Origin of the sequence: Clostridium cavendishii DSM 21758, assembly GCF_900141845.1 — a bacterium.
Lineage (GTDB): Bacteria > Bacillota > Clostridia > Clostridiales > Clostridiaceae > Clostridium_AG > Clostridium_AG cavendishii.
Genome location: NZ_FQZB01000006.1, coordinates 57672 through 115342 on the forward strand (window position 1 = coordinate 57672; position 57671 = coordinate 115342).

Here is a 57671-nt window from a genome sequence, read left to right on the forward strand (position 1 = left end):
TTTGATTCTTTTTTGTATATTTAATTATCTTATTTTTAACAATATTTCATTTAGAAAAATTCCGAAAATCTCTCTTTTAATATTTTCGACTTTTTTATTCATAACTTTATAATTTTTTAAAGGAACATTTAACCACATTTAACATTTCTGTTTGTGTATTAACTTTTTATTTATTTTTTGTATTTTATTAACTTTAAAAGATTTAATTAAAGTTAATAAGTTAATATATATTTTTATATTATTTAAGCCTATTATATTAAGTAAAATTACAAATATATTTGCTACTAAATTAAAAAAATAAAAAATCACCTTTTATTTAATGTAAGTTAAAATTACATTAATACTTTTTAAAAGGTGATTTTCTATTTAGTAAATCCTAGCTTGAAATATAGTTTGAATTTTTATACCATTTTATCTTATATCATATCACTTATAAGATACTTGTACTTTATCACTTTCTTTTTGATTATCGCTTTTAACTGATACAAGTACTTTTAATACTGATTCATCAAGATTTTTTGTTAATGCTATAGCTAAATCTCCAGCTTTTGCTGCTGTTCCTCTTCCTAATACAGTATTTCCATCTGCTGAATATACTGTAACTATATCCTTTACCTTTAAGTTTTTGAATATTACTACATCTGATTTTCCTATATTATTATATACTGTTACATTGGCTGGATTTAATTTTGCTGTTAACCCTTCTGGATTATAATTTACTTCTATTTTGTCACTCTCTTTTTGATTATCACTTTTAACTGACACAAGTACTTTTAATGCTGATTCATCTAATTGTTTTATTAATCCTACAGCTAATCCTCCAGCACTCGATGCTGTTCCTCTTCCTAATACAGTATTTCCATCTGCTGAGTATATTGTAACTACATCTTTTGCTTTTAGATTTTTGAATATTACTACATCTGTTCTTCCTATATTATTATATACTGTTACATTCGTTGGGCTTAACTTTGCTGTTAACCCTTCTGGATTATAACTTACTTGTATTTTATCACTCTCTTTTTGATTATCACTTTTAACTGATACAAGTACTTTTAATGCTGATTCATCTAATTGTTTTATTAATCCTACAGCTAATCCTCCAGCACTCGATGCTGTTCCTCTTCCTAATACAGTATTTCCATCTGCTGAGTATATTGTAACTACATCTTTTGCTTTTAGATTTTTGAATATTACTACATCTGTTCTTCCTATATTATTATATACTGTTACATTCGTTGAGCTTAACTTTGCTGTTAACGCTTCTGGACTATAACTTACTTGTATTTTATCACTCTCTTTTAGAGTATCACTTTTAACTGATACAAGTACTTTTAATGTTGATTCATCTAATTGTTTTATTAACCCTACAGCTAATCCTCCAGCACTCGATGCTGTTCCTCTTCCTAATACAGTATTTCCATCTGCTGAGTATATTGTAACTACATCTTTTGCTTTCAAATTTTTGAATATCACCACATCTGATTTTCCTATATTGTTATATACTGTTACATTATTTAATTCTAATATCGGAGTTTGAACCATTTTTTCCATATTCAAGATATCACTATCACTAGTTACATAGGGTTTACTTGATTCATAACCAACATATTGGGTTTTGTCCCAATTATGGTCATAAGCTAACATTTGATCATCATCCAAATTGAAGAACTCATATCTTACTCTTCCTGGAACATCTGGAATAGGATCATTCCAAGTCATATCTAAGTGATACCAGCTACCATTAACTTTTACAAGATTCCATGCATGTGGTTCTCCACCACCAGTTCCTGATATAATTCTAGCTTGAAGCCCTGCTGCTATTAACATTTTATATCCTAATAAAGCATATCCCTGACATACAGTTTTATATGGAGTTACTAGTGCCGCATAAGCTGAATGCTGTACTAAACTAGTATCATATGCAACATGGGATACAACATAATCATTTACTGCCTTTTCTTTTTGTTCATCTGTCATACCTGGAGTTATTATATTTTGTACTGTTTGATTAACATAACTATTAACAAAACTAGATTGAGCCGCAGTTTCTATATAAGTAAAATTAATAGTTATATCACCTATAGTATTATAACTATAACTATATCCACTAATTGTATAAGCCGCATAATCATTACCTGGTTTTCCTAAAACAGTTTCAATACTTCCACTTATAGCAGATACCCAATTTGTCACATCTCCCCCCGTATAAACTAAAGATATAGATGTGTTTTTATTTGTTATACAAATTTGAATCTGATTCTGCAAGTCACTTAAATTAGATACTTGCATAGTATTTGAATAATTATATAATTTTAATTCATTTGTAATAGTATGACTTACTGGAACTCCATTTTGTAAATTTGTATTTACTTTTTGAACAATGATGCTATCAGCAACTCCTTCAATTGGGGTATTTAAAAAGAACATAATTGAAAATACCATTACAGCCAATATTCTTGTAAATTTTTTTCTATTCATTTAGTCATCTCCCTATAAAATTAGGTTTCTTCTTAAGTTAATATTTTTTATCCCTAATTGTCTTTTGATATTTAATTATGATATTTTTTTAGAAATATTTTAATGTTATAAAAGCATTTTTGTTTAAATGGCTTCTCACCCCCCCTTATTACAAATTTACATAGTATCTACTTTGTATAATATAACTGTATTACCTGAGTTTATCTCTTTTACAACACTTGTATCTCTTATACAAAAATAATTATTTGTAACTGTAGAATTAGCTTAATTCATAGCTGATGCTTATATATACGTAAAAGCTGAGATTGTTATTGTTTATGAAATCAAATCATTATAATAATTAAAGCTTATAATCTTCTTCTACTTATTTTAAATGCCTCTTTGAAATACGTTTTATTTTTATTTTCGACATTTTTTTCACTTTCTTCATTACTTATTTTAATAAAATTAAATTAAATTTTATTTTCCAAAAATATTATTAATTATATTTTTTTCATAATAAATTATATTTTTTTTATAGAAATTAAAGATCATATTATATTAGATAAAAAGTCATAAAAAATAGGGACTTTCGTCCCTATTTCTTACCAAATATCTTAAATAAAGCATATAAAACTACAAATATTATTAATATATGTATTAAAAATGATAAATTATATGTAAATCTGTTAAATCCCCAAGCAAACCTAAACTTCATAATAGCTAATTGAAAACTCAATCTTTTAAATATATACCATACTAATATTAATACAATAGAAATTACACTAGCCTTAACCCCTGCCTTTGACTTCTTTATTACAAAATATATAGTCATTGCTACTAGCAATGCAATAACAAAAGTAATAAAACTTGAACTATAGCTATAATACAAAATCTTCACCTACTCCCTTTATAATTTTTATTATAAACTATAAATATTTAATCTCTTTAAATAAATATATATATATTTATTTAACATATTCAGTAACTAAATCAGTGAATAACATTCCTTCTAGATGATCTATTTCATGGCAAAAACATTTCGCAAGTTCTCCTTTAGCATTTAATATCATTTCTTCTCCATTTTCATTTAAAGCTTGAACTACAACTTTCTCAGGTCTTATTAATTTCCCCCATACATTAGGTATACTTAAGCATCCTTCTACAACTTCCTGCTTTCCCTCTTCTTTAAGTATTCTTGGATTAACTAATTTTATAAGTCCCTCTCCCATATCTATTACTACTAATTTTTTTAATATGCCTATTTGGGGCGCAGCAAGTCCTGCACCATTTTCAGTGTTATACATGGTATCTGCCATATCATTTAGTATTTGCCTTACCCTATCATCCACTTCTTTTATTTCTCTACTTTTCTTTCTAAGTATTTCATCACCATAAACTCTAATTTGTCTTAATGCCATTTAAATCCCTCCTTTACTTTGCTGTGACCTTGACTTTCTTTCACTTTCTTCGAAAAGAAATACCTCCTCTATAGAACAATTAAATACCTTAGCAATATCATAAGCTATCCATATTGATGGCTCATATTTTTCTGTTTCGATAGCATTGATGGCTTGCCTTGAAACACCTATAAGCTCACCTAATTGTTCCTGAGTTAATCCTTCTTTTTCCCTAAATTCTTTTAATCTATTTTTCATAATCTCATCTCCTGTAATGTCAACCTTACACTATAAATATATACCTATGTCATCATAGAGTCAAGTTAACATTACATATATGTTGCTTTTAAATTAATTTATAAAAAACGTGTATAGATTATACAACTCAAATCTTTTACAATTCTCTATAAATAAGAGGTGTAGCAAAATATTACTACACCTCTTTAATATTATATGAATTTTAAAATTGGAAAATTAATTATAATTTATAAGGAAACTACTACTCATTGCATACGTATAAGTACTCTTACAGAGTAAGCTAAAATAGTCAAATTTAAATTTGGATTTTCACTTAACTTCACATAGCCAAATCTAAAATCGGGATACTCACTTACGCTGCTAATTCTTGAACTTCAACTTCTGCTTTTGCAGCTGCTCTTATTTTCTTTTCTTCAGCATAAGCAACTAATAATAAAAGACAAACTCCTATAATAAGTGCTCCATAGAATACTGTGAACACATCATTCCATCCATGAAGATTTATTCCAACTACACTTACACCTGATGATTTAGGATCAGCAATTTTAGCAAGTATAACTTTAGCTGTAGAATCGCCAAATAAGTACCCAAATGTACCACTTAATCCATTAGCAACCGCTATAGACCTCTTAGGTGTAAAGCCAACAAGTGATATCCCTATTAATAATTGTGGTCCAAATATCAGCACACCTAATATAAATAATGAAACATTTACCATAGTAACACTTGTTGCATATCTGTATCCTAATACCGCGAAAGCAGTTAATACTAAGCAGAATACTGCAACTATTGCTCTTCTACCTTTTAATAAATCAGATACAAATCCCCATGTAAAACTACCTAAAAGTGCTCCCATTTCAAAATAAAATATTGTATTTACTGCATCACCCATTCCAAAATGTAACTGCTCTGTAACATATAATGGTGCCCAGTTATCTATACCTATACGTACTATATAAACAAATACATTAGCTACACATAATATCCAAATCCACGGATTCCTTAAAACATATTTCTTAAATATTTCAAACTTTGACATCGTCTCCATCTCTGGATTAACTTCTACTTTAACTTCTTCAAATATTTCTTCTGCTGAGTTCCAGCCTAATTCTTCTGGCTCATCTTTACCTATGAATAAAACTATTATACCAACTAAGCCTGCTACTATAGCTGGAACTATAAACATACCTGCTACTTTACCATGGAAAAATGTATTTGCTCCCCATAATGCTAACATACCTGCTAACGCCCCACCTATGTTGTGCGACATGTTCCAGATACCTAAGTATCTTCCTCTTTTTTTAGATGGTGTCCATCTAGTTATTGTAGAATATGAACTTGGTCCACCTGGTGCTTGGAAGAATCCACTTATTCCCCATAATAATAGTATTGCTCCAGTTGCTTTGTTACCTGATAATAAAACAAACCCGATTATAAGTACAATTGTTGCTGACATAATTAATAATGTTGATATTATACGCTTTGCATTTTTACCGTCAATAAAGTAACCTAGTAAGCTCTTACCTAGCGCATAAGTTATAGAGAAACCAAAACCTATATATCCAAGTTCCGACGTTGTAAATCCAAGCTCTTTTTTTAATAAAGGTTGTCCTGCTTTAAGATTGTTTCTAATTAAGTACATGCTCGCATATACTACAATTAGAACTACGAAAGCTTTCAAAAATTCTTTAAACCATCTTTTTCTTTGTTCCTCCATCGGAACAGAAACACTTTGTTTTTGAATGCTAAAAAATTTAGCTACTTTGTTCATTATTTTATCCTCCTCTTTAGTTGTATGTTATATAATGTAAAATTTATTAACTAATTTAAACTATTCCACATTTCTAAAAGTTTATTTTTATCATCACTAGCTCTTGAAAAATTATACTCTTCATATATATTTAACTCATTAAGATTTATCCCATTTTTGACTTCTGTATCTTTTCTTGTAGACATTCCAAAAGAAATGTTTTTTAATGCATCTGCTGCTTCTTTACTAGTACAAAAATCTACGAAATATTTTCCAGCACTATCATTTGGACCGTTTTTAACTTTTGAAATAGCATCTATATTCCATCCACAATTCTTAGGTACATTAGTTACTATATTAAAACCAGAATTCTTAACCAAAAATTGATCTCCTAAGAAATTTATAGCTATTAGGTACTCGCCGGTTCCAACTTTTTGAGCTGGTGTATAACCTGTCATTGTGAGTTCACCTACATTAGCCTTTATCCCTTTTAGTAAGGTTCTAGCCTCTTTCTCTCCAATACTTTGTACTAAAGAAGCTATCATTGTATAAGCTGTTCCTGAATTATTAGCATCTGGTATTACAATCTCACCTTTATATACAGGATTTAATAAATCTTCATAAGTTTTAGGTATTTGCAAACCTTTGTTAGCATATTCCTTATCCCATCTATCTTTGTTAACTGCAATAGATAATGGTTCTACTTCAAACCCAATCCAATAACCCTCATTATCTTTATATCTATCTTGCACCCCTGAATAATTTCTTGAAATATAACTTTCTGAAAGCCTTTCTTTTTTCATTAAAGCATGAGCATCACAAGTTCCTCCTATAAATACATCTGCCTTAGGATCCCTTTTCTCCGCTCTAACTCTCTCAACAGCTTCTTGAGTAGACATTCTCATATATTCATATGTACAACCTGTTTTTTGTTTAAAAAGCTCTAAAAGTGCTCTTCCAACTTCATCTCTAGATGAAACATAGACTACTAAATGCTTGCCCTTTAGATCAGGATAGCCGTTCTTAAAAGTCACTTTTTCAGATTTTTCACTACAAGATATAGCACTTAATGACATAACTAAAAGCAAAGCAAACAAGATAAATCCTTTAAACTTCATAATAATCCTCCTAAATCAAAGTTAAATTCTGTTTTATTCTTTGACTATTTTTTCACATACATCTTTGAGTTTACCTCTCATATATATATGTCTTCCATTCTCGTCACCCATATATTGAACAACAAAAAAATCATTATCATAAACATCAATATTTACCACATTGTAGCTTTTAATCTTTAAATTAGTATCATTATCATCAATATAGATTTTTATATGAGCTAAAGCTTCTTTTTTATCTGTTGTTAGAGCCATAATCTCTTCATCATTTTCAAGCTTTACTGAATTACTCATTGTATTTTTAATAGTTTCCTTATGAGAGTCATTTAATTTTTTAATACTATTATGAGCATCACTTATTGTCATCCTACTATTAGAACTCATAAACTTTACTATATTAAAAGGCGAATATAAATATCCTAACAAATTGTTTTTCAAGCTATTTATAAGTGGAAGCTTATAACTATCGTTATATATTTTATTATTTAAAGAAAGCACATTACTTATTTCAAAACTATCCTTTGTTCCATTTAAATAATAAACATTTCCCGTTATTTTAACTTCATTACCTTTGTTAATATAATCTTTATTATAGGAAGCATCCTTTGTAATCTCATTTATTAAATTCCATATTTTTTTAATAGAATTCTCATTTTCAAAAACATACTCTCCCCATCTCTCATTTGAGATTGTAATTTTTGTAGGTATAGACATATTTATTTTTTTAACTACCTCTTCTTTATCATCTATTATTGTAACCTTATTATAAAAAGACCTATGATCTAATATTGTTACTACAATACAAAGAAGTACTACAAGAATATATATACCTATAATTTTAAATCTTGAATTATTCATCTTCACTTCCTGTTCCTCCTATATAATAAAGGTTTACTTCATCAAAAATATTTCATAAATGTTTCATAATTGTAACATTTATCGTTTTCATAAATTTACATTGCTTTTTTTAAAGATTATTTCCAATGCTGTCCATTTATCTTCCTCACTATAAACTTTTATATCTCCATCTTGCTTTTTCATTATCTCTTTACATATTGAAAGACCTAATCCATTTCCATTTTTGCTTCTAGAATGTATTTTGTTAACTCTATAAACAGGATCAAAAAGTTTTTCTAGATGATGTTTACCTATTCCTATACCATTATCAATGATACTTAATATAATTTTATCCTCTTTCCTTTTCAGCTTTATATTAATCATATTGCATTCACTATACTTTATGGCATTATCTAAAACATTTAAAATAACTTGCTTAGTTTTGTCTCTATCTATATATAAATAAATATCAAATAACTCTTTGCTTAAGGCTATATCATATTTTTCTAATCTTTGCTTTACAGCACTCAAGGTTTCTTCAACAATCTCCTTTAAATTGTTTTCACTACGCTCTACATTAAACTCATTTTTACCTAACTTAGACAACTCAAGTAGCTCTTCGACTAATCTTAAAAGTCTTTCCCCTTCACTTTTTATATAATCTAAACTTTCATCAACATCTTCCTTATCCTCTAACCTAGGAATAAGTTCTGAATAACCTATTATAGCTGTTAATGGTGTTTTAAATTCATGTGTAACATTATCTAAAAACTCTTTTTGTTTTAATTTCTCTTCTTTTAGATTCTTTATGTAGCTCTCTATACTTTCAGACATAACATTAAAAGTCTTTGCCAAATCTTCTATTTCATCACCACTTTTAATATTTATTTTACTTTCATAATTTCCAGCTGCCACTTTCTCTGATACAAGCTTTAATTTATTTATAGGCCCTGCTATATTCTCTGAAAAGATATTGCTAAGTAGCCATGATATAAAAATAGCTACCAAACCTACGATTCCCATAATTATAAACATGTTATTTATAAGATTCTGCCCACTATCAACAGGATAAATATATCTTACACAACCTAATGTTTTATCCTTAGAATAAATAGGACTTGAAAACAATATGTAAATACGTCCATCAAATTTTTTTACAACATATGCCTTATTTCCCTTTATAGCACTAGTTATATCCTCATCATAAAGACTAACTGTATTCATAACTGAATCAGCTAAAATCTTGCCGTTCTTGTTATATATCTGTATTCTAAAGCTCAGTTTATTAGCTAAGAATGTATTAATAAGTTCTGATTTATTAACAAAATTGGTTTCTATATCTGTTTCCTTATCATTTTCAATATAATTTGCTATATATTGCTGAGCGTTATAACTTTCCTTAGTTAGAAAATCAATAGCACTTTTTTTAACGTTACTATATAAATTATTTATAGTTACTATATAAATCAAAACTATAGCAGGAATCAAAATTCCCATATTCATAAGCATAATCTTAGTTTTTATTTTTAAATTTAAATTTTTCATTAAAACACATCCTAAACAAATTTACTATAATATATGTTGCAATTTAAAACCTACATTTATATTAATAAACGTATTAAACATAAAATAAAAATAATATTAAATTTAATTTTCAGAAAACATATTACAACATATATATTAATAAAAAAATTATAAAAATTGAGAGTTAAAAAGCTAAGAGTGTTCTATCTTATTATAACTTCACTCTCTCTTCTAAACTCCCAACTATTTCATAAATACCCATTATTATAACTCTAATCTATAACCTACCCCATAAACAGTAGTTAAACTTTCTGAATATGGATCCAATTTTTTTCTTAGTCTTTGCACTAAAATATCTACAGCTCTAGTATTACCCTCATACTCATATCCCCATACCTTTTCTAAAAGTTCTTCTCTAGTAAAAACCTTATTATGATTTTCCATCATCAAAAGCAATGTATCAAATTCCTTGTAAGTAGTAACTACTTCTTTTTCATCTATAAATACTTTTCTCTCATCCTTTAGAACCCTTACACCTTTTATAATTATCTCATTATTCTTGGTTTTAGATTCTCTTTTCTTAATCCTCTTAGTTATAGCCTTTATTCTTAAAATAAGTTCTGCACTATTAAATGGTTTGGTAATATAATCATCAGCACCTAGTTGAAGCCCCAAAAGTCTATCATTTATTTGACTCTTAGCTGTAAGCATAATGACAGGAACCTCACTATCTATATCTTGAAATCTTTGTATAACTTCATGCCCACTTATATCAGGCAACATAATATCTAGTATGACAAGTTCAGGCTTTTCCCTCTTAAACTTATCTATAGCATCAAGCCCAGTCATACTTACAACAACCTCATATCCTTCAAGTTTTAAATTCATTCTGATTAAATTAAGAATACTTTTTTCATCATCTATTACTAATATCTTCATACGTATACCTCAATCTTTATATAAATCTTCAATAATCACATATTTAATTAAAATATCTATATAAATAAAAATTTATTATATATATATCTTTTCCTATACATAAAAAAACACACTTAAAAACTTAGCTTTTCTTTTCAAAAGCTAAGTTTATTATAGTACTCATATTTTAATTTAAGTGCCTTTAAAGAATATCATCAAATAAATAATTTTACAATATAATTTATTTGATGATAATAGAAATATATAAAACAATTTTATAATTTATTTTTTTATTCAAAACAATCTTATAGTAAATAATACTTATAAATATTTATTCTCTGCCACCTGCAGCAAATCCTTTACCTGGATTTATGTCTAAGACTATTCTTTCAGGGGCTACTAATGCAACTTCATGTTGGCATACCCATTTATCTTCTGGTTTTATTCCCTGAACAGTATTTCCATCTTCAATAATATCGCCCTTTTCAAATATATAATAAGCTGTATTATATATCATTTGGCTAACCTTGTTCGGGTCAATATTTTTAAAATGACATTGTAAATCTGGTAATCCTAACGCTGCCAGCCCTAAAGTATCCATAAGCATTTCGTCATCTTCTCCATTAGAAATATTATAAAATCTTACATTAAGAGCCCCATATAAATAATCTCTTTCTACATACTCCATATACTCTTTAGAATCTATAATTTGTCCACTCATTTCCCAATTTATAGCCACACAATTACTTTCTGCAAGTACTGCTAAAACTACGTTTTGAAATAACTCAAGTCTTTCCTTATACTCTAATCCTCCAGCCATCATATCATTTATTATAATGGAATGTTTAACCTCCCTTAAAACATCTTCTCCACTTTTTAAACTCCAACTTTGTTGCAATGTTGTCTTTAAATCATCCAAATCAATATCCTTTTTAAATTTAGCTATAATACATTGTGATGGAACTCTTTGAGCATCTTTATATTCCACTGTATGGTCTTTAAATATAAATGATACCATCTCTTCTTTATCTGATTTATATAAAACATCCACATCTCCGCAACTTTTCTTCAATCTGTTTAATATATTGTCTGTATTAATAATAGGTTCTTCTTTATAAAATAGCTGTATGTTATACACTCTCTTGAAGCCATCATCTATTACTACTTCTTCTTTTTTTTCAACATTTTCGTTTTTATTTTTAAAGTTAAACATAATATACTCCCTTTTTATAAATTTATAACTAGTATGTAGTACAATTGTATCATAATTTAACATATTTTATTTCAATCAACAATTATTTCAACTAAAATATTTGTTTAATTTAATCTATAAAATCACTACATCAATTTAGATATTAATCACAAAACTAATTAAAATGATATTAATGAGATATATGTAACCTTTTATACAATAATTAAATATAAATGTATATTTTTATTTAAAGGAGAAACTATAAATTTAGGGGAGGTGTATATAGTGAAAATCAAAAAATTCTTAATGTTGTTTTCAATAATCTTTCTAATTATTATCTCTACTTTTGAAAATTTAAATGTATTAGCAATATCAAATGTTTATAAACAAGGAGTTTATAATATTTCTGAATTTGAAAATTATAAAGCTACTGCTACACTTGTAACACCAAACGTTCGTACAAGTTTAATGATACTTGATAATGAAGGAGATATAAAATTTTTTAAAGAATTTGATACTGTTAATGAAGTTATAAATCTAGGTACTATAAAAAAAGGAAATAGTCTAGTAATAGCTGGACAAGGAGAAATTGCTATTATTACTACTGAAATTTCATAATTCATATGATATTTATATAATATAAAAAACAGCAAACCTCTTTAGAATTGTTTGCTGTTTTTAAACTTGTCCAAAATATTAAAGTTTTTCTCCATTAGAAGCTATAACTTCTTTATACCAATTAAAACTCTTTTTCTTCTTTCTATCTAGTGTTCCTTTACCTTCATTATCTTTGTCAACATAAATAAAGCCATATCTCTTCTTCATTTCTCCTGTAGATGCAGAAACTAAATCAATACATCCCCAAGGAGTGTATCCTAGAAGCTCAACTCCATCTAAAACAGCTTCTTTCATTTCTTTTATGTGTTCCCTTAAATAGTTAATTCTATAATCATCTCTTATTGAACCATCTTCTTCTATTTTATCCACAGCACCTAAACCATTTTCCACTATAAATAATGGTTTTTGATATCTTTCATATAAAGTGTTACTTGTAATTCTTAAGCCTTTAGGGTCTATTTGCCAACCCCATTCTGAAGCCTTAAGATATGGATTTTTAACAGTTTCAAAAACATTACCTTCAGTCATAGTTTTTAATATTTCAGGATCAGTTGTAATACATCTGCTTGAATAATAACTAAAGCCAATAAAATCTACTGTGTTTTCTTTAAGTAATTTATAATCGCCCTCTTCAGATTTAATTTCTATTCCATTTTCTCTGAAGAATCTCTTAGCATAACCTGGATATTCACCCTTAGATTGAATATCTATAAAGAAGTAATTTTCTCTATCCTTATCTATAGCCTTTTGGACATCTTCTGGATTACAACTATATGGATAAGTTACTCCTGCTGCAAGCATACATCCAACCATAGCATTTGGCATTATTTCATGAGCTGCTTTTGTAGCCAATGCACTTGCAACTAGTTGATGATGAGCTGCTTGATACATTATTTGCTTTTTATTTTCACCTTCTTTAAATACTAAACCTGCTCCAACAAAAGGAAGATGTAATAACATATTTATTTCATTAAATGTCATCCAATATTTAACCTTGTTTTTGTATCTTTCAAATATAGTTCTAGTATATTTTTCGTAGAATTTAACAAGCTCTCTACTTCTCCAACTACCGTATTTTTCTATTAAGGCTACTGGAATATCAAAGTGACATATTGTAACTACTGGCTCAATATTATGTTTTAACATTTCGTCAAACATTTCATCATAATATTTTAAGCCCTCTTCATTTGGTTTCTCATCATAACCATTTGGGAAAATTCTTGCCCAAGCTATAGATATTCTTAAACATTTAAAACCCATTTCAGCAAATAGAGCTATATCTCCTCTAAACTTATGATAAAAATCAATTGCTTCATGAGATGGATACATTTCTCCTTCTAATGGCTTAAAGCTTTCTAAATTTCCAAGCATAACATTAAATCTATTTTTACCTGATGGACAAAGATCTATATTATTTAGACCTTTTCCTCCTTCTAAATAAGCTCCTTCACATTGGTTAGCAGCTAAAGCTCCTCCCCATAAAAAGTTTTCTTTAAATCCTAAATTATTCATTCTCTTCATCCTCCCTATTTTATTACTGTTAATAAATGTTCACCATAGTTTATCTCATCTTTATTAACCTCTATAATATCTAAATAATTATCAGAATTTGTCACTATAATAGGCGTCGTAATTACATATCCAGCCTTCTCTATACCTTCAATATCAAATTCTAATAAAATATCGCCTTTTTTTATTCTTTCTCCTTGTTTAACAGCTGGAGTAAAATATTTTCCTTCTAATTGTACAGTATCCATACCAACATGAATTAAAATTTCAACTCCATTATCTGTAGTTATTCCTATAGCATGACCTGTTGGAAAGAATGTTGTTATGATACCATCAGTTGGAGCTACAACCCTGCCTTCTGAAGGTTCTACTGCAACACCTTTTCCTAAAATCCCTTTGGCAAAAGCCTCATCTTTTACTTCTGATAATGCCTTAACATTACCTTTTAATGGACTCATTATAATTTCTTTATTTTCTAAGAACTCTATATCTTCTATTTTATCCTTAATAATGTTTTCTTTCAAATCTTCTCCATCATTTAGCTTAGTAAAAAACATTATTATAAAAGCTAATGCAAATGAAACTACCATTGATATTATCATGCCATAAAACCCTTTATTTAGTCCTTCCTGAGGATGTATAAAGGATGGAATATTGAATATACCAAGCCCACCTGTTCTATATATCATAGAACCACTTGCTCCAAGGATTCCTCCTCCTATCCCACCAACTATACAACTTATAATAAATGGTTTTTTTCTAGGTAATGTTATACCATAAATAGCTGGTTCTGTTACACCAAATATACCTGATATAAATGCTGGTAAGCATAATGATTTTTCTTTGCTGTTTTTAGTTTTAAGTAATATTGCTAATACAACACCTATTTGAGCAAATGATGCTGCAAAAATTAATGCTAAAATCGTATCTTGACCATAAACTGTCAAGTTATTAAATCCTATTGGAATTATTCCCCAATGTAATCCAAAGATTACAAACACTTGCCAGAAAGTACCTACAAATATTCCTGCTAAAATTGGACTTAATTCATATGCCTTAAGTGTTGCTGCACCTATTAACTGACTTGCCCAAGTTGCTAAAGGTCCAATTACTATAAATGTTAAAGGAACTATAACTAATAATGTGCAAAATGGAACTAAAAATCCTTTAACTACATCTGGAATTATATTTTTAAATAGTCTTTCTACTTTTGAACCTATATAAGTAGCTATTATTACTGGAATAACACTTGATGCATAATTCATTAAAATAACTGGTATTCCTAAAAATGTTACATGAACAGGTGATTGTATTATCGTACCTTTAAATAATGTATATAAAGGCTCTCCTGTATTTAACCCTGAAAGAGTTGGATAAACAAGAGCTGCACCTATTGCCATACCTATAAATTCGTTTAATTTAAACTTCTTAGCTGACGTATAACCTAAGAATATTGGGAAGAAATAAAAGAAACAATCCCCAACAGCATTTAATATGTTATATGTTCCTGATTTTTGTGAAAGAAGACCTAATGCTACAAATAAAGCATTAAACCCTTTTATCATACCTGTTGCTGCTAATACTCCTAAGCATGGAGTAAATACTCCTGAGATTATATCTATAAATTTATTAAACGGATTAGTCTTTTCCTCTTCTTCCCCATTAGAATCATTAGCTAATCCAGTAATTTGAACTAAATCTTTAAATACGTCTGGAACATGGTTACCTATTACAACTTGATATTGTCCTCCACTTTTTATAACTGTTACAACACCATCCATGCTTTTCAACACATCTGTATTAGCTTTACTTTCATCTTTAAGTTTAAAACGAAGACGCGTTATACAATGAGTTAAACTATTAATATTTTCTTTTCCACCAACATTTTTTACAATATCTTTTGATAATTGTTCATACTTCATAATGGTCCTCTCCTCTTTCGCTATATTTTTATATATATAAAAAGCGAAACCAAACACATAGAATAATAAACTATTCTATAGATTTCGGTCTCGCCTGATTTAACAGTAACAATCCTAAATATTTAATTACCTTTGAGTAACTCTTTGAATATGAAGAGTTAAATATAATTTTTCTTCATCACTTAACTCTATTTCTAAATATTTTTCTATTTTAAGCATACAATTATATGATTTTTTATACTTTTCCTTAACTTGATTTAATAAGAATTCATCTTCTTCTCCAACTCTCTTTTCTTTGCTACTTAGTCTTTTAAAGAAAAATCTTAAATGAGTAACAAATCTTTCATAGTTTAAAGACTTATCATCTAATTCTATGTTGTACGTATATTTAATTATATTTAAAATATCCATTATCTTTTGAGTTATGCTAATCATATCTCCTACATTACCATTAGAATTGTTTACTTGTGCATTTATTAAATGTAATGCTATATCACAAGCTTCACTTTCTGGTAACTTTCTACTAAGCTCACTTTCTATAAAATCTAAAGCTTTTAAACCAACCGCAAACTCTTTAGGATAAAACTTTTTAATCTCCCACATAAGTGCATTTGGACGAGTAATTCCTTCATCGAATAGTTTGATGGCATGACTTATATGATCTGTTAACGTAACATATATATAATCATTTAATTTTACATTTAAAATATTTTTAGCATATTCAATAATATCATAACATAGGGATACATGTTCTACTGGGATATCTTCTAACAATAACTTAAATCTTTCTGAAGCTTCTTCTTGCTTAAGGATAAACGTTTTTTGAATACTATCTTCATCTACCTTATCTCCAACTTTTTTCTTAAAAGCAACTCCACAACCCATAACAACAATTTCATTTTTATTTGAGTCTTTTGCAAGTATTGCATTGTTATTGAAAATCTTTTTAATTATCATGTTTAGCCCCCCATCTTCATTCGTTTTCTGTTTTTAAACACAAAAACCTTAATTAATCAAAAAGATAAAAAATTATCATTTTTTGATTAATTAAGGTTTCGCCTGATCGAATCAGTAACAATCTCAATATCTAATTGTAAGCGTTTAATTATACTATAATATTAACCTATCTAAATTTTTTTGTCAACAAAAATTAGATTTTCAATAATTAAATTTATAAAAAAAATGTCATATAGCCCATGAATAGTGTATTATAGAATCTATGGAATATATTTAAAAACTTTTAAAAAATTCACTGGAGGTGCTATTATGGATAACAGCTTAAATAAAACTTATAAAAATAAAAATATACTCGGAATTATTTCATTTATAATTGGTGTAATACCTATAAGTTCTCTTATTATACTTACTACAATTGACCTATTTTTGACAATTGCCTTGATGCCTGGACTAACTTTTCTTAATAATACAATTACTATTATGAATATATGTTTCTTAGTAAATATATTTGGTATTTTACTTGGTTGTATATCCTTAATCAAAAAACCTAATAAAAATAAACTTGCAATTTGGGGTGTAGTTATCAATTCTTTTATCCCTATATCATTATTTATAAGTATATTAAAATACATATTTTAAAGTAATCTCCTATTCATTTCATTCATATGAGTACTCTTACAGAGTAAGTTTGAATTAACCAAATTGAAATTTGTATTCTTACTTAACGAACTAAACCACATTGAATCAAAATTCAATGTGGTTTCTTATTAAACAACAAAATATATTTAATTACCATGCTCTCTATTGTATTCTTCCATTTGTTTCAAGTAATTAATCTGTGTTTCTGTTTTACCTGCATATTTTACACTATCTGGAATAGCATCTTCATTGGTATTAGAAACAGAAATATCCATCTTAATCTTTTCAAATTGTTCCTGTGTAAGTTCTATATAACTTCCACAATGTGGACAAAGAATACAATACTTTTTCCTATATGGTATTATAGGAATAAAAAATAATGTAAACCATGTTCTTACTATACATAATCTCCAAACATCTGTCCTATTACAATAAGTACATGCATGTTCAAAAACTGCACCAATAATTTTTCTTGTTGTTTTTCCCCATCCCCAAATTATCATATGTATCACTCCACAATTTTTTTCTTGCTAATTATATCATTATTATGTTTTATTTACAATATATGTTTCATCATGTCTTTTTATTGATACTTAATAAATATTATAATATTTTAAATGTTTATTAAAAACTTAAAAATAAATTATAAATTAAAATAAAATTAATTTTTTATTTTAAAATACTAAAACATTAATTAAGCAAAAAGTCATCACATCGAATTAAGATTCAATGTGATGACTTTTACTCTTCCTACTAATTTAATGTAAAAACTTTCTGTTTTATGCTACTTAATTATAGTATCTCCTCTTTTTAGTTCAATATTGTCCAAATAAAGTGCTACATGTTCACCTTCTTTAATACTTTCCACCCTTAAAACTTTACCATTAATTAAAGCTTCTATTTTTTTGACTAATACATTTTCAAGCATTATCGTATCTTCATTAGCAACTTTCACAGTATCCCCCTTTGAAAGCATTCCCTGATTTACATAGCCAATAACTATTAGCCCTTCTGTTTTGCTTGAAAATATGTTTTCTATAATCATAGAAAACCGCTCTACATTCTCTTTCTCTCTCATAGTAAAATTAGATTTTTTAATTAAATCTAATATTACCTCCTTTCTCTTATATATCCCTGAAAATTTTATTATAATTATTAAAACATTACTTCACATAAAATTATAACATTTATTGTAATTTTTTTGCATAATAAATTTAATATTTAATAAAATTTAAGATTTATATTTATTTAACATTAAACTGTAATAATTCAATTAAATATAGATTATAAACCTCATAATAATCAAAAGGTATAGTAAAATATTCCTATACCCTTTAATTTTCACTCTTAACATAGTAATTATCATTTTCTTAGTTTATCATATACAACTTTTGTTAGCTCTCCAGCATTATCTTGAGAACATTCCCAAATCATACCACCACCAAGCTTATTCTCCTTTATATATTCCGTTTTAAAAGCTGCGGACTCTTTATCTTCATAGGTAATAAAGATATTTCCATTATAAAGATATGGTACTTTTGCTTTGTCATCCCAATATCTCTTAAAACCGTCTTTATTTAAATATTTTTTAACTATCCCTCTATAAGATAAATCAAATTTCAAGAAATCTATTGGTTTTTCTGCTTTTTGATATAGACCATTGTTCTCATCCTTAACTCCTTCCCATCCATATCCATAGGCTGGTATTCCCATTATAAGTTTCTTACTATCAAAGCCTGCATCTATTAGTTTTTTTATTCCATCAGAAGTACTTATTTTATCCTTTTTTTCATCAGCTTTATACAAATTTGCATTATGTGCTGTAGTATCACTCCAGACCCCTGTGTAATCATACCCCATAACATTTACGCAATCTACTATTTTATTAACTTTTTCAACTTCTATGTTATCTACTCCATAGTCTAATACTGTTTCTGCAAAAGACAATTCATAGCTTTTTTTGTTTTTCTTTTCTAATTCTTTAAGCGAATCTCTTAAATCACTCAATAATAAAGTAAAATTTTCTTTATCCTCTTTTCTACTCTTTATACCACCTTCTGGCCCAATGCCCGGAAATTCCCAGTCTATATCAACTCCATCAAGCTTGTACTCATCAACAAACTTTGCTACACTGTCACAAAATATTTTCCTACTTTCTTTCGTTAATGCTACATCTGAAAAACCTTCTGCTTTATAGCCTCCAATTCCTAAAGATATCTTAATCTTTGGATATGTCTTTCTAAATTCTCTAATTTTTCTAAAAATCTCATCCTCATCTTTTATATTTGCGTTTTTAAAACCTATTTTACCTTCAGTATTTATATTAGCAAAGGCAATATAAACATTGGTTAACTTACTAACATTTACATCATTGCCTGTCCAATCACACCATATAGGTAAATATGCTGATACCTTATAATCCTTATCTACGTATGCCATTACTCGTCTTATCCCAACTGTTAAACATGTAAAAAATAATACTATGGTTAGTAAAAATATAATAATTTTCTTATTTTTCTTCATCTTCTCTCCCTCACTCTTCTAACCAAATAAGATTCTGTATGCTCTTTTATTCAAAGAAACAATTTTTAAGAAAATATAACAAATTAAAAAGTTTGCTACTAAATTTAATCCATATATAGCCACAACAAATAAATTATCTAGTGCAAACCACTCTAAGAAGAACCCTAAAAGTAAAATTTGAACTAATAGGTGTATCAAATATATCCCAAAAGTAGAATTACTCAAAGAAGTCATAAGCTTCTTCATTTTATTATTAAGCAATCCTTCCCATTTGATATTTTTAAATAGTAAAAATACAGCTACAGCAGTAAATATACTTGTCATTGAAAAATGAGAATAAAAACTTTCATCTAAATAATCTTTTCCTGCACTATTTATATATGTCATCAAAGGTACTACTAAGAATGATACAAAACCTAGTATATAAAAAATATAATCCGTAATTCGTTTAACCTCATATTTATGAAGGTAATAACCTAATATGAAAAACCCTATATATCCTGTGAAAAATGGTATGTTAAGAAAACTTATATATAATTCCTTATTAGTACTATTTGCATATATTATTTGAACTGACCTATATACAAATGCTATAAAAAACCAAGCACCTAACCAAAATTGAAGTTCACCCTTACTTAAATTATTAATTATTTTTTTTATGAAAGGTAATACACAATACATACCTAAAATGACATACATAAACCAGAAATGATAATATACTTTATCAAATAATAATTCATTTATAAATATCTTAGGCATAGCCAATATACTTGTAATATCCTTGTATAAGATACAATGTTTTACAACCGAATATACGAAAGACCAAATAAAAAACGGTACTGCTATCTTAAAAAACCTTTTATGGAAAAATGTCTTTAAACTTTCCTCTTTAGAATTCCCTAAGATTAAAGCTCCGCTAATCATAAAAAATACTAAAACTGACCACCTACATAGAGAATTTATTACATTTGCTGCCCACCAATGTACTGAGCCTATGCTAATTAAATCTTCTGTAATTGCTGAGGCTGAATGTAATAGTATAACACTCAATATTGATACCACCCTTAGAACATCTAAATAATATACTCTTTTATTATTAACCTCACTTTTCTCATTTTTATTTCTACTAAATTCACTTATTTGTTTTATATTTACAGCATTATACAATTGAAACTTCCCCCTTTCTTTCTATATAACTCCACCTATCATCGTCTAAGAAATATCTAATAGTTCCAACTGAATTAAGAATTAATGGTACTAATTTATAAGTAAATCTCTCATACACCATAAAGAAAATTATTTTCACATAATCTGACCAAGAAAATTTTACACCATATTTTCTACAAACTATTAATGCCTCTATGTTCTGTAAAAAATCAAATATAATGGCTGCTAAAATTAACACAATTGCAATCATATAACCATCTTTTGTCAATACAAGAACTATTGGCATCATTAATGTAAAAAACACTGACATTGTCCCTAATAAAAAGCCATCAAAAGCCATAAATGCTGAAAGTGGAGATTTCAAATCTTTAAATAAACTTCCCCAGTACTCTACTACACAATCAATAAAAGCCTTTTGCCATCTAATTCTTTGGTTATAAAAATTTTTAAAATTCTCTGGACATTCTGTATAACAAATAGCTTCAGGTACATATACCAACTTTTTCTTTAGATTATTTTCCTTTATATATTTATGAATCTTTAATGTTATGTCCATGTCCTCTCCTACAGTATGCCTAAATCCCTTAACATTAAATAAGATATCTTTCTTAAATATACCGAAGGCTCCTGAAATAACTATCATTGAATTAAATAAAGATTGTGTACTCTTTTTTACGTAAAACCCATGTATATAATGCAACATTTGATGTTTAATTATATTTTTACCTTTAAATTTATAAGTTATATTATCACCATTTACATCAACACTTTGAACTACATTTACAGTACCACCAGCTGCTACTATATCTTTATCCTCAAAATACTGATTCATATATCTTAAAGAATCCTTCTCAAGCATACTATCTGCATCTAATGTGACAACTAATTCATTGCTAGAATAATCAATTCCTGCATTCAAAGCATCTGCCTTTCCCCCATTATCCTTATCTATTAAATATACATTTTCATACAATTTAGATTTATATATGCCTCTTATATATTTATAATCAAGCTTATTAGCTCTTTTTTTTGTTGTATATTCTAAATCTAAATAATCTTTTAATATATTCATTGTTGAATCCTTAGACCCATCATTAACTATTAATATTTCATAATTTGAATAATCAACTGCCAAAGAAGAGTTAATACAATTTTTAATAACTAACTCTTCATTGTAAGCCGGTATTATAACTGTAATACCTTTTTCTTCAAAATCCTTATTTAATTCAACCTTCCTCATAGTAAAAAAAGGTACTATTATATAAAATATTTGAAATACTAGAAACATAATAAAAAAAATAATAGTCAAAAATAACATAAAATAACCTCCCTAGCTATAAAAATTATACCTTTAAACGTTTAAAAACTTATTTTTACTTTTATTGATTATATTAAAACTTTATGTAATATTATACATTTTTGCAAATATGTCACCTTATAGTGACATAAAAATAGCTTCTTTTTGTAACGTTATCAAAGCTTTTTTCATTCTTTTTCATAAAATATAATTTTTACCATAAAAAGCTGTTTTTAAAATAACTTTTTTTAAAAAAGTTATTTTCTTTTATAAATTACATAAAATTTGATAAATAATACCTAAAGTAACCTTTTTCTATTGTTTTAAGCGTTTAATTGTATTTTATTCCCTATCTCAAACTTTATATAATTTCATGTTTTTTTTCAATTTTACAAATTAAGGTAATAAGTCAATACTTGCCTATATATTCATCTTTATGATAGTTTAGATTTACTTTTCATAGTTTTTCATAGTTTTTCATTGTTTTACATCTATTTACATTATAAATATAAAAAAAATTACTTAGTAAACGTTTACTTGTTGAAGTTAAATCATATTTAAACCTCTTTTCTTAAAACATTAACCTATATTTAATATTTAAGTATAATTTATACACTTAAATTAAAGCATCTTCAAAACAACTAGCAAATAGCCTAGTATATTTTTTGAAAATGCTTTATATAAATTCACCTATAATAAACCACAAATGATTTCTTCTTGTTTCTTAATTATATCTTCTTGTTTAATAGGTTTTCCGTATAAATATCCTTGATATATATGACAGCCATGTTCCTTTAAAAACACTACTTGTTCTATAGTTTCGACACCTTCAGCTACTATTTTACAACCTAATTTACCAGATAAATAAATAATAGCATCAATAATAGGTGTCGCCTCATTTTTTGTTCCAATTGTTCGTATAAATGATTGATCTATTTTTATTTCATCTAGAGGAAAACTATGTAAATAATTTAGTGATGAATAGCCTGTTCCAAAATCATCTAAAGCTATTGTTATACCCTGCCCTCTTAATTCATCAAGCATAATTTTAATATTTTCTTTACGCTCGATAAAAGCAGACTCTGTTATTTCAAGAATTAATCTCTCTACTGGCAGCCCTGACTTCTTCAATACAGCTTGAACTTCTTTAACAAAATCGTTATTTCTGAACTGTTCTCCAGAAACATTAATAGACACCGTCCATGGAAGCTTCCATTTCACTGCATCAAAACAAGCCCTTTCTAATACCCATCTACCAATTGCTAATGCTTTTCCACTTTTTTCAGAAAGAGGTATGAATTGATCAGGTGGTATTATTCCCATCTTACTATGTTTCCATCTTATAAGTGCTTCTGCTCCAATAATCTCTCCAGTCTCAGAACTTACTTGAGGTTGATATAATAAATAAAATTCATCTTTTTCAATCCCCCGATTTATATTATTTATAATCATAAGCTTATTAAAAAAATCTTCTGCCATAATACTATCATATGCTTTAACACTATTAATTCCAGTTTCTTTTGCATTTGATAATGCTAAATCAGCACACTCTATAAGCGTCTCAGCATTCTTAGCATCCTTAGGATACAAAGATACTCCAATATTAAATTCTAGTTCTATCTTCTCGTCATCTATACAAAATGGCTTACACAAAAATTCCATAAGATTATTTCCTAAACTTATAGAATCATTATTGTGAATTGGAATGATAATAGCAAACTCTCCACCATCAAATCTAGCCGTAAAAGTTTTATTTCCACTAAAGGATAATAATCGTCTTGCAATCTCTTTGATAATAATATCACTAATATCTTGTCCCCTTAAAGTTTTAAAGACGTGGCAATTTGTTACCTTTATTAAAAATAATCCCATATTTTTTGTATCTTCTGCCTTATCTAAAAGGTATTTTAAAGCATTTTTAAAAAAATATTTATTCTTTATACCTGTTAGAAGATCATGCTCTGCCTGCCATGTTAATTTCTCTTCATAAATTCTTTTCTCTGTTATATTACGTCCTACCCCTCTCCACCCATTGAATTTACCATTTTTCGCATATATAGGTTTTGCGGACATAAGCCACCAGTATTTTTGTTTTCCGATATTTGCTTCAATAACCATATCACTAAAAGGTTCATTATTTTTTAAAATTGTATTTAGTTGTTGTATGTAATTTTCTCCATTGCTTTCATTACTAGGTAAATAATTGGATAAAATATTAATAAAATTTTTCCCATATAATTCATCACTTTTTTTACCTGTTACATTTTTAAATTTTTCTCCAACATGTGTTAATAATAAGTTACTGTCTGTTTCCCATAGCCAATCCTTGGATTGCTTTTCAAAATCCTTAAGAAGTAAACTAATAACCTCTGTTTGACTCTCAGCTTGTGCTTGTAAAATGAAGCTGTTTTTAAAAATATTAGAAAAATGATTAGTATTATTTAGAATCATAATGAAATATACTAATAACAAAAACACTTTAAATATAGGAAATGAGCTATTACCACTTATACATCCCCAAATTGTAATACTTCCAAGTGGAATAATCCATGTTAATTGTGCATAAGCGAATGTACCTAAAATAAACGTTCCTGCTGTTATTGTTCCAAGTGCAATTCCACTTAAAAATATTCTTTGAACATTCTCTGCCTCAAGATAGGAGAAAATCATTACACTACTTATACAAATAGATGAAATTCCTGAAAGAATTATATGTCTCATATATACATAGCGTCCCTTTAAATCAACATTGCGATAATCAATAATAGAAACACTTGTCCAAACAATGGCAGTAATAACTACTCCAATGAAGGAAATTCGTATTATTCTAAAGTTTGGCATATGCCTAGAAGTGATTAAATTTATTAATAAAGCTAATACAGCAATTGACTGCCCAATAGGAATTAGCTTAATTGCCGCCTTTACTCCTTCAAGTCTAGCATTTCTTATTATTTCACTACTTTCACCTTTATCCTTAAATTTGAACCTCATTTATAAACACCCTCTTATTATTCCGTCTTTTTTCTCTTTTATTACATATATAGCACAAAATTGAAAACAGCATTTCCATTTTAACAAATTTTTCTACATATATAAAGCTTTATTTTTCCTTTTATAATAAAAATTTGAATTTCATTATAAATATTTTCAAAAGCAAATCACCAAATTTAAAAATTTTCATGAATATTCTTTTTTTAAAAAACTCCTTCCTACGAATTCCATAGGAAGGAGCCTTGTAAAAATGTTTATGCCTTATTTATACCTTAAATTCATCTACCTGTTCCATCATATCATGAGTCATATCTCTTAAACTTTGGGTTGCTTTTGAGACTTCTTGAGTTATAGCACTTGCTTCTTGTGATGAAGCTGCTATTTCTTCTGACGAAGCGCAAACCTCTTCTGAAAGTGCTGATATATTTTCTACTATATTTAATATATTGTTTTTCTCGTCATTAATCTTTTCTGCTGATTTACTTACACTTTCAATTTTAGGAAGTACATTATCTACAGCTCCAATAATATCATTAAATACATCTATAGTTGAATGTATAATATCTGTTTGACTATTTAACTCATTACTCATTAATTCTGTATTATTTACAATACTATTTGTTTCTTTTGCGATGCCACTAATAAGTTTAGTTATCTCTTCTGAGGATTTTTTGCTTTGTTCTGCTAATTTTCTAATTTCATCAGCTACTACTGCAAAGCCTCTACCAGTTTCTCCAGCCCTTGCAGCCTCAATTGCAGCATTAAGTGCAAGTAAATTGGTTTGTTCTGCAATATTATTTATTAAACTAGTTATTTCATTAATTTCTTTAACATTAGATCCTAAAGAAACTATTTCATCAGCAAAAGATTTGAAATTTTTACTTATATCAGTAACAGAGGTACTTAAATATTGCATTTTATTACCACTTTCGTTAGCCATAGTATTAATTCCTTTTGAATTTTCATCAATCTCATAAATGGATTCGACTATTCCTTCAATTTCATCACCAAAATTCTTAAGTGAACTTGATATTCCTACAAGATCTTGAGCCTGATTAGTAGTTCCTTTTGCTATGTCATCAATAGCATTTGCTACTTCTCCAGTAGACATAGCTATGTTTCCTGCTGATTCAGATAGCTTATCAGTTTCATTACTAACTCTAATTGAATTATCTTTAACAATACCAATCATTTCTTTTATAGAATTTTGCATTAACTTAATAGATCTTGCAATTCCACCTATTTCAGAATTATCTCTTAAATGTACTTCTGGTATTTCTTTTGTAAAATCACCCTGTCCAAGTACAGCTAAATGTTCTTCAAAATAGCTGATAGGCTTTGTAATTCTATTTGCAATATTAATACATAATATAACAGCTACTGCTACAAGTAAAATTGCTACACCAATCATAATCAACCCTATATGATTTGCACTTTTTGAAAATTCATTAGTTTCGATTAGATATACATAATTCCAATTTAACTTATTATCCTTAGATTCATATATATTTACTGAATATGTTTTTCCATCATCCATTTTATAAGTTATTGCCTTGCTAGGTGCCTTAGTAACATCCTTTAATCCATTAATCTTCAGTTCCTCACCTTTTTTACCTATAAGTGCTTTATTTTTAGGGTGAGCTATTATATTTCCACTATTATCCGTTACAATAATATATCCATTCTCCCCTAACTTAATATCACCTACAATAGATGATAATTTATTAAGCTTAACATCTATCCCCACTACACCTTTTACATTTTTATTTGCATCCTTTATTGCTGAAAGAACAGATACTGCTACATCACCTGAAGAAGTCACATAAGCATCTGTTACTATTACTTCATCTGGCTTTGAACTTGCAGCTTTATACCAATCTCTTGTTCTAGGATCGTATCCATCTTTTCTAGGCTGTGCAGGATATTGAACATATCCTCCATTTTCTTGAACACCAATGCTTACAGTTTGGATGGCTTCATGTGTTTTAGCCATGTTTTCAAAAGTCTTATACACTTCTGCTTCATAAGGATTATTCTGAAGTGGAGTCATTTCAGTTGATCCATTAGCTCCTTTTTTATCTACATATGAAGTTATCCTTGAATCTGCATTTGATATTAATTCTGAACTTGTTAGCATACCAACATTCTCTTTAATCGCACTAATATAATTGTCCACTTCTTCATCTACTAAACTTAAATCACGAGTTGTAGCAATTGTAAAATCTTTTTCTGTTTGATTAGAAACACTAAAATAAACTATAGCATTAAGTAAAATAATTGCTATTAAAATTAAAAGCGTGAATGATGTTATAAGCTTCATTTTTATGCTATTTTTTAATATTTTTTTCATTCTAATCCTCCTTTTTTCTTTTGTTATACTTTTTTACATACTATTTATCGTATTTTTATTACTTTACTTAATTAAAGATACAGATTTATTATAGGTTTAATTTAATATATTTTTTTTATTGTTTTTATATGAAAAAGCTAAAATTACCTAGCTCTAGTAACACTTTTAGCAATTTTAAAACCAAAGTGTAAAGATATTATTTAAATTATCGATATAAAAGTCAAATGTCGAATTGTGCTTAACATTAAATTTGAGGGGGATATTTATGAAAAATTTGACAATTAAAAACAAATTAATTACACTTTTTACATTCTTATTAATAGTCATACTAGGAATTGGTTTGTATTCAGTAAAATCACTTAAAGATGTAAATAATATATCAACAGAAATAGCAACTCAGGCTATTCCAGGAATTAAACAATCAGGTAATATGAATACTATGACATCTGATTATAGAATCTTGGAATTTGAACATATATTGTCTACTTCTACTGAAAAAATGAGTGAATTAGAAAAATTAATGGATCAAAAAAATGCTGAAATAACTAAAGCATTAGATTCATATGAAAAAACTATTACTGACAATACTGATAAGGAAACTTTTAACACAGCAAAAAATGAGTGGGGTAAATATTTAGAAGTTCATAAAAAAGTAATTGAATTAAGCAAACAATTAAAAACCGAAGAAGCTCAAACATTAATAAATGGTGATAGCAATAAAGCTTTTGATACAGCATCAGATTCATTAGTAAAACTTGCAGATTTTAATTATAAATGTGCACAAGAAGCTTCTAATAAAGGTGATGTAAATTACAACAATGCTAGAAATATACTTATAGCTATTATAGTAATATCAATTTTACTAGCTATAATTACTTCTACTTTAATAATAAGAAGTATTATTAAACCTATAAATATTCTTAAAGATGAATTAGAAACGCTAGCAAACAAAGGTGGCGATTTAACTCAAGAAATTAAAATTTCTTCTAAAGATGAATTAGGTTTACTTGCAAATTCAGTTAATAAATTCTTATCAAACTTAAGAACTATAATAACTGAAGTGAATCATAATACAAACTCAACAGTTGAAACTGTAAATATGATTAATGAAAATATGTTTAGACTAAATACTCAAATAGAAGATGTATTTGCAACTACTGAAGAATTATCTGCTGGAATGGAAGAAACAGCTGCATCTACTGAAGAGATAAGTGCAACTGTCAATGAAGCTAATTTAGTTGTAGAAGCTTTAGCTGATAAGGCTGCTAACGGTAAATCTTCTGCTGATGAAATAAACAATAGAGCCTTGACTCTTAAAGAAAATTCATTAACATCACAAAAAGATGCAACTAAAACATACTCTGAAGCTAAGCTTAATTTAGAAAAGGCTATTGAAGATTCTAAAATAGTTAAGCAAATTAATGTACTTTCAGATACTATACTCGAAATATCTTCTCAAACTAATTTATTAGCACTTAACGCTGCAATTGAAGCTGCTCGTGCTGGAGAAGCTGGAAAAGGATTCTCTGTAGTTGCAGAAGAAATAAGAAAACTTGCAGAACAATCAAATGATACTGTTATTGAGATTCAAAAAATCACCAACACAGTTACAGAAGCAGTTTCTAATTTATCAAATGGTTCTACACAAGTATTAGATTTTATAGATTCTAAGGTTATAAACGATTATAAATCATTAGTTGAAACAGGTGGTAAATATAGCACTGATGCTAGCTTTGTAAATTCTTTAGTTACTGACTTTAGTTCAAGTTCCACAGATTTGTCAAACTCAATTGGAGTTATTGTTAAAACAATAGACGAAATAGCTTCAGCATCAACAGAAGGAGCTCAAGGAACTGTAAATATTACTGAAAAACTTACGGATGTTTCTCATAGATCAAATGAAGTAATAAATCAAACAAAAGTTGCTAAAGAAAATTCAGATAAACTTTTAAGCATTTTATCTAAATTCACAGTATAATTATTAATTAAGGCATCTTCAAAAATAAAGTATTTTTGAAGATGCCTTATACTTTTTAACTTTTACTCAAAGTTATATATTTCTATAGTATATTTTTCTAAATAGGAATAACTTTTTAATTAATATTTATCCTCACGAACTAAATATTCATTTCCATCTTGATCTTTAAATGAAAACATACTGCCATAAGGCATCTTCATTATATCATTAACATTAACATCATTATTTTTTAATTCATTATAAGTATCATCTATATTGCTAGTGCTTAAAATTATTGATGGATGAAGTACATTAGCATCTGATTTTTGAGACTTCATCAAATTTTTATCATATAACACAAAGGTTGTAAACTCACTATCACTTGGACCGACTTCAATCCATTTCATATTAGGTCCCATCACCTGTTCAAATTTAACTACAAAATTTAACTTTTTAGTCCAAAACTCTTTTGCTTCCTCTTGATTATTTACATATAAAGTTATTTTCCCTATTTTGTTAATCATATTTGTTCCTCCTAAAATGTTCTTTATTATACTTTCTCCAAATAACTAAAAACATTTGCTATGTCTTTAATATTCTTATAAAAATATATTGTTTTGATAATAACATATTACTAGCTAATCTAATAGAGCTATTCCCCTATTATTTTTACTAGAACTCTTTCATCTCTTTTCCCACCAAACTCACCATAAAAATACAATTGTACTTTAATTATCTTAATTTATATAGATACTAAAAGAGCTTCATTTAATAATTCCTTTATAAAATTCACCCTATATTTATGTAAATGTAATCTTGAATAATATTTAATAAAAATTTCTCTAACTTCTTCAAAGCTACTAATTCTTAATTCTTTAATCAAACTGATTATATCTTCCTTATCATCATCTAACATTATTCTAAGCTTCATCGCAAGAAAATAATCCACAGTAGGTAAATAAACTTTAAGCTTACCATAATCTCTATAAAGCTTTAATGATGCTTTATTACTGGATATAATCACAGGTTCAGTATTTATTATTTCCTCCCATATATTGCATCGCCTAAAACAATCTTTTATTAATTTTTTATCTTTTGTAATAACATCAATACCAAATGTATCTTCTTTAAAATTAGTTAAAAGACATAATGCACTATCTCCATAAATTTCAATGTTTAGATTTCTATTTATATTATTAAGCTCATCACCAACAAGACCTATAATTTCTTCTAATCTCCCTTTACTTAATTCTTTACTATGTGAATCAAATAAATCTAATCTTCTCAAAGCATATCCACTCCTTAATTTAATCACATAGTTAATTTCCCTCATTTGTAGTAAAATTATTATTAAAAACATATCATTCTAAAATTTTATAATTATTATTGCTTTCTAAAGAAAAACCTATGCTTTTACAGCATAGGTTTTTATAATAATTATCTTTCAAAATTACATGAAGTTTCATCATTCTCTAAGTTTCTTATATATTTGTTATTGTATAACATAAAACTTAAAATAAATCCTAATATACCTGTGATTATAAACATTAACGCCATACCTGATCCCTTACCTACTCCTACAAAATATCCAAAAATATTTCTTGCTTCTTCAGAATTAAGCATTAAAGGCTCGAAAATCTTATCTGCAAGTAATCCTCCTACTAAATAACCTATAGGTACAGTGCTAAATTGCAATGCTCCTCTTATTGAAAAAATTCTACCTTGTATACTTTTAGGGATCTTTGACATTAATAAATAATTTTCAGCTGCATTAAGAAATGGTATTGGTAAATTTCCTACAAATGCACTAAAAATCCATACAAAAGGAATTTTTCCTACACCTAGAAGCACATCCCATAATACAAATGATAATGCTGATGAAATTGCTATAATTTTAACTTTATTCTTTGATAATTTAAAAATAGTAACTAGCAAACCTCCTACAATACCACCAATTCCAATAGCACCACTAACCAGACTTAATATTTTTTCATTATTGGAAGTACGAGCTAATATCATAGCAGGCAGTATATTTAAAAAAGTTACCGATGATATAAAATTAATCACTGCCATATAAATAATCAAATATAAAAAACCTTTATTTTTCTTTAAATAAATAAATCCTTGTAATGACTCATTCAAAATATTTGTTTCTTCATTTTTCTCTTCGTTATATTCCCTTGGAATTTTCACCAACATAAGCAGATTTAAAAATGCTATAACAAATGAAATAAAATCAATTGTAAATATTACCTTAAAACCTACTGCTACTACTAAAGTAGTAGCTAAAACAGGACTAAATACTGAAATAATTGAATTAGATAGTGAACGTAGTCCGCTTACCGTAGTATAATACTCTTCTTTTACCATAAGTGTAATAGTAGCCTTAGTAACGGGTACTTCAAAAGCATCAGCAGATCCTAAAATAAAATTTATTATATATAAATACCATACCTTAAGCATTCCAAAAGACATTAAATAAAATACACATAACAAACATATAGCTGCAACTGAATTACAAATAAGAAGTATCCTTTTTTTATTAAACTTATCTATTAAAGCTCCTGCAAATATACTAACTAAAACATATGGTAAATATGAAAATACAGAGAGCAACGCAACTGACATTGCAGTACCTTGTTTTTGATAAGCCCATAAAATTAATGCAAAACTAGTCATTCCACTTCCCATTTGAGATAAGGATTGTCCTAACCATAACAAAAGAAAATTTTTAAATTCATATATTTTTTTAATATTTTTCATACAACTTCACTCCTTTAATTTCTAAAAATTAAAGAGTGCAAAATCCATTATGTGTTAGACGATATTATATTTATATTACCTCCGTACAAGGAATCGTCTTAAATGCACTTATAGACCTTGCACGGAGTAAAGTAGCTGTTGGATATTTTATACTATATATCATTTTATTCTCCTTTTCTAGAATATCTAATTCTTACTATAAAATCTATAAAAACTTAAAATATTAACCCTTCCTATATACAAGCATAACTTCTGTTGCATTAAAATAGCCAACCTCATATAACTTACCTTTTAAATTTTCTGACTTTTCTAAGTACTCATCATATTGTGGTAAGTCATGAATCTTCTCCAAGGCACTACTAATTGCTTGAAACCATTGATTTAGACATTTCTTTTCCTCCTCTGGAGTTATCTTAGATAATTGTTCCTCATAAGTACCATACTCAAACAAACTTACCTTTTCAAACTTTAAGTCTTCTACCATTTTTATCAATTCTCGTTTAGTAAACGTCCTATTATGACATATCCCTCTTAGTGTATCTATCTCTGCATGAAAATGATGAAGTTTTACATGTGATAATTGTTTTTCTGACTGATTATCTGATATCATTTCATTTATTATAATAAGCCCATTATCCTTTAAAACTCTCTTTATTTCATTTAATACTTTTTCTTTATTATGTAAATGGTGTAGAGTATTAGAAATAGCTACTATATCCATACTATTATCTTGAAACTTTAAATCCTCGCCATCCATACACATAAATTCAATTCTCTTATCTTTAAAATTACCTTTAGCCCTATTTACTGTGGATTCTGTTGTATCAATTCCAATTATACTACTATAACCCGGTAAACATTCTTGAAGTTCGCAAATGAAATCACCTAGACCTGTCCCAATATCTAAGACCTTTAATTCTTTACCTTGCCCACTTAATATTTGTTTTAATCTCTCCATTTTCTCTCCCCAACTTATTTTGCTTGATCTCATTTAACTATACTAAACTATTAAAATTATATAGTTTCTTCTAATAATGAATTAGAATTTATCTCATATATCTGCTTTTTTCGTTTTTTACTCTATCAACCATATGCCAAATAAACAAAATAATATATCCTATCCATGCTAATGCACAGCCTACTCCTGATTTGAATATGTCAACTATGGTTCCTATTAAAAAAGGAATTGCCCATATCGTCATCCTTTTCCCATAATCCTTGCACATTTTTTCATCGTCAAACCCTTCTATTTCATTTGTACTTTTAGAATTGTATCCAGTTAAGAAATTGCTAGCCTTTCCTTTAGATTTATAAAAACACAATCCCAAAATCAATAGCAATAACGCCATCCCCAAGTCAAAAATAACAAAAAACATAACTATTATCCCCTTTCAAATTCCTATTTTTTTGGTAAGTAAGTATTCTTTTTTATAATTTATAAAAATCCATTACTACTTTATTATCTAATATAAACTTCCTTCATTTGCCCATCTTCATCTTCGCTTTTAGCATTTTTTATTTCCAACTTATCAATAAAGTTAAGAAGGTATCTTTTTGAAATAAGGCCTGATGCTAAATCAGCAAGAGCATAAGACAACCAGCAACCTATTGGACCCAAAGTATAACCAAGTATCATTATTGATGGTGTAAAAATTAGAATCATCCTTAGAACTGAAAAAAAATAAGCTTTTTTAGCCATACCAACAGCCCTAAAAACAGTTCCACCTACCCATTGCTGAGCACCAAAAGCTGCAAACATAATTGCAATTCTTATATTAGGAACAGCATACCCCAAAACAGAAGTATCACTTTTTACAAACAACCCAGCTACTTGCCTTGTAAATATACATACAATAGCGCTATTAAATAGTGCAATAAAAAAAACATATTTTAAGGTAAGCCTTACAACCTCTCTAACCTTATCCAATCTTTCTCGCCCATAGTTGTATCCCAAAATAGGTTGCATTCCTTGAGTTACACCTGCAACTGGCATAAAAACTAAGTTTTGAATCATACCAAATAGACCTATTGCTGTTATAAGTTTTGCCCCACCTATATTAATCATTACTCTATTTGCAATTAATATTGCAATATTACCAGCACCTTGACTAATAAAGGATGAAAGTCCAATAGATATAATCTCTTTAATAACTAAAAAGTTTATGTTAAAATATTTAAGCTTTGCTTCTAAAACACTACTCCGTTTCAAAATCATAATAAGTCCATATGAAAAAGATAATATATTAGCTAGAGTAGTTGATAAAGCAGCTCCTTTTACTCCCCACCTTAAAAACACTATAAATATAAAATCTGATAAAATATTTGTTACTGAACCAATAATTAAAATTATCATAGACTCTCTAGCTTTACCCTCAGCTCTCAAAAGCTGACCAAACATAAAAGATGGTGCCATAAATATTATTCCAAACATAAATATAACAAGATAGTCCTTACTTAATAAATATATATCACCACTTGCCCCTAAAATTCTAATAATTGAATCTAAAAATATATATCCAACTATAGTAAGTAAAATAGCTATACTAACCGTAAGTGTAATAGAATTTCCAAAACACATTTTTGCTTTTTCCTTATTACCTTCACCTAAGCTTCTTGACAATATGCTCATTCCACCAGTTGATACCATCATAATAAATGTTAATATTATTCCTATAAAAGGTGATACTATAGCTACTGCTCCTATAGCAACTTCACCTATTACTTTTCCAACAAAAATAGAATTAATTATTTGATATAAATTATTTACAACTATAGCTAAGATAGTTGGTATTGATAAATTTATTAGTAGCCTATTAACATTCTCATCACTTAACTCTACCTTTCCAAAAAGATATTCCTTTAAGGCTTTTATCTTACTCATTACTGCTACCTCCAAATTACTTCATATTTAAAGTTTAGCAATAATTTATAATTTAAAGTTGTTTCACATTGCAATGTTTGGTATCTTACATTGCTTTCTTTAAGGTAATGTTAAGTTTTTTAAGTTTTATAACTTTTATAGCAATTTTTTTCTACTAATCTCTATCAAATATTGTTCTCCACCTTCTGCGCTTATTATATATTCATTATTGTTTACTATTTCAAAACTACAACTTGGCATTGATATTCTTCTAAAAACCTCCTTTTCTTTATTATTAACAGGAATCTTGTCTTGTAAGTTATTTTCCTTTAACTTGTGAACCACAACTTTATAGATATCTTTACTAAAATTTAACTTTATATCTACTTTATGATTAGAACACTGACATTTCTTAAGTAAAATAAGAATCGCATAATCCCCATGTTCATCTCTAGTTATCAAATAATCATTATTATACTGAACAACTTTACTTTTAAGCATACTCAAAAAACTATAATAATAATATAAAGGCGTTTCTATGCCACTTTTTGAAATTAGATCTTCCATAGAAAAACTCTCTATTAAATTTTCATTTTCTCTAATACTATTCAATAAATTTCCATACTTATACCATAAATTCTGATTATCAAGAACAATATCATTAGCAATTTTACAATTACTAAAATTTATAGAATATAATAAATCCCTATCTTTTAATGTATAACTATCATACACTGGATTATCACTCTTTAAAGCAAATCCTAATTTAGGTATTGATTTAGTAACTTTTAATTTATCCAGTTCCTCAATATCTATATTTAAACTTTCACCATACTTAAGACTCTTATAAAATGCAAAATAATCCTCTATATTTTCCTTAATGATTTCATTTATATGAGTTTCCTCTAATGAAAATTTAACATTACCATTATCTTTAATTTTATACATCTTTCTATATTCAGTTGGAGTATGCCTAAAGGTTTCCTTAAAGCTCTTAATAAATGCTCCTGCATTACTAAATCCCACAAGTTCACTAATTTCATTTATACTTTTATCAGTCATTAAAAGCACATATCTTCCTTTATGAGCTCTAAAGTCTTTCACATATCCACTTAGTCCACCAAAATTCTCTTGGTTTAAAAGACGTGAGATATAATATTTGCTTAGATTTAATTCCTCTGAAATACTATCTAGAGTAATCTTTCCATTATAGTTTTCACTTATATATCTAGCAAATTTATAATTTCTTATACTAGTTTCATCATCTAAATTACTATATTTCTTAAAAAATTCAACAATTCCAAACTCATTAAGAATTAAGAGTATAAGATTCTGATAATAGTAATTTATTCTATCTTTGTAGTTATTTAATACTTCAAAGCCCACTTCATCTTTAAGACCCTTTTTGTATAAATTATTTATAATATAAATCCTTAAAAGATAATCTCTTACCTCTTTCACTGCATCCTTTTTTCCTTCAAGATATTCGCTAGTACAAAGATAGTCATTATCAACCAAACTTTTTATATATCTACATCTAAACATTTCACCATAAAGACCACCATGAAGTTTCCTTACTAAACCTTCATTTATATTAGCAATCAATACTATATTATCTCCATTAACGTTTTGTATCTTATGAATATCTTCACTATTAAGTATATAAAAATCACCTTTTTCAAGCACATACTTATGATCAACCTTATGCATCTCTACTTTACCATCTATTATGTACACCAACTCAATGCTTCTATGACAATGATATGAATCTTGTACAATATTTAAAAATTCTACATTTATCTTAATATCATCATTAATAAATTTTACTTCTCTCTTATACATACTACCACCTAACTATTTACACCATATATTCCAATAAGTACATTTTACCATAAAGTTAGTACTATTCTAAATAAAATTACTTTTAATAAAAATTAACCTTATTTTATATTTCTTAAATAATAATTAAATCTTCTATTCCTTATTTACTTATATTTGTAATAATTTTATAATTAAATAAACAATTCTTTTTATATATAAAATCAAACTACGTTATTAATTTAAAATTGAAAGGAGTTAAAAATGATAATTCTTTATTGTGGGCTAAAGCAAAAGTATTTAATTTCACAAATAGAAAAATTTAAAATAAATGAGCAACACGTTTTTAAATTTATTAAGAAAGATACTCACAATAATATAAAATTATATTTTGATACAATTTTAGAAGATGATGGAGAAGCTTGTCATATTATGAAAAATATTATACTTAGAAGTGATTTTGGGCAAATCCTATTCTTTAACATAGTGTCTTTCGATGGCGAAAAAATAACTTGGTTCCATTAATACACTTATTTTAAAATAAATTAACTAATTCTATGATTCATAATTAATAATATAAATTTAGCAAAAAGAAAAGGTATAACAGGAAAAATTGTTATACCTTTTTATATTAAATATAATTCTTCATCATCTTTTATCGTTGCTACAATCCTAACATTACTAAAAATATCCAGAATTGAAGGTTCACCATCTGTCTTTTCTTTCTTATTATAGCTATCATCGCAATTACATACTCTAGGGAAGCTATTTAGCCTAACGCAATTTCTACCATAATTTATATACTTTTTAAAGCCTCTTCCCCGCTCTCTTTCGTTATACAACAGCATTACCTCCTTTCAAAAACAACTGCAAAACAGAAATATAACCTGCATTATTTATAATTAGTGCCTCTAAATAGTTTTTATAAATACTATCTCTTATCTTACAATCACATTTTATATGTATTGTCAGTATATATTTCTTATGAATAGATTTATAAAAAATATATTCATAAACATTTTCATCATCTAAGAATCTACCAACCTTTTCAGATAACATAACTTTATTACCATGTTTATGACATTGTACTACATATTTATCATCTTCATCAATAGAAAAACTGTGATTATTTTTGATAATTCCTGCAGTAGCTATCTGATTAATTCTATCTCCTTGAGCTTCAAATATAGTAGCTCCTAATGTTTCAGACTTAATTAATTTATATCCAGAATTAAAAACCTCCACTAATTTAGCAAGAAAAGGATTATACCTTTCTTTAGTTTCTCCATAACTATCTAATGCTATTCTTAAAAGCTCTTTTTTATTCTCTAATACTGTATAGTCCTTAATTTTTTTCCTTTTTTCTATATTCATCAATGTATTTTTTATATTATCTATAGCTTGAGAAATAGCTGCTTTTTTATTTGGATGGTTAATATCATAATAATTAAGTTCAAATCCTTTTAAATAATCGCATAGAGCACAATCAGTAATGTTATTAGGCATTAACAATGAAAATCTTCCTATGCCTAAATTTCCTATTAATAATCCAATTAAAAACATTATATTTTTATCCTCTAAATAATTTTCTGTTACAATCACTATACCAAAATCTGACTCATTTAATTGATTAACCAATTTATCTAATTTATTTTGCATTGGCATTGACAATAAGTGTTTTTCTAATACAGAATAAGATATATCTTTAATTTCTTCCTGTAGAGCTCTTGCATAATCATCTCCATTATTAGAATAAATAATAAATACTGTTGTTTTCATACTATTTCCTATCTATCTTGCCTAAAATAAGAATCTGCTCTTCTATAGATGAGCACGCTATCTCTAATGCAGCTTCAACATTAGGATGAGTTGAATCATACCTTTCTGGATTAAACCCAAACAAATCTGTAGGTAAATGCAATTCTACTCTATCAGGTGCTAAATAAAAAACTCTCCTTCTGCCAATTCTTCCTATAAATAAACCCGTCTCAAATAAAACATTATCTCTTACAATAGTATATGCTTTATCTCTTATTTTTGATATATCATCTGGAGAAAATACAAAAATGGCAAAATCAAAAATATCTAATGCCTCTATTAAACTTTCTAATGCTGTATTTGATGGCTTAAATATACCTTGCGCCCATGTCTCACAATAACATGAATATTGCAAGCTTTTCTGAATAGTCTTTGCAATATTAATTGATTCAACTGCCGACCCAATAAAAACCCTAGGTTTATTATTAATAGTCATAATATCCCCTCCATAATCACTATATAATATTTATATAATATCACACAAAGGTATTTTTTTCCATTTCTTCTCTTAATTTTAATATACTCTTTATATGATTTTTTATGCTCTTGATAGTGAGTTATATTAATATCTAATCTTTAAAATTCATTTAATCCTATACTATTCATGTTGATATATTCCTTATTCGTAACATAAAATTTAAAAAATTGAAAAGAATAATCATATATAAGAAATTGTTTATTAATTTCTTATAATCAATATCTAGAATATTTCTATCTAATACTTAAAAAATTTATTTTAGTAGGAGGCTTTTGAATGAAAAAAAATAATAAAACTACATATAAATACTCTATTAAACCAAAACCACAATTATTTAATATGCTTATAGGGCTTTTATTATTATCATTTATTATATCTTTTGTACCAAATAAATCTACATATAATCTATATTCTAATCTAACTACAGTTCCTATTGATGATGATAATGAAGCTCTTGAAATCACTGATGCTTCTGCTCAACTGGGAAAAGAAAAAGGAAAAAAAAATATTTTATTCATTGGCTCTGATGAAGGTACAGTAGACACGCATGGTAGATCTGATTCTATGATACTAATTACTATTGATAGGGATAATAAAAAAATTAAAGCAACCTCTTTTATGAGAGATATGTTAGTTACTATTCCTGACTTTGGTGAGCATAATCTTAATCATGCTTATGCTTATGGTGGTGCTGAATTACTAGTTAAAACTTTCAATTACAATTTTGGTTTAGATATAAAAGATTATGTAAAGGTTGATTTTAAAACCTTTATAAAGATTATAGATAAATTAGGTGGTATAGATATAGATATACAATCTAATGAAGTACAGGTTACAAATACTTATATAAGAAGTATTAATAAATTTAATAAATCATCCTCGTCTGAACTATCTGGTGCTGGACTTCAAACTTTAAATGGAGTTCAAGCATTAGCTTATAGTAGAAATAGATTTGTTGGAAGTGATTATGGCAGAACTAATAGACAAAGAAAAGTATTACAGGCAATAACAACAAAGTTCTCTCATATTGACTATGTTGAAATTGTAAAATTTTTAGTTGATGTATTACCTGAAGTAACAACAACTTTAAACATAGCTGAGATAAGTGATTTGACAGCTTGGGCTGTTATAAATAGAGTCAATACTTTACAAGGTACATATCTCCCTAAATTAGAAGAATCTCAACATATTAAAACAGATGAATATCATATCGTCGTAAATAAAGAAGCTTTTAAAAAAGAAGTGCAAAATTATATTTTTTATGATAGATAAAAACAAAGCTAATCAAGTATTTAAATCTTAATTTTTCTAAATAAAAAAACTCATTCAAATTATAGGAATGAGTTTTTTTATTAATAAACCATAAACTAAAAATAGTCTATGGCTTATTAAATATTTTAGATCACTGTATTTACTAATTATTATAAGCTTTCATTTGATTATTAATATGTTCCTCACAAGAACGCATCGCTAAAATTGTTTCTTCAAGTAACTTATCTAATTCAATGCCAAGCATCTCTGCACCTTGCTTAATTACGTCACGTGAACATCCAGCCGCAAACTTTTTATCCTTAAATTTTTTCTTAAGACTTGAAAGTTCCATATCCATAACACTCTTAGATGGACGCATCCTTGCAGCTGCACCAATCAATCCTGTAAGTTCATCTACTGCAAATAATACTTTTTCCATTTGATGCTCTGGTTTAGGTTGTTCTTCTAAACAAAGTCCGTATCCATGACTAGCTGCTGCCCTTATTAATCTTTCATCCAAACCATGTTCTCTCATAATCTCTTGAGTTTTACTACAATGTTGTTCTGGATATATTTCAAAATCTAAATCATGAAGCAACCCAACTATAGACCAAAATTGTGCTTCATCTCCATACCCCAATTTTTCTGCAAAATATTTCATAGTGGCCTCAACTGTTAAAGCATGTTGAATATGAAACTCCTCTTTATTGTATTCAGTAAGTAGCTTCCATGCTTCTTCTCTTTTTAACATAATAATCTCCTCCTTGTATACTTATAAAATATAATATCACAATAAATTTGTATTAAAATATTTTACCTTTCTACCCTTTAAAGTCAATGTACATTGAATCTTCTAAAAATTAATATAAAATTTCTTCATTTTCTTGTGTAGTTTAAGTAATTGTTATATAATATATTTTACGAATGTAAAATATATTATATGTTAATTATATTTTACTTTTGTTATTTATATTTGTCAATATAATTATAGGAGGTTATACCCTAATGAACATAAATTCTATTATTGCAGAAAACCTAAAATCACTTCGTGCTGAACGAAATCTTAGTTTAGGTCAACTTGCCGAATTATCTGACATCAGTAAAGTTATGCTATCTCAAATTGAAAAAGGTGATACTAATCCAACTATAAATACTTTATGGAAAATAGCTAATGGATTAAAAGTTCCTTATACTTCATTACTTGAACAAAAAGAACATAATACTTGTATTATAAAGAAAAATGACATTGAAGCTCAACTTTCTGAAGAAGGGCACTATCGTGTGTATTGCTACTATACTAATACACCCTATCGTAATTTTGAACTTTTCCAAATTGAATTGGATGAAGGCTATTCATATAAATCCGTAGGTCATTCTAAAAAATCAGAGGAATATATTATGATATTAGAAGGAGAACTGACATTACAAATAAATAATGAAACTTATAAACTAAGTCCTAATGATTCAATTAGTTTTCCAGCTTATACCAAACACACTTATACTAATAGCGGAAAAGGAACCTTAAAAGCTACGATAACAAATTTTTATCCTGCCTAATAACTAGGCAGGATATTTTATCTATACTTTGAACTCATCAACCTGGAACATCATATCATGAGCCATGTCTCTTAAACTTTCAGCCGCGTTTGACACCTCATTAGTTACAGCTGTTGCTTCTTGTGACGAAGCCGCTATTTCCTCTGATGAAGCACATACCTCTTCTGATAAAGCTGATACATTTTCTACTATATTTAATATGTTATTCTTTTCCTCATTGATTTTCTTTGCTGACTTACTTACACCTTCAATTTTAGGAAGTACATTATCTACAGCTCCAATAATATTATTAAATACATCTATAGTTGAATGTATAATCTTTGTTTGATTATTTAACTCTCCATTCATTACCTCTGTATTATTTACAATACTATTTGTTTCTTTTGAAATTCCGCCAATAAGCTTAGTTATCTCATCTGAAGAATTTTTACTTTGCTCTGCTAGTTGTCTAATCTCATCAGCCACTACGGCAAAGCCCCTACCACTTTCTCCAGCTCTTGCGGCCTCAATTGCTGCATTAAGTGCAAGCAAATTAGTTTGTTCTGCAATACTGTTTATTAAATTAGTTATATCATTAATTTGTTTTACATTAGATCCTAAAGAAACTATTTCATTTGCAAAATCCTTAAATCTATTACTTATATCTGTAACAGATGAACTTAAGTTCTGCATTTTATCTCCACTTTCGCTAGCCATGTGATTAATTTCCTTAGAATTTTCATCAATATCATAAATATCTTTTACTATACCTTCAATTGCATCTCCAAAATTCTTTAATGAATTTGATATTCCTACAAGCTCTTGAGCTTGATTAGTAGTTCCCTTTGCTATATCTTCAATAGCGCTTGTGACATCATTAGAAGAAGCTACTATGCTTCCTGCTGATGTAAACAGCTTGTCAGTTTCATTGCTAACACTAATAGAATTGTCTTTAACATTTGTAAGCATATCTTTCATAGAGTTTTGCATTAACTTAATAGAATTTGCAATTCCTCCTATTTCAGATGCATCCCTTAAATACATATCTGGCATTTCCTTTGTGAAATCTCCTTGCCCAAGTATCCCTAAGTGGAGCTCAAAATATCTTATAGGTTTTGTAATTTTGTTTGCAATATTAATACATAATCCAACAACTATAGCTACAGTTAATATTAATATGCCAATCATAATATGTCCTATATGCTTTGCAGTTTTTGAAAATTCACTAGTATCAAGTAAATACACATAGTTCCAATTTAATTTACCATTCTTAGACTTATATAAATTAACCAAATACTCCTTACCGTCATCCATCTTTTGAGTAATTGCTTTGTCAGGAACTTTACTAATATCTTTTAATCCATTAATCTTTAAATTTTCTATTTTCTTATTTATAAGATCTTCATTTTTAGGATGAGCTATTATATTTCCAGCATTATCTGCTATAACAACATAGCCATTTTCTCCTATCTTAATATTCTTTATTATAGATGATAACTTGTTAAGCTTAACATCTATACCAACTACACCTTTTACATTTTTATTTGAATCTTTTATTGTTGAAATAATAGATACTGCTATATCACCAGCTGAAGTTACATAAGCATCAGTTACAACTACTTCATCCGGCTTTGCAATTGCAGCCTTATACCAATCCCTTGTTCTTGGATCATATCCATCTTTCCTAGGCTTAGCAGGATATTGAATATATCCTCCATTCTCTGCTACTCCAACATCTATAGTCTGAATTGCTTCGTGAGTTTTAGCTATATTTTCAAATGTCTTATATATCTCTGCTTCATAAGCATTATTCTGAAGAGGCGTCATCTCAACTTCTCCATTTTGACCTTTCTTATCTACATATGACGTTATTCTTGAGTCAGCATTTGAAATTAATTCCGAATTTGCGAGCATATTAACATTTTCTTTGATTGTATTTATATAATTATTTAGCTCGTCATCTACTAAATCCAAATTATTAGTTGCAGTAGATATAAAATCCTTTTGTGTCTGATTTGATATAAACAAATAAACTATAATATTAACTGAAACAATTGCTACTAAAATTAAAATTGAAAATGCTATTATAAGCTTTGTTTTTATACTGTTTTTTGATATTTTAACCATTGTAAACCTCCATCTCTTCCTTCGATATTTTAATACAACACCTGTATCTTTTTATCACTTTAGTTAATTAAATTAAAACTCTATATCACTTAAGGCATCTTCAAAAATAATGAAAATATTTTTGAAAGATGCCTCATTAATAAATTTTTAAATCCTAATTAAATCTCTTTAAAATTATATAAATTTTTTATGCAATAGGAGCCATAAGTATTTTTCCTGTTCCACGATACACATTAACAAAACCTTCACCTGAAACAGCCGAACCAATTAAGCTTTTACTAGATTTTTCAACTCTAAAATCTAGTGAGCTAGACCAAGCTATTGCGAAGTTCCCATCAATTCTAATTTCATCATTTTCTAATTCAAATTCTATAAGTTCTTCTCTTGGAACAGGACTTTCTAATACAGCTATTCCTTGACCTTTAAGACATAAATTAAATAACCCTTCTTTTCCTAATACTGCTGAAGAAAGATTTGTTCTAGCTACTACCTTTTGTTGAATTTTTGATTCACAAGCAAGGAAAAGTCCATCATCAAGCACTAATCCATCCCAATCTGAAACTTCTTCAAGTAGAATATGTTTATAAGTAGGTTCTAACATTAATAATCCTTGACCTTCATATTTAGGTTTAATTGCTGATTCTTTTGTTACCTTAGAAGATAATGCCTTTCCAAATAAATCTCCAATTCCCTTAACATCTGCCGCCATCTTAACTGCTCCTGCAGTCCATTGCATCGCTCCTGCACTGATTGTATATGCATTTCCATTTAACTCAATTAGAACTTGTCTCTTTCTAACATTCATTTCAGAAGCAAAATATGCTGCTACTGCATTTCCAGTGTCTACACTTAAATCCTTTATATATTCAAAAACTTTAACATTTCCTTTTTGCTCTATAATTTTAATATTCTTATTATCATAAAGATTTTTGTATTTTATCATCTTATCTCTCTCCTATAAATTCTTATTATTTTTTATGATATCTACGATTCAAAGTAAGTGTTATATACTTGAACAACTACTTGACTCACTAGCTTTGTCCTAGCATCAAATGAAATACTAATTTCTACATTGTCAACTGTGTATTTTAAAATTGCTATGCTTCCATCAGGTTCTTTAAAATCAGAAACTTCCTTAGTTTTTTTAGACATAACTTCTTTTACTGCATCTATTCCCATACCATTAAAATTAATTCCATCAACTAAAATCTTATCATATTTATGTTGGATTCCTTGTGGAGTATCATTTTTAAATTTCATAGTATATTCACTAATAATACAGTCTTTATACTCTAAACTATCTTTTGTATTGTTTACAAAACTAATATTACCTAAGCTATAGCCATCTTTATGAACATATGCAAGATAATATGTCATTTTATCAATCTTCAATCCATCTATGCCGTTTTTTAAGGTACCATCTGTTGCTACTAACAATCCTCCTTTAATTAAATCACTTACTTTTGATTCCCCTACTTTAAACTCTACGCCTTCAACCTGTACTTTAACTGGCTTAATTTCTTTTAATCTACTTCCTGGCTTTGAACTAGAACATCCAATAAAAGATATCAAACTAATAATAAGTATTAAACTGAATGCTATCAGCTTTTGTAATCTTTTTATCATTTACCCCTCCATACTTTATAATAATAACATTTTTGTAATATAAATTACATATTACTAATATTCGGCACTCACTTACAAAACTTTACACTACATTCATACTAAAAAGAATCTTATAAAATTCATAAATAATATATAGAAGTAAGTTATTATGAAATAAAGAAACCATTTCATATGAATATTTTCTTTTAAAAAGCTTATAAAAAATCCATAGATTAAAAATTTTTTAATCTATGGATTCTAATATATTTTATAGTTTTATTTCTAAATTCTTAAAATTACTTCTTCTAATTTAATTCATTTATAACTTTTATTATTTACAGGTCTTTAAACACGCTAATTCATCTTTAGTCATAAAAGTAATATCTGTAAGTTCAATACATTGGGCTAATAATTCTTTGGCCTTGTTACACTCTTCGTTATCTTTAATATTATCCAAACATTTTTCAGCCTCTCTAATTTTTAAATACACCAACTCCCTAATGTCCTTTTTTTCCTTCATAAATTCCTTAAAAAATTCATCCTTTTCTAACAAGATTTCTTCCTCCTTTGTTTTTAAATGTTTTTCTAATTATTTTTCAAAACTTTCAGACTTATATATTTTTTGAAATAAATATAAAGTATTTCTATTTTTATATTATGTATTTATGCTTTTACAAAGGTGGTCTATTAATATCAGATTTATCAAACTTTAGGCTGGTTATATTCTTTATAAATATAGAAAAGATTTTTTATTTTTCTACATTAACTATAACACCCTATATTTATTTAATCAATAAACTTTATGTTAATAATACTCGTCTTTTCTTCCTAAATCTTAATATGGATAAACATATTCATTTTTGAATTTTTCTATATTTTCTATATTTTCACCCATAATTATAGCTGTCTTATTCCCCTTATTTTTACCTATTCTTATAGTGCCTTTTACTTTCTATTCACACATTCTTATCAAGCCCTGAAAGTTTATTACAATAACATTTAAATATTTTATTATTCTTAATGAAATGTATATTTTTATTAACAATAACAAAATATTAATACAGAGAGGTGAATATTATGAAAACAAAAAGATTTTTAATAATATTTCTAATATGTATATTTTCATTTGGGAATATTGCACAAGCACTACAAGTTCCATTATCAAATACTTTTAAACAAGGTATATACCCTCTACCAGCTGATCATGACGGACATTATCGTAAGGTTAAACTTATAACTCCAGATAAACCTGTTAGTATATCGATAATTGATTCTAATGGCTCACAGATACTTTTTATGAATATTTCTAATGCAACTTATACTTTTCAAATGGGACCTATAAAGAAAGGTGAAATTGTAATCATAACTGGTGAAGGCGAAGTATCTATAGAACATTAAAATTATATATATAATTCTTTATTTATTGAAAACTCCTTATCATGAAATTCATAATAAGGAGTTTTGTATTTTTCCATTTTTATTTTAAAGCATCTTTTAGCAGTTTATTAAAACTAACACATGGATTTGCAACACCAATAACTTTGCCTTTATTCTTCATAGACCCTATATTAAGCCCTACAACCTTCCCTGCACTATTTAGTACAGGTGCTCCACTAGTAGCTTTAAGTTCTAACTTATCATTTTCATATTCAAATGCCAATTTAGAATCAGTTGATTCTACAACTACTGCTTTATGTAACTTCTTATCTTCTGGTGCTCCCCCATATACAGATGCTGCTAACCATACTGTTTCTCCTACCTCCGGTAACATATCATTAATCTTAAGTGGAGATAAACCTGAATTTTTATCTGAAACAAAGGCTGCGATATCCTTACTTACATTAGGAGAAGGTTTAGCCTCAGGTATTAAAATTGTTTTTGTCGCACTTCCACATGCTTTACTAGTAAAAGCATCACTAAACACAGCACCTTTCACATGATTAGGTAATTCTGAAGATACAATATCCTTTTCTAATCCTCCATTGGGACCAAAAAGGTGTAAAGCCGTCAAAACAATTGGATTTTCTTGTCCTTCAACTTCAACAGAAAAAGATGTACCTGCATTTAATTTTATATCATCAACGTAAAAACACGCTCTTAATACGCAATTATTAGCTATTACTGGCTCTTGAACATTTGTATTATCTTTTACATCTTTGCTAATAGCTGCTTTACTACTTTTACAAGCAACAAGTGAAACTAAAATTACTAAACTAGAGATAACAACTATACATTTTTTCATTAATCTCATTTTAAAAATCCCCTAACTAATCTTTTTATCATTTAAAATATTACTAATATTAATTATATAATACCCTATTTTCTAATTAAAAAAGTTTTATAAATAAATTTTATTATAAAACCTTTTTAAAAATAATTAATAATTTTCTAAATAATTTCATAAAAACTTACTATAATTATAAAAACTAATTATAGTAAGCTTTACTTCTAGAACTCCCTTTCAAATATCTGTATTTTATCTTTATCTTCAAAATCCTTTAAAGAAGTAATTCCTAATTTATTAAATACTACATCTAAAGTATCACTATGAGTTGCTATTTTTATTGGAGAACCATAGGCATACTCATTTACTGCATCCTTACCTTTGTCAGCTGGAATAAGAGCCTTTGGTCCACCTACACAACCGCCTTCACATCCCATACCTTCAACAAAGCTAGCTTTAACTTCTCCCTTTAAGGCTTTTTCAAGCAATTCTTTACAGTCTTTTATTCCATCGGCCTTTACAGATGAGAAATATTTATGCTTATTAGGATAAAGTTCTTCTACCATATCTGATACAGCTTCAGAAACACCACCTGTACGAGCATATAAACGACCTCCTCTTGCAGTATAATCTTTTGATGGAATTCCTTCTAAAAATTCAGGTTTAATATCTAGAGCTTTAAATATATTTTCCACCTCTTGGAATGTTAATACAAAGTCTATGGCTCCTACAATATCTTTATCTTTTGCTTCAGCCTTTTTAGCAATACAAGGACCTATAAAGACTACTTTAGCATCTTCATTTAAAGATTTTATTACTCTACCTGCTGCTATCATTGGAGATACAGAAGGAGATAGATTAGGTACTAAATCCTTATAAACTTTTTTTAGCATACCTACCCACATAGGACAACAACATGATGTTATCATAAAATCACTTGGGCTGTTTACATGTTTATCAAATTCCACTGCTTCTTTTATAGTTAACATATCAGCAGCAAATGCCACCTCAATCATATCTGTAAAACCTATCTCTATAAATGCAGCTCTTAACTGATCCATAGTTACATCATCACCAAATTGTCCCATAATAGCTGGAGCTACGGCAGCTATAACCGTCTTATTATTTTTTATTAAATCTGCAACAGGTAAAAATTCTATCTTATCTAATATTCTTCCACCCTTACAAGCACTTACGCATAGTCCACAGTTAAGACAATTGTCAGTATCAATCTGAGTTGATTTACTTTTTTCATCATATATAATGGCATTGAATGGACATGCCGCCTGGCAATTAAACTTCTTATCCTTATCTGGAGGACAATCAGTAACACAACCATCTAGTTTCTCTATAAGTCTTTTATTGACTGAATAATGAGTTATAGCTTTCTTTAAATTATAAACATAATCATTATCAAACTCTAACTTCACACCGCAAATAGAACATATTATTGCGAAAGTTTCTTGAGGAGACTTTTCATGGCAAACCATTATTTTTTCTAAAGCATCCTCGAAATTGCCATTATAATAAGCTTTTACTAAAGTATCAAATAAATCATAATATTTTTCATGCATTAAAATATCCTCCATCTTAAATTTTTAAATTTGTATTTAGTATGTACAAATTTTAAAATAATATAAGATACCTTCAGCCACAACTTAGTTTATGATAAAATAGCAAAAAACATAACCAAAATCATAGTTTAATCATATAACAGATGTTAATATCAATCCATGGGTACAACTTTTCTTCATAAAAACCCTGAAGACGACCATAAGCAACCCAGCATATATATTAAAATATAATTTTAACTTAATAACAAAGTTTCAATCTCTTTAAAATCTTCTATATGGTAATCAGCATATTCCTTTAATATATTAAGCTGCTCCTCATCTCTTTTTAATAGATAACTTGTTAATATAGTTTTCATTCCTAATTCCTTTGCGCTCTTTAATTCGTCAGAGCCACCATCACCAATAAAAATACATTCCTCTGACTTAACCCTCATTCTATTAAGTGCGATATTATAAATTTCAATTTGAGGTTTTAGATAACCTACTTCACATGAAAATATTGCATCATCAAATAAATTATATAGTGGAGACTTGTCCCAATACCTTACATCAATAACATCTGCATTGCTTATCAAACATAATCTTTTTCCGTTTCTCTTTAGTTTTGATAATGCCTCAATAACTACAGGTGATATTTCTAATAGACATTGTTTAAATCTTTCTTCTCGTAAAGTTAAAATTTCATTTTTATCAATATCACTAATTTCTATTTTCATTTTTTTAATAATATCTTCAATTATTTTCATATTCACTTTTTCTTTTCCTGTTGCTCTTTTTTCATATAAATCTTTATCTTCTGCGTAGATTTCCCACTCTTCCTTTGTTATTTTTAGAACATCATTTTCATTTCTTAAATCATTATATCTTGGTGTTACGAGTGTAAAAAATAAATCAAAAAATATAACATTTATATTATTCTTCAAATTAAATCACCACCTTTTTATTAATAGTTATATTAATTAATTATATGTTTGTGCTCTTGCCTATGTCTCAATATCTATAACATTAAAATTTATATTAATATATTTTCTCAAACCGCATATCAATTAATATGCCTTATTTTATAACGACATCTTCACCCTAAATATACCATTATTTGTATAAAACCACAAATAATCACAATTCATTGTAATATATAATTTCAACTCACATTGTAAAAATAATACATAAAAAAGGTGTTATATCCATTGATATTTAACACCTTTTCTTTATCATAATAAATTTTCTTATTAAATTTAGATATAAATTATTTCTACTCCTGAAAAACTAACATTACCAACTAATGTTAAAGTATTTGTTGTTATTTGGCCACTTCTATTTTTCTCACTAACAGCTCCTAAAAACACATTAGTTTTATCATCAATATTCCAAGTTTTAGGTACATATAATTCTATTCCCGAAAAAGAAGCATCAATCATAACTGTAGCATTATTACCACTCATAATTGCATTATCAAAATATACTTTCATAGCTCCAAAAGAACAGTCGAAATGCGCTTGTTCAAATTTATCTGTATTTATATATTTAATACTAGCTCCAAATGAACTTTTAAATCTAACATGACTTTCATCTTCAATATTAATTTCTTCAAACTTATAATCATCATTATAGTTTTTACTAATCCATTTAATACGTTTATGGAAAATCATAGAAAAACCAATACTACCAAGTAACGCTGCAATTAAAACAGTCCAAGGTGTAATCTGTGTGATTCCTAATTCTTTATTATATATTATACAAATAAATGCAATAGGAAATAAAATACCTACAAAATTAAGACGAGTTAAACTCTTCACAATAACTACTACTAAAAAAATTGTTAATAATAAACTAAATACATTAACACTAGGAAAGTATCCAAGTTTACTTATAATCAAAAATATGCCTCCTAATACAAGCAAAAATCCCCAAAAAATTCTTTCTTTTTTCATATCATTTCCTCTTTTCTAATAATTTAATTTTTAATGGTTTATAATAATATCTTGAAACATATACCTGTTTGTGAGTATTTTGAAATTCAACTCTACTTGATGATGATAAACTACGTGTTATAGAGTAAATATGATTTGTATTTAAAATCGTTGATTTTGAAACTCTCATAAAATATCCTGGTAATGATTCTTCAAGTTCATAGAGTTTATACTTGACATTATATATATTATCAACGGTATGTGCACAAATACCACTTTCTTCAGTTTCAAAAAATAAGATTTCTTCTAAAGAAAGATAATACTCAGTATCATCTCTAAAAAAAGTTATACGCTCCTTGTAGGATAACATATCATTAAGCATAGCTTGAATATTTTTAACTTCTTCATTTAGATTACTACACCTAATGATAACTTCATTTTCTTTAATATTATTATCTACTTCAATTCGTATCCTCATATTTTCACTCCCCACATTTTTTATTATATTAATTGTCTTTTTTATTGTAAATACAAGAACAGTAAGTGGTTAGTTATGGCTTGTAAGTGGTATATTTTTATACATATGTTACACCTTATCTTATTAAATTAGTTATATGACATAAAAATAAAAAGTGCTTAATCCTCACAAGATTAGCACTTTTTCTGTTTTAATATACCTTATTATATTTTTTTATTGTTTGTTTCAATTTTCAAAAATATTTAATTACTTTTATTTTCTAGCATTGATATGCAAAAATAATGCTTTAATAGATTCATTACCTGAAACTACTTATATTCATCAAAAATTTTCATTCTATTTTCTGTAAAGCAGCTCTAATATCTTTATACACCAATCCTTGCATACTTTCTTTGTATATCTCCACATCCGCTTTTGATAAAGCTTCTCTAATACAAGGTACTAAATCCTGTTTATATTCCGCAATACCTGGCAATGACTTAATACATTGTCTTGCGGTAATGGGTTTTTCATCTAAAATATGTTTCAAATAGTTATCAATAATTTCATCAATCTTATTATCTACATCCCATTTTGCATTAGCAGATATTAAAATAATTCCTCTTGTTCTAACATAAGAATTAGTAGCCTCCATCATCTCAACAAACTTATCAAAAAACTTATAAACATCACTTGAGTATTTACTCTTTTCTTCTAAGGTCTTCAAGCATTTATATGCCATATTATTATCTTTTGAATATAACATTTCAATTAATTCCTCAATATTATTCATATTATCACCTCACATTTTACAACAAATAAATTACTAGTTATCTAAAAATTTAAAATACTTCTTTTCTTATTATTATAACTCAGCTTTACTATATTTTCACAACAAAAAACATATCTATCTTATATGCAAAAAAACATGCCTAATCATGAAAAGATTAAGCATATCCTTTAATTAATTTCTTATTAATTTAATGTGTAAAAATATTTATTCTTTATAGATTATTTAAGTTTTATAGTATTCTACCTCATTTTCTAATTTCTCTATTGACCTTATTGTTATTATCCCTGATTTATACTCTAAAATTTCTTCTTGGACTAATTGATTTATTATTCTATTTATACTTCTAATATTAGAGCCTACACCTTCCACTAATAAATCTTTAGTAATGCCTAAATTATTTTTATAAATCGTGTTTAATATGGTGTACATAACTCTATATTTTAAAGGATAAAATGCATTTATGCTTTCCCTTTTACAACAATCATAGCTTCTTTCTGCAATCAGCTTACTAATAAATAATGAAAACTTACTATCTAGCTCCATCCATTTGATAAACCCTTCTTTGCTAATCACTAAAACTTCACAACATGACATTGTCTCTACTGTTGTAACTACTTTTTTGTCAATTAAGGCTTCTAACTCACCAAAGATAGTGGGTTCAGAATCAATATCCTCTAAATATGTAGTTCCTGTAAAATCCGTGTGATATGTTTTAATCTTTCCTTCTAATAATATATAAACATAATTACACTCTTCATTTTGAATTAATAATTTTTCTCCAAAATTAACTTTTATATTCTTTAGCTCTTTTTTAATTTCATTTGGACAGTTATTTATAAAATTTATTAATTCATAGCTTTTCATATAATACATCACCCATAAAAATATTCTATATTGTTATTTTATTTTCTCCTTGTTCTTTATAGCTTGAATGCCATTCTAATAATCCTGCAATTGATAATATTAATTGTATTGCTACTAGAATTAACATTACGTAATATCCATTTAGTATATATATAATTATAAACAACACGTCGCTTAATATCCACAAAATCCAGTTTTCATATAATTTTTTACTTAACCAATATTGAGCTGCTAATCCAAATACAGCTGTTAAGCTATCTAACACAGCGTTTTGAGCATGAAGTATATTAATTTCTACATATCCCCAAGCAACCCATGCCACTAAGATAACTGCACTCCATATTATTTGTCCTTTTTTAGTTAAACCTGATGTTACAACATTATCTGCGTTATCTGAATTTTTAACCCAGTAATACCAACCATATATGTTAAATCCAACTTGGCAACATGCTAAAATGGCTAATGCATACAAGCCTGTTTTATAATATATATATAAATATGCCAGTACTGTAATAATCCCAAAAATAAAGTTTGATACCTTTTCCTTTGATAATAACCATACGTTTATTATCCCCATTACTGATGCAAAGATTTCAACAGGACTTGATCCTATCATATATCCAACAATTAAACAAATTGCACATGCTATTATTGCAAATATTGAACTACTAGTGTATTCAGTACATTTTCTTGCAAAGTTCATAATTAAAATCCTCCCTAGTTTATTATTTAATTTTTTAACTTAAATGTAAACATAATTAATTAAAACATAGTACTTAATTAAAATTCTTTTAAAAACTCACTTACTATAGCTGTACATTTTTCAGCTATCCCTTTAAAGTTTTCTAAAACTTCCTGATGACTTATTTCTGCATCTGAATATGCAGCTGCTAAACATGGTACCCCTGAAAATCCTAAAACCTTAATACCAGAATGATTAGCTACTATTACCTCTGGAACAGTTGACATTCCAACAACATCAGCACCTAAAGCTGCTGCCATTAAAGTTTCAGAAGCTGTTTCATAGCTTGGTCCTGGGAACATTGCATATATTCCCTCTTTAAGATTTATATTTAACTTTTTAGCAATGTTTTTAGCTTTTTCTCTTAGTTCCTTATCATAAGGATACGCAAGGTCTGGAAATCTGTCTCCAAACTCTGCTAAGTTCTCTCCTCTTAATGGATTCTCTCCTGTAAAATTCAGATGATTCTTGATTACAACTAAATCCCCAGCTTCAATTGATTCCTTAGCTTGGCCAGCGCAATTAGTTACAATAAGTGTTTCCACTCCTAAAAGCTTCATAACTCTAATAGGCAATGTTAACCTTTGCATTGAATGCCCTTCATAGTAATGGCATCTTCCCTTCATAGCCACAACTTCTTTGCCATATAACTTACCAATAATTAAAGTTCCTTCATGACCATCTATTGTAGGCACTGTAAAGTTAGGTATATCCATATATTTATAATACTCAGCTTCCTTTATTTCATTTGCTAAGTCACCTAACCCACTTCCTAAAACTATACCTATTTTAGGATTATACTTACTCTTAGATTTTATATATTTATATGCTTCGTCTATTTCTTTTACTAAATTCATACCAATTCTCCTCAACATGTGTTTATATTACATGTTCATTATCAAATATATAGTAAATGTTTTCAAGGACATTTGTCCAAGAGTTATATCCATTAAAAATAGGACTTACCTTTTTACAGTAAGCCCTACTTTTATTGATTTTACATCACTACTTTTAACTTATACTATATTACTTATCATATATATTTTTTTCACCCATTGTCTAAAAAATTATAATTGTTCTTCTGTATGAAAATAATGCTCTCCATTTTCCATTACTTGTAAGCTACAATCAAAGGATTTCGCAAATTTAGATACAACATCAAATTCACATAAATTATCTTCTGAACCATAAATAATTGATGTTTTCTCATTCCAAGTAGTAATCGGATGTTCTTTCACATAACAATAGTAATCCCAATAAAGTGCGTGTCCAGTTGGTGTTGGAATTTCTTTCTCTACTTTTAGCCTATCTTCACTTATGTTAAACCAAGTCATCATATTGTTTATAATACGCTTCATATCTACTACTGGTGAAAGAAATAAACATTGTCTCAATACTTCATTGCTATATGCTAATAAAGTAAAATATGCCCCCATACTACATGCAAATACACTTATATTATTTGATAAAGATTTAGCATAACTCATTATAATATTGAGGTCCTTAACACAATTTTGAACTTTACAAGCATAAGTTTCATTAAACCAAACAATTAATTAACCTTGTAAAAAATAATATTTGTTTACCAAAAAAGCCCTGTACTTTCGCACAAGGCTTAATTTTAATAATTTGTGATACTATCTAATTAATACTTAAGTAACTTTTACTATTTTTAAAATACCTATATAACTATATCATATATATATATAAATTATTTCATCCTCATTAATTTCCACTAATAAGTGATGGTGATTCAAATTTAACATTATAAATATTTATATCCTTTACGTTACCTTCACATCCACCAGAAAAAGTTATTTTTTCTCCCTTTCTTAAAGTACTATTCCATACTTTAGGAGTTAATATATAACTATTTCCAGAAGCAGTAAAGTTAGCATCAGGAACAGATGTTATCCTTTTAGCAAAATCAAATTTAAGTTTCCAATCTTGTAAATCCGAATTAGTATTATTAGTTACTGTTATTGTAAAATTAGCACCAGAACCCCAATCAGAAGTTACTGCAAATTCTACATTCACTTTCGAATCAGGTAATGATGTAGGCTTACATACAACCTTGACTTCATCACTACTAGTAGTCTTATCCTTATTTATTAAATCTAATCTATAAGTATATTCACCAGCTGATTTACCCTTAATATTCACAGTAACATCTTGTGCTAGTCCTGAAACAGTACCAGTTTTAATTATGCTACCATTCTCTAATAAATTATATGAAGTAGCATTAGATTTAGCTGGAATAGAAAGAGTTACAGTATAATTACCATCATTATTTACTTTATCAACTGAAACTTTTCCTTTAAGTGGTTCATCAATAGGTGGTACAACATTATTGTTAACAATAACTGTTAAATTATTACTTGAGGTAACTTTACTACCATTAGCTAAATCAAGAGCATACATATAACTTCCTGTTGGTTTATTTACAACTTCATATTTTATAGTATTTGCACTTGGATCAACAATTCCACTTTTAACACTTGTCCCATTTTCTAATAATGAATAACTAGTTGCCTTTGAATTTGCAGGTATATTGATAGTTATGGTGTAATTACCATTACTTTGTATAGCGCTACTTGAAATACTTCCCTTTAATGGATAATCATCAGATGGTTGACCTGGATTAACACCATTAAGTGGAAGTGGATTCTTCAAATATCTTTGGGCTTTAGTTATCCACCAATAGTCATCCTGTGGAGGGGACCCAACAGCATCTGTGCTTGAATTAACCCCTGCACCAAACAATATTGAGATTACTCCCGCATCTCTTGTTTCTTCCATATGACCTCCCCAAGTAACTTTATCACCAGATGTTTTTACTTTAGGATCATTTGCAGCATTAGTGCCAAAATAATTTAATCTATTACCAGCCCCTGGACTAAAGGTATCTCCAAAAAAGAAATCTGGAGCAGAATCTTCATAGTATCCTTCTTTATTTGATAAATCATTAAAACTTCCACCATTATATGGGTTAGGTTCATAGGAATGATTTATATGTCCCACTGGAATTTGCCATAGGATAACAGGTTTCTGTGTTTCTTCATGAAGAACTTTGGTATAAAGTAAATAGTTGTTCCAAATATCTGCATTCCAGAACCAAGCTGAGGATTTAGGATCTTGTGCAGCACCAGGTTGATAAGCACCATCTTGTCCATATTTATCTATTGATATAAAATCGGCATTTTGAGATAGGATACCTGCAGACTTATAGAAATCAGCAGTTTGCTTAGCAACTTGCTTTATAAAATTACGACCTGCATCCCATCCAATAAATTCAGTCTTGTGTAATAATCCTTGAGTAGTTATCTCAGTACTATCATAAGACCAAATATTAAATTGCCATCCAAAATATGATTGTTTATAATTCTTTCTAACTATATAGTTAATAGATTCTACAAAACCTTTCACGCTATTTTCAAATTTAGGATCTTTATCCTTTTGTAACACTCCTG

General features: G+C 27.6%; 52 protein-coding genes and 1 pseudogene (1 of these 53 only partly in view). 6 read left to right on the forward strand and 47 right to left on the reverse strand.

Going from position 1 to position 57671, the window contains the following annotated elements; all coding sequences use genetic code 11:
* Positions 1-426: 426 nt before the first annotated feature.
* The 10 genes from BUB01_RS06095 to BUB01_RS06140 all read right to left on the reverse strand — a co-directional run bounded on the left by BUB01_RS06095 (position 427) and on the right by BUB01_RS06140 (position 11472).
* Complete coding sequence (locus BUB01_RS06095; RefSeq protein ID WP_072985816.1) at positions 427-2478, reverse strand: transglutaminase domain-containing protein; 2052 nt, start codon at positions 2476-2478, stop codon at positions 427-429.
* A 577-nt stretch (positions 2479-3055) separates the two neighbouring features.
* A complete protein-coding gene (locus tag BUB01_RS06100) occupies positions 3056-3358 on the reverse strand; it encodes a hypothetical protein (protein WP_143152459.1) in 303 nt (100 codons plus the stop codon).
* Between the two features lie 67 nt (positions 3359-3425).
* Entirely contained in the window at positions 3426-3878 is a 453-nt protein-coding gene (gene def / locus BUB01_RS06105) for a peptide deformylase (protein WP_072985818.1), read from the reverse strand.
* Complete coding sequence (locus BUB01_RS06110) at positions 3879-4115, reverse strand: helix-turn-helix transcriptional regulator (RefSeq protein ID WP_072985819.1); 237 nt, start codon at positions 4113-4115, stop codon at positions 3879-3881. It lies immediately after the preceding gene.
* Between the two features lie 352 nt (positions 4116-4467).
* Positions 4468-5886 carry a hexose-6-phosphate:phosphate antiporter gene (gene uhpT, locus BUB01_RS06115; protein ID WP_072985820.1) on the reverse strand — a complete coding sequence of 473 codons (1419 nt, stop codon included), beginning with the start codon at positions 5884-5886 and terminating at the stop codon, positions 4468-4470.
* Positions 5887-5936: 50 nt separating this feature from the next.
* Positions 5937-6983, reverse strand: coding sequence for an ABC transporter substrate-binding protein (locus BUB01_RS06120; protein WP_072985821.1), 1047 nt, complete (start codon positions 6981-6983; stop codon positions 5937-5939).
* A gap of 33 nt (positions 6984-7016) precedes the next feature.
* A complete protein-coding gene (locus BUB01_RS06125) occupies positions 7017-7838 on the reverse strand; it encodes a DUF3919 family protein (protein ID WP_242958378.1) in 822 nt (273 codons plus the stop codon).
* A gap of 87 nt (positions 7839-7925) precedes the next feature.
* Positions 7926-9362 (reverse strand): sensor histidine kinase, encoded by a 1437-nt coding sequence (locus BUB01_RS06130; protein ID WP_072985823.1) that lies wholly within the window; start codon positions 9360-9362, stop codon positions 7926-7928.
* Between the two features lie 243 nt (positions 9363-9605).
* Positions 9606-10280, reverse strand: a complete 675-nt coding sequence (locus tag BUB01_RS06135; RefSeq protein ID WP_072985824.1) for a response regulator transcription factor — start codon at positions 10278-10280, stop codon at positions 9606-9608.
* 310 nt (positions 10281-10590) lie between these two features.
* Positions 10591-11472, reverse strand: coding sequence for a DUF4261 domain-containing protein (locus BUB01_RS06140; protein WP_072985825.1), 882 nt, complete (start codon positions 11470-11472; stop codon positions 10591-10593).
* A gap of 264 nt (positions 11473-11736) precedes the next feature.
* Between BUB01_RS06140 and BUB01_RS06145 the strand changes: the two genes are divergently transcribed.
* Positions 11737-12069, forward strand: coding sequence for a hypothetical protein (locus BUB01_RS06145; protein WP_072985826.1), 333 nt, complete (start codon positions 11737-11739; stop codon positions 12067-12069).
* Between the two features lie 78 nt (positions 12070-12147).
* Here BUB01_RS06145 and BUB01_RS06150 read toward each other — a convergent pair whose 3' ends face one another.
* The 11 genes from BUB01_RS06150 to BUB01_RS06200 form a co-directional block, all read right to left on the reverse strand.
* On the reverse strand, positions 12148-13581 hold the full coding sequence (locus BUB01_RS06150) for a 6-phospho-beta-glucosidase (RefSeq protein WP_072985827.1): 1434 nt from the start codon (positions 13579-13581) through the stop codon (positions 12148-12150).
* A gap of 14 nt (positions 13582-13595) precedes the next feature.
* The gene (locus BUB01_RS06155; RefSeq protein WP_072985828.1) at positions 13596-15500 is read right to left on the reverse strand and encodes a beta-glucoside-specific PTS transporter subunit IIABC; all 1905 of its coding nucleotides are present in this window, start codon (positions 15498-15500) and stop codon (positions 13596-13598) included.
* 126 nt (positions 15501-15626) lie between these two features.
* Positions 15627-16457, reverse strand: coding sequence for a BglG family transcription antiterminator LicT (gene licT / locus BUB01_RS06160; protein ID WP_072985829.1), 831 nt, complete (start codon positions 16455-16457; stop codon positions 15627-15629).
* A gap of 332 nt (positions 16458-16789) precedes the next feature.
* Positions 16790-17089, reverse strand: a complete 300-nt coding sequence (locus BUB01_RS06165) for a hypothetical protein (protein WP_072985830.1) — start codon at positions 17087-17089, stop codon at positions 16790-16792.
* A gap of 153 nt (positions 17090-17242) precedes the next feature.
* Positions 17243-17599 carry a zinc-ribbon domain-containing protein gene (locus BUB01_RS06170; protein ID WP_072985831.1) on the reverse strand — a complete coding sequence of 119 codons (357 nt, stop codon included), beginning with the start codon at positions 17597-17599 and terminating at the stop codon, positions 17243-17245.
* Positions 17600-17880: 281 nt separating this feature from the next.
* Positions 17881-18174 carry a hypothetical protein gene (locus tag BUB01_RS06175; protein ID WP_207649979.1) on the reverse strand — a complete coding sequence of 98 codons (294 nt, stop codon included), beginning with the start codon at positions 18172-18174 and terminating at the stop codon, positions 17881-17883.
* Between the two features lie 284 nt (positions 18175-18458).
* Positions 18459-19619 carry a glycoside hydrolase family 18 protein gene (locus BUB01_RS06180; RefSeq protein ID WP_072985833.1) on the reverse strand — a complete coding sequence of 387 codons (1161 nt, stop codon included), beginning with the start codon at positions 19617-19619 and terminating at the stop codon, positions 18459-18461.
* Between the two features lie 18 nt (positions 19620-19637).
* The gene (locus tag BUB01_RS06185) at positions 19638-20786 is read right to left on the reverse strand and encodes an acyltransferase (protein WP_072985834.1); all 1149 of its coding nucleotides are present in this window, start codon (positions 20784-20786) and stop codon (positions 19638-19640) included.
* Complete coding sequence (locus BUB01_RS06190; RefSeq protein WP_207649980.1) at positions 20779-22026, reverse strand: glycosyltransferase family 2 protein; 1248 nt, start codon at positions 22024-22026, stop codon at positions 20779-20781. The genes BUB01_RS06185 and BUB01_RS06190 overlap by 8 nt, the downstream gene beginning before the upstream one ends.
* Before the next feature lie 747 nt (positions 22027-22773).
* Entirely contained in the window at positions 22774-25074 is a 2301-nt protein-coding gene (locus tag BUB01_RS06195) for a sensor domain-containing protein (RefSeq protein WP_072985836.1), read from the reverse strand.
* 265 nt (positions 25075-25339) lie between these two features.
* Positions 25340-27424 (reverse strand): methyl-accepting chemotaxis protein, encoded by a 2085-nt coding sequence (locus tag BUB01_RS06200; protein ID WP_072985837.1) that lies wholly within the window; start codon positions 27422-27424, stop codon positions 25340-25342.
* A 265-nt stretch (positions 27425-27689) separates the two neighbouring features.
* Here BUB01_RS06200 and BUB01_RS06205 point away from each other — a divergent pair, with 265 nt between their 5' ends.
* The gene (locus BUB01_RS06205; RefSeq protein WP_072985838.1) at positions 27690-29402 is read left to right on the forward strand and encodes a methyl-accepting chemotaxis protein; all 1713 of its coding nucleotides are present in this window, start codon (positions 27690-27692) and stop codon (positions 29400-29402) included.
* A gap of 119 nt (positions 29403-29521) precedes the next feature.
* Here the strand turns inward: BUB01_RS06205 and BUB01_RS06210 are convergent, their stop codons facing one another.
* From BUB01_RS06210 to BUB01_RS06240, 7 genes are all read right to left on the reverse strand, one after another.
* Positions 29522-29905, reverse strand: coding sequence for a VOC family protein (locus BUB01_RS06210; RefSeq protein WP_072985839.1), 384 nt, complete (start codon positions 29903-29905; stop codon positions 29522-29524).
* A 218-nt stretch (positions 29906-30123) separates the two neighbouring features.
* Positions 30124-30669: a DUF6036 family nucleotidyltransferase gene (locus BUB01_RS06215; protein ID WP_072985840.1), complete on the reverse strand. Its 546-nt coding sequence runs from the start codon at positions 30667-30669 to the stop codon at positions 30124-30126.
* 149 nt (positions 30670-30818) lie between these two features.
* Positions 30819-32144, reverse strand: coding sequence for an MFS transporter (locus BUB01_RS06220; RefSeq protein ID WP_072985841.1), 1326 nt, complete (start codon positions 32142-32144; stop codon positions 30819-30821).
* 223 nt (positions 32145-32367) lie between these two features.
* The gene (locus tag BUB01_RS06225) at positions 32368-33102 is read right to left on the reverse strand and encodes a class I SAM-dependent methyltransferase (RefSeq protein WP_159433211.1); all 735 of its coding nucleotides are present in this window, start codon (positions 33100-33102) and stop codon (positions 32368-32370) included.
* An 88-nt stretch (positions 33103-33190) separates the two neighbouring features.
* Positions 33191-33520 carry a DUF3784 domain-containing protein gene (locus BUB01_RS06230; protein ID WP_072985843.1) on the reverse strand — a complete coding sequence of 110 codons (330 nt, stop codon included), beginning with the start codon at positions 33518-33520 and terminating at the stop codon, positions 33191-33193.
* A gap of 83 nt (positions 33521-33603) precedes the next feature.
* Entirely contained in the window at positions 33604-35025 is a 1422-nt protein-coding gene (locus BUB01_RS06235; RefSeq protein WP_072985844.1) for an MATE family efflux transporter, read from the reverse strand.
* A gap of 135 nt (positions 35026-35160) precedes the next feature.
* Positions 35161-36846, reverse strand: a complete 1686-nt coding sequence (locus BUB01_RS06240) for an AraC family transcriptional regulator (protein ID WP_072985845.1) — start codon at positions 36844-36846, stop codon at positions 35161-35163.
* Between the two features lie 240 nt (positions 36847-37086).
* Here BUB01_RS06240 and BUB01_RS06245 point away from each other — a divergent pair, with 240 nt between their 5' ends.
* Complete coding sequence (locus BUB01_RS06245; protein WP_072985846.1) at positions 37087-37347, forward strand: hypothetical protein; 261 nt, start codon at positions 37087-37089, stop codon at positions 37345-37347.
* Positions 37348-37448: 101 nt separating this feature from the next.
* Here BUB01_RS06245 and BUB01_RS06250 read toward each other — a convergent pair whose 3' ends face one another.
* From BUB01_RS06250 to BUB01_RS06260, 3 genes are read right to left on the reverse strand one after another with little or no spacing between them, the layout of a single operon-like run.
* Positions 37449-37664: a hypothetical protein gene (locus BUB01_RS06250; RefSeq protein ID WP_072985847.1), complete on the reverse strand. Its 216-nt coding sequence runs from the start codon at positions 37662-37664 to the stop codon at positions 37449-37451.
* Complete coding sequence (locus tag BUB01_RS06255; protein ID WP_072985848.1) at positions 37657-38601, reverse strand: TIR domain-containing protein; 945 nt, start codon at positions 38599-38601, stop codon at positions 37657-37659. Before BUB01_RS06255 ends, BUB01_RS06250 begins: the two co-directional genes overlap by 8 nt.
* Before the next feature lies 1 nt (position 38602).
* Positions 38603-39076: a nucleotide-binding protein gene (locus tag BUB01_RS06260; RefSeq protein ID WP_072985849.1), complete on the reverse strand. Its 474-nt coding sequence runs from the start codon at positions 39074-39076 to the stop codon at positions 38603-38605.
* Positions 39077-39394: 318 nt separating this feature from the next.
* Here BUB01_RS06260 and BUB01_RS06265 point away from each other — a divergent pair, with 318 nt between their 5' ends.
* On the forward strand, positions 39395-40390 hold the full coding sequence (locus BUB01_RS06265) for an LCP family protein (protein ID WP_072985850.1): 996 nt from the start codon (positions 39395-39397) through the stop codon (positions 40388-40390).
* Between the two features lie 142 nt (positions 40391-40532).
* Here BUB01_RS06265 and BUB01_RS06270 read toward each other — a convergent pair whose 3' ends face one another.
* Complete coding sequence (locus BUB01_RS06270) at positions 40533-41120, reverse strand: hydrolase (protein WP_072985851.1); 588 nt, start codon at positions 41118-41120, stop codon at positions 40533-40535.
* 254 nt (positions 41121-41374) lie between these two features.
* Here BUB01_RS06270 and BUB01_RS06275 point away from each other — a divergent pair, with 254 nt between their 5' ends.
* Entirely contained in the window at positions 41375-41926 is a 552-nt protein-coding gene (locus tag BUB01_RS06275) for a helix-turn-helix domain-containing protein (RefSeq protein WP_072985852.1), read from the forward strand.
* Between the two features lie 21 nt (positions 41927-41947).
* Here the strand turns inward: BUB01_RS06275 and BUB01_RS06280 are convergent, their stop codons facing one another.
* The 4 genes from BUB01_RS06280 to BUB01_RS06295 form a co-directional block, all read right to left on the reverse strand.
* Positions 41948-44032 carry a methyl-accepting chemotaxis protein gene (locus tag BUB01_RS06280; RefSeq protein ID WP_084108441.1) on the reverse strand — a complete coding sequence of 695 codons (2085 nt, stop codon included), beginning with the start codon at positions 44030-44032 and terminating at the stop codon, positions 41948-41950.
* A gap of 187 nt (positions 44033-44219) precedes the next feature.
* A complete protein-coding gene (locus BUB01_RS06285) occupies positions 44220-44975 on the reverse strand; it encodes an AIM24 family protein (protein ID WP_072985853.1) in 756 nt (251 codons plus the stop codon).
* A 41-nt stretch (positions 44976-45016) separates the two neighbouring features.
* A complete protein-coding gene (locus tag BUB01_RS06290; protein ID WP_072985854.1) occupies positions 45017-45658 on the reverse strand; it encodes a hypothetical protein in 642 nt (213 codons plus the stop codon).
* 310 nt (positions 45659-45968) lie between these two features.
* On the reverse strand, positions 45969-46190 hold the full coding sequence (locus BUB01_RS06295) for a hypothetical protein (RefSeq protein ID WP_072985855.1): 222 nt from the start codon (positions 46188-46190) through the stop codon (positions 45969-45971).
* 524 nt (positions 46191-46714) lie between these two features.
* Here BUB01_RS06295 and BUB01_RS06300 point away from each other — a divergent pair.
* Positions 46715-47035, forward strand: coding sequence for a hypothetical protein (locus tag BUB01_RS06300; RefSeq protein ID WP_072985856.1), 321 nt, complete (start codon positions 46715-46717; stop codon positions 47033-47035).
* A 79-nt stretch (positions 47036-47114) separates the two neighbouring features.
* Here the strand turns inward: BUB01_RS06300 and BUB01_RS06305 are convergent, their stop codons facing one another.
* From BUB01_RS06305 to BUB01_RS06355, 11 genes and pseudogenes are all read right to left on the reverse strand, one after another.
* Positions 47115-47888, reverse strand: coding sequence for a serine protease family protein (locus BUB01_RS06305; RefSeq protein WP_084108444.1), 774 nt, complete (start codon positions 47886-47888; stop codon positions 47115-47117).
* A 197-nt stretch (positions 47889-48085) separates the two neighbouring features.
* Positions 48086-49435 carry a [Fe-Fe] hydrogenase large subunit C-terminal domain-containing protein gene (locus BUB01_RS06310; protein ID WP_072985857.1) on the reverse strand — a complete coding sequence of 450 codons (1350 nt, stop codon included), beginning with the start codon at positions 49433-49435 and terminating at the stop codon, positions 48086-48088.
* Positions 49436-49668: 233 nt separating this feature from the next.
* On the reverse strand, positions 49669-50358 hold the full coding sequence (locus BUB01_RS06315; protein WP_072985858.1) for an HAD family hydrolase: 690 nt from the start codon (positions 50356-50358) through the stop codon (positions 49669-49671).
* Between the two features lie 312 nt (positions 50359-50670).
* Entirely contained in the window at positions 50671-51366 is a 696-nt protein-coding gene (locus BUB01_RS06320; protein ID WP_072985859.1) for a LiaF transmembrane domain-containing protein, read from the reverse strand.
* Position 51367: 1 nt separating this feature from the next.
* Positions 51368-51823, reverse strand: a complete 456-nt coding sequence (locus tag BUB01_RS06325; protein WP_072985860.1) for a LytTR family DNA-binding domain-containing protein — start codon at positions 51821-51823, stop codon at positions 51368-51370.
* A 331-nt stretch (positions 51824-52154) separates the two neighbouring features.
* Entirely contained in the window at positions 52155-52595 is a 441-nt protein-coding gene (locus BUB01_RS06330) for a SufBD protein (RefSeq protein WP_072985861.1), read from the reverse strand.
* A gap of 222 nt (positions 52596-52817) precedes the next feature.
* Complete coding sequence (locus BUB01_RS06335) at positions 52818-53459, reverse strand: Crp/Fnr family transcriptional regulator (protein WP_072985862.1); 642 nt, start codon at positions 53457-53459, stop codon at positions 52818-52820.
* A gap of 25 nt (positions 53460-53484) precedes the next feature.
* The gene (pnuC, locus tag BUB01_RS06340) at positions 53485-54162 is read right to left on the reverse strand and encodes a nicotinamide riboside transporter PnuC (RefSeq protein ID WP_072985863.1); all 678 of its coding nucleotides are present in this window, start codon (positions 54160-54162) and stop codon (positions 53485-53487) included.
* 77 nt (positions 54163-54239) lie between these two features.
* Complete coding sequence (locus BUB01_RS06345) at positions 54240-55058, reverse strand: purine-nucleoside phosphorylase (protein ID WP_072985864.1); 819 nt, start codon at positions 55056-55058, stop codon at positions 54240-54242.
* A 210-nt stretch (positions 55059-55268) separates the two neighbouring features.
* Positions 55269-55739: pseudogene (locus BUB01_RS06350) on the reverse strand (alpha/beta hydrolase); the annotation flags it as partial.
* 187 nt (positions 55740-55926) lie between these two features.
* A protein-coding gene (locus tag BUB01_RS06355; RefSeq protein ID WP_072985865.1) for a cellulose binding domain-containing protein crosses the window boundary here: on the reverse strand, positions 55927-57671 show its 3' portion. 1174 nt of this gene lie beyond the right edge of the window; the window shows 1745 of its 2919 coding nt (coding positions 1175-2919); its start codon lies beyond the right edge, outside the window; its stop codon occupies positions 55927-55929.

Bases quoted from the DNA above. Each gene is read 5' to 3' on its own strand.
- uhpT (WP_072985820.1), bottom strand. From the start codon at position 5,886: ATGAACAAAGTAGCTAAATTTTTTAGCATTCAAAAACAAAGTGTTTCT.
- BUB01_RS06220 (WP_072985841.1), bottom strand. From the start codon at position 32,144: ATGAAAAATATTAAAAAAATATATGAATTTAAAAATTTTCTTTTGTTA.
- licT (WP_072985829.1), bottom strand. From the start codon at position 16,457: ATGATAATTAAAAAGATTTTCAATAACAATGCAATACTTGCAAAAGAC.
- BUB01_RS06140 (WP_072985825.1), bottom strand. From the start codon at position 11,472: ATGTTTAACTTTAAAAATAAAAACGAAAATGTTGAAAAAAAAGAAGAA.
- BUB01_RS06125 (WP_242958378.1), bottom strand. From the start codon at position 7,838: ATGAATAATTCAAGATTTAAAATTATAGGTATATATATTCTTGTAGTA.
- BUB01_RS06240 (WP_072985845.1), bottom strand. From the start codon at position 36,846: ATGTATAAGAGAGAAGTAAAATTTATTAATGATGATATTAAGATAAAT.
- BUB01_RS06170 (WP_072985831.1), bottom strand. From the start codon at position 17,599: ATGATAATTTGGGGATGGGGAAAAACAACAAGAAAAATTATTGGTGCA.
- BUB01_RS06345 (WP_072985864.1), bottom strand. From the start codon at position 55,058: ATGAATTTAGTAAAAGAAATAGACGAAGCATATAAATATATAAAATCT.
- BUB01_RS06165 (WP_072985830.1), bottom strand. From the start codon at position 17,089: ATGTATTTTAATATACTTATAAATAATGATATAGGGATAAAAGAATTG.
- BUB01_RS06180 (WP_072985833.1), bottom strand. From the start codon at position 19,619: ATGAAGAAAAATAAGAAAATTATTATATTTTTACTAACCATAGTATTA.
- BUB01_RS06135 (WP_072985824.1), bottom strand. From the start codon at position 10,280: ATGAAGATATTAGTAATAGATGATGAAAAAAGTATTCTTAATTTAATC.
- BUB01_RS06310 (WP_072985857.1), bottom strand. From the start codon at position 49,435: ATGCATGAAAAATATTATGATTTATTTGATACTTTAGTAAAAGCTTAT.
- BUB01_RS06175 (WP_207649979.1), bottom strand. From the start codon at position 18,174: ATGAGAGAGAAAGAGAATGTAGAGCGGTTTTCTATGATTATAGAAAAC.
- BUB01_RS06265 (WP_072985850.1), top strand. From the start codon at position 39,395: ATGAAAAAAAATAATAAAACTACATATAAATACTCTATTAAACCAAAA.
- BUB01_RS06260 (WP_072985849.1), bottom strand. From the start codon at position 39,076: ATGACTATTAATAATAAACCTAGGGTTTTTATTGGGTCGGCAGTTGAA.
- pnuC (WP_072985863.1), bottom strand. From the start codon at position 54,162: ATGAACTTTGCAAGAAAATGTACTGAATACACTAGTAGTTCAATATTT.
- BUB01_RS06245 (WP_072985846.1), top strand. From the start codon at position 37,087: ATGATAATTCTTTATTGTGGGCTAAAGCAAAAGTATTTAATTTCACAA.
- BUB01_RS06205 (WP_072985838.1), top strand. From the start codon at position 27,690: ATGAAAAATTTGACAATTAAAAACAAATTAATTACACTTTTTACATTC.
- BUB01_RS06150 (WP_072985827.1), bottom strand. From the start codon at position 13,581: ATGAATAATTTAGGATTTAAAGAAAACTTTTTATGGGGAGGAGCTTTA.
- BUB01_RS06275 (WP_072985852.1), top strand. From the start codon at position 41,375: ATGAACATAAATTCTATTATTGCAGAAAACCTAAAATCACTTCGTGCT.
- BUB01_RS06120 (WP_072985821.1), bottom strand. From the start codon at position 6,983: ATGAAGTTTAAAGGATTTATCTTGTTTGCTTTGCTTTTAGTTATGTCA.
- BUB01_RS06235 (WP_072985844.1), bottom strand. From the start codon at position 35,025: ATGAGTAAGATAAAAGCCTTAAAGGAATATCTTTTTGGAAAGGTAGAG.
- BUB01_RS06300 (WP_072985856.1), top strand. From the start codon at position 46,715: ATGAAAACAAAAAGATTTTTAATAATATTTCTAATATGTATATTTTCA.
- BUB01_RS06285 (WP_072985853.1), bottom strand. From the start codon at position 44,975: ATGATAAAATACAAAAATCTTTATGATAATAAGAATATTAAAATTATA.
- BUB01_RS06095 (WP_072985816.1), bottom strand. From the start codon at position 2,478: ATGAATAGAAAAAAATTTACAAGAATATTGGCTGTAATGGTATTTTCA.
- BUB01_RS06210 (WP_072985839.1), bottom strand. From the start codon at position 29,905: ATGATTAACAAAATAGGGAAAATAACTTTATATGTAAATAATCAAGAG.
- BUB01_RS06200 (WP_072985837.1), bottom strand. From the start codon at position 27,424: ATGAAAAAAATATTAAAAAATAGCATAAAAATGAAGCTTATAACATCA.
- BUB01_RS06230 (WP_072985843.1), bottom strand. From the start codon at position 33,520: ATGTTTTTTGTTATTTTTGACTTGGGGATGGCGTTATTGCTATTGATT.
- def (WP_072985818.1), bottom strand. From the start codon at position 3,878: ATGGCATTAAGACAAATTAGAGTTTATGGTGATGAAATACTTAGAAAG.
- BUB01_RS06225 (WP_159433211.1), bottom strand. From the start codon at position 33,102: ATGGAGAGATTAAAACAAATATTAAGTGGGCAAGGTAAAGAATTAAAG.
- BUB01_RS06255 (WP_072985848.1), bottom strand. From the start codon at position 38,601: ATGAAAACAACAGTATTTATTATTTATTCTAATAATGGAGATGATTAT.
- BUB01_RS06330 (WP_072985861.1), bottom strand. From the start codon at position 52,595: ATGAATAATATTGAGGAATTAATTGAAATGTTATATTCAAAAGATAAT.
- BUB01_RS06325 (WP_072985860.1), bottom strand. From the start codon at position 51,823: ATGAGGATACGAATTGAAGTAGATAATAATATTAAAGAAAATGAAGTT.
- BUB01_RS06270 (WP_072985851.1), bottom strand. From the start codon at position 41,120: ATGTTAAAAAGAGAAGAAGCATGGAAGCTACTTACTGAATACAATAAA.
- BUB01_RS06190 (WP_207649980.1), bottom strand. From the start codon at position 22,026: ATGAGGAAGGTTGAATTAAATAAGGATTTTGAAGAAAAAGGTATTACA.
- BUB01_RS06130 (WP_072985823.1), bottom strand. From the start codon at position 9,362: ATGAAAAATTTAAATTTAAAAATAAAAACTAAGATTATGCTTATGAAT.
- BUB01_RS06335 (WP_072985862.1), bottom strand. From the start codon at position 53,459: ATGAAAAGCTATGAATTAATAAATTTTATAAATAACTGTCCAAATGAA.
- BUB01_RS06110 (WP_072985819.1), bottom strand. From the start codon at position 4,115: ATGAAAAATAGATTAAAAGAATTTAGGGAAAAAGAAGGATTAACTCAG.
- BUB01_RS06155 (WP_072985828.1), bottom strand. From the start codon at position 15,500: ATGAAGTATGAACAATTATCAAAAGATATTGTAAAAAATGTTGGTGGA.
- BUB01_RS06305 (WP_084108444.1), bottom strand. From the start codon at position 47,888: ATGAGATTAATGAAAAAATGTATAGTTGTTATCTCTAGTTTAGTAATT.
- BUB01_RS06290 (WP_072985854.1), bottom strand. From the start codon at position 45,658: ATGATAAAAAGATTACAAAAGCTGATAGCATTCAGTTTAATACTTATT.
- BUB01_RS06320 (WP_072985859.1), bottom strand. From the start codon at position 51,366: ATGAAAAAAGAAAGAATTTTTTGGGGATTTTTGCTTGTATTAGGAGGC.
- BUB01_RS06195 (WP_072985836.1), bottom strand. From the start codon at position 25,074: ATGAGGTTCAAATTTAAGGATAAAGGTGAAAGTAGTGAAATAATAAGA.
- BUB01_RS06280 (WP_084108441.1), bottom strand. From the start codon at position 44,032: ATGGTTAAAATATCAAAAAACAGTATAAAAACAAAGCTTATAATAGCA.